Source organism: Sphaerospermopsis sp. LEGE 08334 (assembly GCF_015207205.1).
In the GTDB taxonomy this organism is placed as follows: domain Bacteria; phylum Cyanobacteriota; class Cyanobacteriia; order Cyanobacteriales; family Nostocaceae; genus Sphaerospermopsis.
This window is the reverse complement of the sequence record NZ_JADEXH010000045.1, coordinates 1-45754: the sequence shown is the minus strand read 5'-3', so window position 1 is coordinate 45754 and position 45754 is coordinate 1. Positions and strand designations below refer to the sequence as shown.

The following is a 45754-nucleotide window of genomic DNA, read 5'->3' as shown; positions in this document are numbered from 1 at the left end:
ATTTTTTGAGGATATATTTGTTTGGCTTTAATCCATCTTTATACAAATCCTGCCAAGTAGCTAAACCCCAATTATAGGTAAACCTTGCTATACCAGCGTGTTTAGCCATTAATATTTCCTGGGTTTTGTTTAACTTGAGTTTTGTTTTGATAGATAAAAGCATTGCTCGACCTCAACACTGTATTTCTTTGCTGTCTAAAACTGACATATCTTGTACAGGTTTGTCAATTTGAGTCTACAGGTTTTAATCCCTGGGTAATCAGTAAATCATCTTCAGTATAAAAACGATGCCCCGACAATGTTCTTTTGGCTGGAAGTCTTCCTTCAACATCCCATCTTTGCAATGTCTTGACTGAAACTCCGATTTTTTTAGCAAATTCATGAGGTTTAAACATAAAGTCACTCATAGTTTTGTCTATGAGTGTACAGGTTTGTTTATTAAATTGTCAACTTAGGACAAGCTCTAGAGGTATTCAAGAGAGATTTTCATTTTTTCATGGGGTAAATTATGGCTAGGAGTATTAAAAAATCTATCTAGAGATAGATGATACATGACAAAAAATAAAATTTTACCCCTTTCCTAAGAAAAACATTAATATCTGATATCTATATTTTACCTAGGTTTCGGGGATTTTGAATCCCGATCCATGGACATAGGCATCTGAACACGAGTATTTAATCAATATACATCTAAAGATAGATGACAAGAGCAAATATAAATTTGAATATCTATCTTTAGATGGATGACAAAAAAAAGGAAAATGTCACATTATAGTGCATGGCATCATATTATACTTTTTGCCAAACAATGCTTTGGCGTTGTTTAACGGAGTATAAATTTTATAACCACATAAGCTGTATGTAGCGCAAGTTACATAAAACTATCTTTTTTTTATCGGTGTGATGTTGCGTTTTATCCAACTTTAAAGGAGTGAAAATCCAAAATTATGACAGTCGAAAATATCAATAACGTCCAGCGCCTGTATGTTGCCCTCCTTGGTAGAGCCGCAGAACCAGAAGCTTTTGCATTTTGGACGAGGCGGTTAAATCTCGGTCTATCTTCTCTCACAACCTTTGCCACAGAACTGACTAATTCACCAGCAGTACAAGCAAGAATTGCTAGTTTTACCCCTGGTGAATTTATTGAGTTTATCTACAGCAACGCCTTTGGTCGGGTAGCAGATTCAGGTGGTAAAGCTTTTTGGGTCGGTAGGTTAGGCGCATCACCCACCGTAGATACACGAGCTCAAGTAGTCCGTGATATTATTGCTTCAGCAGCATCTGCTGATAGAGAAGTTTTAAATCGTCGAGTTGAGACTGCTAAGAATGATACCCATCGCTTACTTGTGCAATCCCTTTATGTGACATTGCTGGGTAGAGCCGCAGATGCAGGGGGTCAGGCTTTTTGGGTTTCTCAGCTGAATGAAGGTATATCTATTGCCGATATCACCGCCAGTATTATCGGTTCAGAAGAAGCGCAGCAAAGATATACCGGTTTGATTAACCGTGAATTTGTGGAGTTGCTCTACAGTAATGCTTTCGGACGCGTTGCAGACGAGGGAGGTAGGAATTTTTGGGTTGAAAGAATCAACAATTCCTCCAGAGCGCAAGTTGTTCTAGAAATATTAGAGGCTGCTGCTCCCGATAGTCGAGATCGGGAGGTTTTGAATAATAAGGTAGCCGTTGCTCAAGATCAGACTGATAACTTCCAAACACCCTTTACCCTGACCACCAGCCCTAATGAAAATCTTCTAGGTACTAGTGGTAATGACGTGTTCATTGGGGACAATGGGAACCAATTTTTCGCCACTGTTCAAGTAGGGGATAGGATTGATGGTGGACCTGGTGGTACAGACACTTTCAAGTATTATAACGCTAATAACGTTTTGCCCACTCTCCGAGGTGTTGAAAACGTTGAATTAATCAACGCTCAAGGACTATTAAATGTTGATTTTAGCCCTCTGGCTGGTTCAGGTCTAGAAAGAGTTACTGTCAAGTTTAATCCGGGTTTTGGTGCTTTGACCGTCGCCGGACTGCGGGATGTTGAACTTGGTATTGATAATGTCACCACTGGTCCTATCACTGGTAACTTTGGTAATGGAACGGTTGCGGCTGTTTCCATGACTGATTTTTCAGCAAACCTGACAATAGAAGGTAATCGGGTCGAGACTGTTAACCTGAGGTCGTCAAGTGAATTTGAGAATGGGGTAAACACAATTAATGGTGGAAGACTACCAAACGATGCAAACCCAGCAGATATACCCGTCAGAAACATCAATATTAGCGGGGATGCAAGGCTAGAAGTTACCACCCCAATTACTTTAAACCCCACTGCACAGACAACTGTTAATGCCTCAGCTAACAGTGGCGGTGTAGAATTAACCTTTAATAACGGTAGGGTTAACTTCACAGGTAGTTCCGGTGATGACACTGTAGGGTTTGTACTTGCCAACTTTGATACTCAGGACAGAGTTAGTGGTGGTAATGGTACAGATACATTAGTATTGAGAAGTAATGCTGCTGTTGTTATGAACAACACCAACGCTCCTTTACTCAATGCTGTTAACGCGGCTCAGAGTATTGAAATCTTGCGCTTGCAAGGAAATCCGGGTGGTAACGTACCTAATATTACAGTGGATGCTAGCAGAATTACTGCTGTTAACAGATATGAGTTTGCCGCTAACACGGTTAACCTCAGCAATGCTGCTGCTAATGATAGGTTCACCTTAGATGGTACAGGGGCATTAAACCTCCAAGGAGCAGCACAAGCAAGTGTTGATTTGACCTTAGAAAATTCACCTGCAACTCTGAATTTAACCTCTGACAGATTTAATAATGCTACTGTTGCCGGTAGAAATGTTATTACCAGACTAGTATCTGATGTTGATGGATTAAGAATTAACGTTAATCCAACTCCAACAGGGAATGATGCTCTGGGAACTCAAGAGAGAGCTTTAACCATCGGGGGAATTGAGCTTCCAGAAGATGCTGCAACCGGTGTTACTATTAATGCTAGAAACTTCACTGCGGACTTGAATGCCACTGGTACTGCCTTAGATGACACATTCATATTCAATGCAGTGCGATTCTTTGGGCGCAACGGAACTTTCCAAGGTGGCAACGGAAATGATACCTTAGAACTTTTAGACGCTACCATTGCGGCTGATTTGACAGCTACATTTAATGCTCAACTACCCACTAATGTTGCTGTCATCAATAACCGTGCTCAAGGTATTGAAATCCTGCGCTTGAATGGAACTACATTGACCGCAGATGCTGGGCAAATCACTGGTATTAACCGCTTTGAATTTGTAACTCCAACAGCTCCAGCAGGTAGTGTTACCCTCCGAGGTGCTGATCAAAATGATCGAATTAGCTTAGATAATACAGGGAGATTAACCCTTGAAGGAGCACAGCAACGGGTTAACTTAACCTTAGATCAAAACATCCCAACTCTGACTTTAGTCTCTGACCGGGCTGGTAATACCAGTGTAAGCACCACTCCCAACCGAATTGATACCCTAGAATATGGTAACGAGGGGTTAATTATCAATGTTATCGGATCAACAACGGCGCCAGATCCATTGGGAAATCAGGACAGGAACCTGATCATAGCAGCCCCCACACTGCCAGAAAATGCTCGCCAAGGTATCACAATTAATGGGTCTGGTGTTGGTGGAGGTGCTTATACTGGACAGTTAACAGTTACTGGTACTGCTCTTAATGACACCTTAATAGGTGGCGCTGGTAATGACACCTTAACAGGTGGCGCTGGTGATGACATCTTAACAGGTGGTGCTGGTAATAACAACTTAACAGGTGGTGCTGGTAATGACACCTTAACAGGTGGTGCTGGTAATGACACACTAACGGGTGGGCTTGGTGCCGATAGTTTAACAGGTGGGCTTGGTAATGACACCTTCATTTATACATCTGCTGCTGATTCTAACAGACAAACTTTTGATACTATTACCGACTTTGGCTCTGGAGTAGGAGAACGGATTAACCTGAGTGCATTAAACTTTACTGCAACTGACTTTGCAGGACAAGTTGTCCCTGCGGGTGCGAATTTGGCGGATGCTGCAAATAATGCAGCCACTCTCATAGGTGCTGATAGGTTTGGTTACTTTAGCTTCGGAGCTAACACTTTCATCCTTGCTACTAATGCAACACCTGATCTCACAGATGATTTATTCATTCAACTCACTGGTAACGTTGCTCTAACTACAGCAGATTTCACTCTTGCTGTGTAGATGAATAGGAACATACCTTTTTCATAAGTTTTTCTAGGGCATAATCAACTTATGCCCTTTTTTAATCTGTCCCCTGTGAGCTATCCATTACCGGGATCTTTCTTAACATTCGTGAGAGCGATCGCTTGCAGACCCCCAACCCTTAATCCTCCGTTGCTGATTCTCAATAAAATGAGGTTTTTATCAATAAATATGAGGTACATTTTGTCAAGATCAGGTAAATTCAAAAGTCTTGAAACCTTTACCAAGTATAGGTTTTAAGATTGTTAAGAAAGATGTTTATAATGGATAGCCCTGTGAGGGGGGGATTGCCCCTACTGACTCCTGACTTTCCCAGTTCCCATTCACCACCTAAGCCGTTACTAACTTCTCGCCTTTGAGCATCCGAGTAGCGGCTTCTAATAGTGCTTCTTCTAAATAGGGTTTAGTAAAGTAACCACTAGCACCGAGTTGAACAGCCATTTGTTTGTGTTTGTCTGCACCGCGTGAAGTCAGCATAGCTATAGGTAAGTGATTCAAAGTATCGTCTTTTTGAATACGTGAGAGCAATTCCAAACCGTCACAGCGGGGCATTTCAATGTCACAGAAGACGATATCGCAAGGTAAACCAGAACGCAGCTTATCCCAAGCTTCTTGACCATCACGGGCTTGTTCAACACGATAACCAGCTTTGGTAAAGGTGAGAGAAAGTAATTCCCGGACGGTAATAGAGTCATCGACAATTAACACTGTCGGATCAATCTTCACCTCTGGAGCGTTATCTACAGGAGGAGCCGTTCTTCGTTGCCAAGAGCCACCACCAATTTGTTTAGACATCTTACCTTGGAAGATGTCAATAATTTCTAAAACGTCGGCAATGGGCATAATGCGACCATCACCGAGAACTGTAGCACCAGCCACACCACTGGGTTTAGGTGCTGGTCCTTCAAATTGCTTAATGACAATTTCCTGTTCGCCCAACACTTGGTCAATCTGGATAGCGACCATTGTATTACCTGAGCGCAAAACAACCACAGAAATTGTGTCATCTTCTCGCGTGTTGCTATAGACATTACCGCGAGCAATATGACGATTGAAAACCAAAATTTCCTGTAAAGTTCGGAAGGGTAGGACTGTTTCCCGCCACCAAATAAATGATTGTCCATCCGCATCTTTCTGAACATCTGTAACGGGTATATCTATTGTGTCTTCCACACCATCCATTGGGAAAGCAATTCTTGACTTGTTGGAAATACAGCAGAGAGCTTTACAAATACTCAGGGTGAGTGGTAGGCGAATAGTAAAGGTAGTTCCTTTACCTAGTACCGAATCAGTGGTGACATTACCACGAATTTCGTTAATATCAGTTTGAACTACGTTCATACCCACACCCCGACCTTTGATATCATCAACTTGATCGGCTGTGCTGAAATTGGGCAGAAACAAAAGTTCATAAGCTTCTTGGCGAGATATGGTTTTTGCTTCTTCTGGTGTAATCACACCTTTTTGCAGTGCCTTCTGTTTTACCTTTTCGTGATCAATACCGGCACCGTCATCACTGACAGCAATTACAGTTTGATTACCTTGGTGGAAAGCGCGGATCTTGATTGTTCCCACAGGTGATTTACCCGCAGCTGTGCGAACTTCTGGAGTTTCAATACCGTGAGAGATCGCATTATTGAGCATATGGGTGAGGGGATCTGTCAGATGATCCAAAATCATCTTGTCAACTAATGTATCTACCCCTTCTGTCATCAGTTCTACTTGTTTTCCATATTTGATGCCGTTATCCCGCACCCCTCGACGCAACCGATCAACAGATTGAGCAAAAGGCACCATTCGCGCTTTAGTTATTCCTTCTTGTAGTTGGCTGGTGACTTGGCGGAACTGTCGTGCTACTCGTTCAGTTTCTTCGGTAACAAAGTCAATGTCGCTGGCTGACTCCCGAACTCTCACAATGTATTCTATGGTTTCTTGAGCAAGTAGGTGAAATTCGGTAAACTCGTCCATTTCTTCGGAGGCAAAACCCCGATCATTGGAACTGTTGTAACCTTTTTCTCTGGCTCGGCGACTCTTCAATAGTGAAGCTTCCAAGAGCGATCGCTCGTATAATTCTTGCATCCTTGCGCCGACATCGGAAAGATGTTGAATTTGAATCAATAAGTTATCTAATGATTGTCGCAGACGCTCATGATCCTGTTCTAAGGTATTGCGATTAACCACCAACTCCCCAACTAAGTTGCTCATTTCATCCAGTTGCTTGACTGGAATTTTCATGCTTTCTTCTCGAACACGACGAGTAGCCGGACGTGGCACTTTGCTAGTATTTGAGTTTATCCCTCTTCCTGATGAGTTAATTGTTTGATCTGCTTCTTGAAGTAATTCCTCCAAGTCTTTAAATTCATCTGGTATGTCTGAAGACACAGCTATATTTTTAGCTTTTGCAGCCACAGGTGGACTCGGTTTTGCTGGCGTTTGTGGTATCTCTGTTGCTGGAGCATTATCTGTACCCAGTAATGCTTCTAAAGCCGCAAAATCTGCGTCTGGAATGGAGTTTGGATTGGGTATTTCTAATTCTTCTTCATCAAGTAATGCTTCTAACTCTGCAAATTCATCTACTCCATTTTCTGAAGTATTTGTGGTTGTGGTTTCTAACTTTAATAGTTGAGAATTTGCTGCTTCTAGTGTTAGAGGTAGCGTTAGAGGCGTTTGAGCAAATAAATCTGTTGTAATTTCTTCTTGTTCTAAAGCCAATTCTGGTAAATCAACATCTAAGGAAAGATCAAAGGAAAGATCAATATCTATCCCCAGATTTTCACTTATATCCTGCTCTAATACCTCTGGCTGTTTTTCCTGACTAAGATGGCGATCATTGATCGCTGTCTTTGTGGTTTCCTGGTGATCTTCAATTGACTCAATTACTGTGATCTTCTCCCAGGAAAGTGATACATCCTCATTACTGTTGTCATCAAAACCAGCAAATATATCCAATTCTATATCCAATTCCAAATCAGCATTTGTCTGAGCAGATGGAACGGTAAATTCTGCTATCAAATTCATTGCTGCTGGTTGTTGGGAGAAGCTATCAATTTCCGGCAATAACACCTGATTATTATTTGCTGTGGGAGAAGTGGAAGGAGAATTTGCTAAATCAGCAAATAAATCATCTCCACCAGATGTCAACCAGGAATCTCCTATCTCTTGTTGTTGGTTTTCAGTAAAATCAAAGTCTGCTAAATAAAAGTTGAGGTTAGATGACTGCTGACTATCAGCTACAGTTTCCCCAAAACCTGCAAATAAACTTTCTTCTAATTCCTTAGCCACATCCTGTTCTAATTCAGCAGCATTTAACTGTGCTGGTTCTGAATCCATTTCTGTCCAGAAGCTATTAAGATCATATTCAGGTGCAGCGGCAGAAATTTCTGCTTCTGTATTGATAATTGTTGGTGCAGTTGGTGCAGTTGGTTCAGAAGTTGCGGGTGCAGATCGAGAACTAACAGTCAAGTCTTCAGTAATATCAGGTAGGAATAATTCTAAATTGAAATCAATATCAGTAGTTGGTAGTTCCCTATTTGGTGGAGTTTTAGCAGTGGTGGTTTGATTTTGCAGTTCTGAATTTTCTGCATCCAAAAAGGTTTCGTCGAATAGTATCAGGTCTTCTGCAAGATTGTTGACAGGACTTTGTATTTCTTCACTGCTGATATTATTATCCCATGACAGTAACTCAGCTAAATCGTGATCACTATTTTCAACATGAGTATCACCAGTTCTTAATTGATTGATGGTAGTGTCTGGTATTTGTTCTTGTTCCCATCTTTCAAAATCGGCAGACTCACCTTGAAATAAATCTTCTAGAGTATTGAACTCAGCAATGCCTACTTCTAGTTCATTTAAGTTAGTAATATCACCACTGAATTTGAGTATTTCGTCGTCATTTTCAGTGAACAAGGAATTGAGACTAAAAGCATTTACATCTGTGTCATCCCTAGCGATTTCTGGCAAACTATCAAAGTCTTGAATGCTTGTATCTGCTGCTATGTCAAATTCTTCTATTGGTTCAACAATTGCGCTGCTATCCAGTACATTATCTGTATGTAATTCTTGTATTTCTAGTGTATCGTTAGCATCTGTAATTGACTGTGGTTGTTCCTCTGCCCAATTTAGTTCTAACAACTCCAGTTCTGGAATTAGCTCCAGTGCTTCTAATTCTTGACCAATGGTTATTTCTGCTTCTTTACCGTGAATAACTAATTCTTGAGCTTGTTTGATTTCGGTAATAATAATTTTGGCTAAAGTGAGATAGCTATTATCAGGATTGGCGATCGCATTATTGGCAGATTGACACAATTTAGACCAATTAGGCAAATTAAATTTTTCACCAAGTTTAAATAATTGCTGACAGCATGACTGTAATTTTTCCCTAGATGAAGGTGTACTGCTTTGTTTAAAAAGTTGCAGCATTTCCCGTAGGGATTGTAGGACGTGATTTTGAAAATCTGACCAATTATTTTGGCTGACTACCGGCGGTTTTTGGGAACTTGCTGGAGGTACAACATCTTGTTTTGGTGGTGGTGTCGGTGCAGATACAGCAATGGGGGTGTTAATATGTCCTGATTGTAAAAGTTTTTCTAGATGCTGATTTAGTTCTGCAAACAGCGGTTCAGTTGCCGTCATCAAAGTATTTGCTGTTTCCTCTGACAAACCAAAGGGACTACCCAAATTATCCAACAAAGCTTTTAAAGTATCAGAAATACTCAGAAACAAAGACTCTAGTTTTTGGTCAATCTCAACTCGTTGCTCTTTAAGAACTTTAAAACTATCTTCCAGCCTGTGAGACGTATGCTGAATACTGGTCAATCCCAGCATAGCCGCTCCTCCTTTAATGGAGTGAGCAGCGCGGAAGACTTCGTTGATCATTTCTGGGTCATTAAGGGTTTCTTGTAGGTTCAGTAACCCCTGTTCAATGGTGTTCAGGTGGTCTCTGGCCTCTTCGATGAAGTAACCCAATATCCGTTGTTGTTGTTCCAGCTGCATAAACAAGGATGAAGAATAAAGGATGAACGATTAATGAGAAGAATTCAGGAGTCAGGAGTCAGGAGTCAGGAGTAAAACTAGCTTAGTGTATAGGTTTCAATTTAGATTCTGTACCTAATGGATCTGCAATCTGCTGTATTTATTCTGTATTTTGTATTCTGAATTCTGACCATTAATGCAGGAATAAGGCTGAATTTGGGATTTGGGATTTGGGATTTGGGATTTGGGATCTTGAATGAAAAAATCTCAAATCCAAAATTAAACACTCCCTTTACCTAGATTCAATAGTTTCCACTCGGAAGCTTTCCACAGAAGCGATCAAGTCGCGGGATACTCCCACCAAGTGTTGTAATGCTCCTGAAACTCGTTGTGCTTCTTGGGACGTTTCCTGGGCTGTGAGTTCCACTGATTGCATCACCTGAGCCACAGCCAGAGAAGTTTCCGTCTGTTCTACGGTATCAGATGTAATTGAGCGCACCAGACTGTCGATATGACCAGCTACTTCGATAATGTCTTCTAGCGATCGCTTGGCTTCTTCTGCCAGTTTTGTCCCTTGAATTACCTGTTGTGTACCTTCTTCCATCGCTGTCATTACAGAGCCTGTATCGCTCTGGATTTGCATGACGATTTGTTCAATTTCTTTCAAAGACTTGGCGGATTTGTCTGCTAACTGCCGCACTTCATCGGCAACAATTGCAAACCCCCGTCCGGCTTCTCCGGCTCTGGCAGCCTCAATACTGGCGTTAAGTGCTAATAGGTTAGTGCGAGAAGCAATCTGGGAAACCAAGGCAACGATAGAGTTAATTTCTTGCGAAGATTCCGCCAACCGTTTCACTTTTCGCGTAGTTTCTGCCACTGTTTCCCGAATTTCCAAAATCCCCGCTACGGTATTTTCTACCGCCTCTCCCCCCTTCACTGCGATCACGCTGGCATCACGGGCTACAACTTCTGCTTCTTTGGCGGCATCTGCTACCCGTTTAATAGATTCGGTCATGACCTGTACGGAATTAAGGGTGACAGCCAACTCTTCTGCTTGCCGCAAAGCATCCCCTGATAAGGCTCTAGCAAAAGTTTCTGAGTTGGTTGAGCCTTTGGTTACTTCCCTCGCTGCCATTTTTACCTGTTGAACAATATCCCGCAGGTTTTGAATTGTCAGGTTAAAGGCATCAGCTACTGCTCCCAAGACATCGGCTGTCACCTCGGCTTGAACTGTCAAATCTCCTCTTGCAGCCCCTTCCACATCATCTAAGAGACGAATTACTTGGCGTTGCAAGTTTTCTTTGGCTTCTTCCTGTTCCGCCGCTTTCCGCTGGGCTTCATTGGTGGTCATGAAAATTACCCGTGCCATATCATTAAAGCTGGTAGCTAGATACCCTAGTTCATCTTCTGAGTAGACGGTAGCCTGAGCATTGAGATTACCTTCTCGCATAGCATCAAACTGAGCTTGCAAATCTTTGGTTGTGCGGCGAATTTGTTTGAGTGTCAGATTTCCCATGAAACCAGCTGTCATCCCACCTGCGAGTCCTGCGGCTAAAGCCATTGCCCAGCCTGTATTTCGCACTGACTCCCGTTGGTTCGGTGGAGAAAATGTGGTAGCTCCAAAACTGACCAAAGCTGCTACTACTGCGGATGTCAAACCCACTGTACCAGCGATATACCATTGCTTTTTATCTAAAGAGGCATTTTCAAAAAATCCGAATAGACCCTGTTCAACACTGACATTAGGTTCTAGTTTAGAAACTTCTGGTTGGGTAAAGACAGGAACTGCTTCTTGCGCTCCTGTAATTGTGAATAGTTCTTCATTTCTGTCAATATCGTCATCATCAACTGAATTCATGGAGAAATCTTGAGAAAAACTACTGTTAGCAGTATTTGACCTTTCTCTTGTTTGTGATGACACACTCATTTCTCGATACTCAGATTCTCCTGTGAGGTTAAAACTGGGAATACTGCCTAAATCATCAAATTCGTCAAAATCGCCCAGAAATTCCATATTTTTTGGGGAATTTTCTCCTTGCACATTGGGATTCTCTTCTTCATCGGTGGTAAAGCTTTCTGAACCAAAGGCAGACTCAAATGCCTCTAAATCGAAATGATCATCATCAAATTCATCTGCATGATATTTTGTATCCAAATTTATACCTTGCTCATCATCGGCAAAATTGTTGTTCACAGATGATGAAATTTGGGTACTTCTGTCAAGTTCAGTTTCAAATTCTTCTGATTTTTTTTCTCTCAAATGATCTGGTCGGTTCCAAAATGTATTGGCACTACTGTCTGGCAAATCATGTCTATTTACATGATTATTGATTTCATGTTCTTCAATGACTACATTAATATTTTCCTGACTATTGTTGGCAACTTTCAAATTCTCCAGTTTCATATCTTCAAAGTCTGGTGAATCTTGTTCCAGCATTAATTCAGGCGCACTTTCCCAATTATTGTCAGTTGATAAATTAATTTTTCCCAAAAATGGTGAATTAAATGGTGAATTAATCTGATTTTCACTGGTTAGTGAAATTTCCTGTTCTGAATTTGCATCCAGATCAGTGAAATAACTATTTTCTCCTGATATTCCAATATTTTCTTCAGATGAAATACCTTCTTGCCAAAAAGGAGGTAACTCTAAATCTTTTGATGCTTCAGTATCATTGCTGGTTGCTCCTAACTCTGAAAATGGTTGATCTAAAGTTAGTGGCAACTCCGAATTTTCTAATACTTCAGCATCATTGCTGGTTGCTCCTAACTCTGAAAATGGTTGATCCAATGCAAAAGGATCATGACCGAAATCTATTGAGTTATCTGGTAGCTTGTCCAGATCAATACTATCTAAATCACTTGTAAAAGGATTACTCAAAGACATATCTTCAAGAGAGTCTTGAGATGCTTCATAGTCACCAAACGATTTCAAATCAAAGTTGGCGTTATCCAAGTCTCTCATAACTCCTAAATCTAGTAAATCTGCTTCATCCATTACCAGACCATTAGACTCCAGATGATTTCTCTGTTGATTAGTCTCGACGGTGGATTCATCTTCACCAAAGGCTTCAAAGTATTGTTTAATACTTTCTAGGTAATTATTTGCAGAACCTAAAATTTCTTGATCATCTGTCAAATAGAACACCTGCTCATATTCTGCTTGGGCAATGTCGAACTGCTGCAAAACATAGTAAATGTGACCCCGCAACAGATGAGAATTGGGTTCATCTGGTGAACTATGCACCGCTTGGTCTATTAAACTAGCGGCGAATTCATAATTTCCTTCTGTATAGGCTGTTAGTGCCTGCTGATATTTTGAATTACGATCATCTATATTTGCTGCCATATCCTCCCTCCCGACTTCAACCTGCCCACCTAGCACTCCGCAAAATTGCTGTTTGATCAATCAATCTTAGATACTTATTATTTTCAGTATCTATCCATTCTCCCCTGAGAAAAGGAGCCATCGTATCTGGTACATTATTGGCTGGCATTAGATACTGTACATCAAGCCAACCCATACCACATATTTGTTCTACTCCTAAGCCTACTATTGTGTCTTGATCTTCAATAGCAATTACTGGTATCTCTGACCTATCCGTGTTTAATGGAGTGGCATCTCCCAGAAATTGACCTAAATCTGCTACCCAAATTAATCGACCTCGTAAATTTAGAGTACCCAAAAGCAGTGGAGAAGCATTAGGAATCGGGGTGATCCGATCAGGACTGAGTTCGATGACTTCCCTGATCCCAGTTGCCGGTAATGCAAACTCCTGTTGTGAAGGAATATAAAATCTTAAATGTAACTCGCCTTTTGGGTCTATGGCTTGTGCCACGTTAACGCTATCAGGACTTTCTAGTTGTAATTCTGGGCTAAATTGGTCTGGACCGCTGCCACTTAAAAAGTCTGGTTTGCTGACCATTTTGTTATCATCCTTATCCTCGCAGCAATTGTTTGACTGTTCCTACCAACTCAGTTGGTTGAAACGGTTTGGCTATATAAGCGTCTGCTCCTTGTCTCATTCCCCAGTAGCGATCAAATTCTTCTCCTTTGGAAGAACACATGACTACGGGGACATTTTGGGTTTTGGGATCGGATTTTAACCGCCGACAAAGTTCGTAGCCATTCATACGGGGCATGACAATATCCAAAACTACTAAATCGGGAGGTGTGCTTTGAATGGCTTCTAAAGCTTCTACTCCGTCTCCCGCATGGGTGACAGTTAAGCCACTAGCTTTGAGGAGATCTGTGATCATCTCCCTTTGGGCGATGCTGTCTTCGACAATCAGAACTGTACTCATAAATACCTATCTACCTCCTATGTCAGACTTTCGGTTCTGGAATGTTCTCCAATTCTCTTCCCAGTTAATAAGTGTATAAATTAAGTCTATTGTTTAACTAATTTACAAAGTCATTTTACTGGAGTTAGCTGATTATGTAATAACATTTTTGACCCTATCTTTGAGCAAATCCACAAGTCTTGTCTTGGTTTATATTCCCACACTGGGATCTACATTGATATATTTTTCTATAAGCATAAGTAATTCCGTATCTGCAAATGGTTTTGTCAAATAATCTGTAGCTCCAACCATTCTCGCTCGGACACGATCAATAAATCCTTCTTTGCCAGTGAGCATGATAATTGGTACAAATCGAAATGCTGTGGAATGTCGCAGCATGGCGCAAATTTCGTATCCATCCAATTCCGGCATAGCTATGTCGCATAGAATTAAATTGGGTTGGAGTTGAAAAACCAGGCTGAGGGCTTCTAAAGGTTTAGTGATGGAAATCGCTTCATATCCTTGTGGTTTCAAAATTGACTCTACAGTTTCACAGATGGCGATCGCATCTTCAATACATACTATCCGTCCTTTATGGTTGTCTACTTTCTCCCAACTTGGTATTTGATCACCAGGCACTGAAGAAACTGAATATACTAATTGTAGCCACCCCTGTTGTACGTAGGGATATATTGCCTTGGCAACAGTTAAAATATCACGATTCAGATAACGAGCCAATTGGCGTATAGATGTTTTCCCATCCGCCCAATGTTGTAACTTATTCACTGTAGATACTGGTAGTGAATCTGTTAATTTAGCTAGATCAGCCAGCATCGGTAACTGTTCCGGCGATTGAATATGTGGATATAACTGTTTCCATTCTTGCACCTCCTTGGTAATTTTTGTGACCAAAGGCGTAATTTCTAAACTGGTGAGTTGGGGAACAAGTGCTGTCCCTAAATCGAAAATGAAACTGCCTTGGTGTAAGCTCAACAGATCAAACAGTGTCTCATGTACCAAGCCATAAATAATATTCCTAGCTACTTTTGGGCTAATGATATTCTGCTCTAAAAGCGCCCAGATGTAGGCATACTCTGGGGAATTTGTTGATTCTAAGGTGGTAAGTTGCATTTTGTTAAGCCGTTGCTCAACTCGGTAATGACGTAGGTAATCATCAATCCGGGCTAAACTACTTTCACCAGCTTGACAGTAGACGATTTGACCGTTTAGAAAAAATACAAACCAAGATAGTGGCTTACTCTCTCTTGCAGAACGGTGCTTGAAGGTTTCCTCCCTACTCAGTTTGTGGCTTTGGTAACTGTGGTGTGCCTCCACCCACAACTGCCCAGTTCTTTGTCCTAAGGAAATCAGTTGTAGAATACTACAAATATCAATTTCGTTTAAATTTCCCTGCATTTACTTAAAACCCCCCTCCTTGGCATTCAAGAAAGATTACTTTATTTATTGTCACCTTCAGCTTTTACCAGTTTCAAGTAGAATGGCTAGATGATTGTCTCTCACCAATATTCTGAAAACCTAAATATGCTCATTTTTTGATCGAGTTTTGACAAAGTTAGTGTTCACACGGTAGTCATAGTCACTATTATGTATACAGGATATAAAATATGCGATCCGGCTGTACCAAATATCAAGATATCTCAATATGTGAGATATCACTGCCATAAATAGTTTTATCTGTCTTGTGCTGCTAAACTGAGGTTAAACAAGACAAACTAACAGAATAATCTAAGGTATATACCAAAACACAGACGTAAAGTACATCAAAAGGACTAGCGGTGTGCTGTATTTAGCAGAAGTACAAAAGCAGAAAGGTGGTTTACTGAGTGGCGGTTCTAAAACTGAACTCAAACTGCTCGCTTGTCAACGTAGTGACCAGAATTGGAGTAATGTCTCAGAGGAAGCAATTGTGGCTGAGGAAGCCAGCAAATTGAATGATGGCGCACTTGTATTGGTCGAACTGAGTCCGAATCGTCAAGTACAGCGGATTCAGCAAGCCAGTCGTCCGCTAGTAAACATTTTGCAAAGTTTTTCCCGTCAAGTGGAAAAATTTAAGCTCAAGGAAGATGAAATTGACTCGTGGAAGCATTCACTAACACTTCAAGGACAAGAGCTAAATCGCCGAGAAATGGACATGGAAGAGCGGTGGGAACAACTGCAAAATCTAGAACAAGAGGTACAAAGCTTAGAAAAAAACAAGCAGGAAGTTGAAAAATCCCGTGAGCAAATTGACAAGTTGCGGGCAGAAGTTGAACGCAATCGTCAGGAACTCGAAGGTGCTTGGGAGCATTTACGGGGAGAACAACGTCGTCTTGATGAAATGAAAATAGATTCCCACCAGGGAACTATTTTAAATGAGGATCAAAGCCGACAAATTGCTGATTTATTCAATCGCTTATCTCATGGTGTTGGTTCTACGGGAATATTGCGGGAAAACCTGAATTTGGCTTTGGAACTTGTAGAAAAGCAACAAGCAACTCTCAACCCACATTGGCAACAACTAGAGTCGCAGCGTCATTTGGCTCAACAACAACAAGGGGAAGTTGAACAACTCTGCCAAACTTTGAGCGATCGCCAATCTGAACTCCAACAAAGTCAAAATTATTTGCAGGAACAAATAACTCAGTTACAACTGACTAAAACACAACTGAACAGTAAACAAGATTTTCTGGCCATACTCAAAGCACAATTGTCAAATCAAGAATATTTATACCAACAAACCCAGGCTTTTTTAACAATGACTGGGAATATGGTTTTGGAAAGTCAAGTTGATGTAGAAGCTTTGCGGCATCTCCCTCTGGAAGAACTGCAAAAAATTGTACACGATTTACAAAACAAACTAGCAATAGATTCTAGTTTCGTTCAAGACCAGGAACAAGAATTAAATTACAAGGAACAAGCTATACAAGAAATAGAGAAAAAGATCCGCCACGCATCTGGAGATGAACTCAGAAATTTAGCATCAGAACTCGCTGAAGAACAAGACCTCTATCAGATGCTAAATAAAAGTTTAAAACCACAACGCCATAATTTACGAAAACAGGAGCAAATTTTTAAACAACATCAAGCTATTTTACTGCAACGACAAGGACAGTCTGTTCCCCATTCCACTGGTGATAATGCAATTAATTTAGAGTCAATTCTTGCCCAAATTGACACCCAACGACAACAACAATCCCAAGCACTGCAAAAGCTAGAAAGTGAGATTCAGCAACTGAGTGCTGATATTGAAAGCAAGCAAGGGGAAATAGAACATCAAACCCATGAGTTAGAGTCTCAGCGTCAAGAAATTAAATCACTGGAAGCACAATTACTGAACTTGCAAACTACAACTGCTGAATGTTGGGGTAAGGTCAATCTTTATCAAGAAGCTTTACAACCTATTCAGGATTGTTTGGATGGTTTACGGGATAAGCTGCAAGCTGTTGCTGAATCTATAAACCATGTTCAGGAAAATGGTGATTCTCAACTTCAGACTATTACCCAGATGCGTCAGACTATTAAAAGTTTGATTCCTCAATTGGATTTGTTAGCGTCTTAGAAAGGATGAGGATGAAAATCTCACTCATCCTTACTTCTTGATGATACATATCCACTCACCTTGTACTTGAGCGATCGCTCCACCGGGAAAAGGATCAGTTTGAGAACGGTTGGGTGCTGTGATTAAAGCGGTGATTTTTTCAATGTGTTCAAAGTTGGGCGCATCAGGTAATATTTCCTGTAATACCTGACGCATCACCCGACGTTGCAAAGCTAGGGGTTGTTTTTTTAAAAGATGACGATTAAGTTGTAAATCTCCTTTCTCACCCTTTGCTGAGGCTTCTAAGCGCAATTGACGGGCTGTTTGTTCTAGATATTCTACCTCCGCTTGTAATAGTTCTGCTGTTTGTGCTAGGTGAGATTCTACTTGGGGGTTGAAATTTTGCTTGAGATATGGTAAGAGTTCGTTACGTATGCGATTACGGGCATATTGTAAATTTTGATTTGTGGAATCTTCCCAAATGGGCAAATTAAAATCCTGACAAAACTGCTCAGTTTGGTGGCGAGTAACTTCTAAAAGTGGACGTACTAAGGTAATGTTGTCAGTAAGTGGACGTTGCCAAGTTAAAGCTTGTAAACCGTCAGCACCAGTACCGCGCATGAGGTTGTAGAGTAAAGTTTCCGCGCGATCGCTCGCTGTGTGTCCAGTAATGATATATTGATAATTATAAGTTTGGGCAATATTCGTTAAAACCTGATAACGCCAATTTCTAGCTGTAGCTTCACTATTAACAAGATTTATAGCTGTTTCTAAATAAAAAGGTAGATTCCAAGTTTGTGCTAAATTTTGTACATGATCAGCATTAGCTGGAGAGTCAAAACGCCAACGATGATCACAATGGGCTATAGCTAGATTCCATCCCCATTTAGGTTGTAAATCTAATAATAATTTAATTAAGCATAAAGAATCTTGACCACCGGAAACTGCGACTAATAGATTTTGGTGACGCTCAAATAAATGACGAGCGCGGATAGTACGATGTATTTGGGCGTGGAGAGGAGTCCATAAGCTCATTTTTCTGTTGCTGCTAGTGCTTTATTTTACTTGACAGGGATAGATTTAAAGTTTTTGTTAGACACTGTAACAAGAACTACAGTACCCAGGCGATCGCCTGAATCGTAATCAAACTTAATTTCACCATTTTCACCTTGAGCAGTAAACTCCCTACTCCCCAATACTTGCTGTAAACCCTGACGAGTTTGTTTTTGCTGCAAACCAGCAATAATAGCTTGTGTTGCATCATAAGCCATCCCTGTCCGCCAGTTAACCGGACCACCCCAAAAAGATTGCATATTTTGGGCAAAAGACGGATTCACATCAGGATGCCAGGGAGCGACTAGCACTAAACCTTCAACCTGTCCTTGTAATATTTCTTTAGTATATAGAGTTGGTTCGCCAAATAAAACTAATCTACCATTATTGACATTCGCTAAATTAATTGCTGTGTTTAATTGATTAATTTCGGGGTCGATAAACAACCCATTTGCACCCAGATTAATCGCTTGACTTACTGCTGTCACAGCATTGAAATTAGAACTGGATAAATTGCAGTCTATTTCAATTGTTTTCCCACCTTCATTGTTGACAGACTTCCTAAAATCTACTGTAAAAGATTTACTACTAGGATCATCATGAGCATAACAAACAGCTATTGGATTTTTGTTAATAGTTTTAACTGCATATTTGGCTAAAGTTTTTGTCATCTCTCGATTAGTAAATACAGACCGAAAAATGAATTTATTATAATTAGAGAGATTATCACTTGTGCTAGTAGGTGAAACCATCACTAATTGGTCGTTATAAAAGGGTGCTGCTGCCAGTGAAGCTTTACTTGTATTATGTCCTATAACAGCAAGTATTGTAGCATCTTTAACTAATTCTTCAGCTACTTTTTTCACCACCGCTGAATCATTGTCATCATTGATAATTTCTACCAGTAATTTTCGGTTATTAATCCCGGTTTCGTTAATTTTATATTGAGCATAAGCGACTCCCCGGAGGATTTCTTGAGCAATAGGCGGTTGGTTGCCGATGGGTACACTAACGGCTATTTTGAGAGGATTTGATCCGACTTGAACATTATGCAAATAAATAATATTTTCTGGATCATTAGGAAATATATTTTTGGCTTCTGCAAATAGCTTTTTTGCTTCCTCACAATTTCCCTGGGCAAAAGCTTGAGTCCCGGCTTGCTTTTTTTTCACAGATAGTTGAATTTTTTTATTTCTATTCATATCTGTATGATCAGGAATGAGAAATTGTTCTCCAATAAGAGTTTTATTTCCTAAACTAATTCTGTTGTTCAGATCAGTATTTTTGATAATTAGTTGAGGACATGAACTAAGATTCTGTCCACGAGAATTAGTTATAACATTCTCTTGCAGCGTAATATGAGACTCCATTTCAGAAGTAGTAAAAATTAAGTATATAGAAGTAGGAACAATAATTAATAATCCTAAAGCAACAACCAAAGATGTTAGTTTTTTACCAAAACTTCTGTTAATTTTTCTGATCAATCTTTTTAAGCTCATAAGTTTAATTATAATAAATATTTAATCAAAGGTAAAAAGAGAAACCCACCAATCACACAGACGACAACCAAGAAAAACACTTTCCAGCCTAGCGTTAATATATTTACCATAGCTAGTAAAGTCAAGAAAACTAGATTGAGAGCAAAACTTAAAAAAACAATTGGTACAGGAAATAAAGTTGGCTTATTATCTGCTTCAATTTCTTTGATTTCCTGCAAAATTTCTTGCGTATTTCTTGGTCTGTCTCGTGGTTGATGCTCTATTAAATCATCAATTAAATCTTTAAATTCTTCAGAAATTTCTGGAGCTTCATCTCGCCATAATAACTTTGAAGTTCTTGGATCTAGTTGCAAGTTTCCATTTCCAGGATAAATTCCAGTTAGTAAATGAACAAAAGTACGACCCAAAGAAAAAAAATCAGATTGATAAGTTACCCCTATGCCATTTTCTTGTTCTGGTGAACAATAACCAGGTGTGCCAATTTGTGTACCGGGAATAGTTTGCTTTTGACTTTTTTGAGTAGCTTCTTTAACAATCCCAAAATCAATTAATACTAATTGTCCATCAGGTTTTAACATAATGTTATCTGGCTTAATATCCCGATGTAAATAGTTTTGACTATGAACATGATCTAAAATATCAATTAGTTGTTTTAGCCATTCAATAGCTAGTTTGGTGTTAGGAATTTTTTGATTTTGTTTTAGCCATTCACCTAAATCCTGTCCAGCGATTTTCTCCATTACTAAACCATGTAAAATTTCCTGGGTGTGAATACAACGAAATTTGAGATAACCATCCACTTTCACCTTGGGAATTCCTGGATGATTTAATTTTTTCAATACATCATATTCTTGTTCAAAAAGTTCCACCACTTTCGGATTGCTAGAATTTCCGAACCTTAAAACTTTAATGACTTTATGATCACCATTCAAGCTATCTTCTACCTCAAAAGTCTTACCAAAATTCCCATCTCCTAATTCTTGAAGTACATGATAACGATTGTTGATGATATCTCCTGGTTCGATCATAATTATCTCTCCTTTCGGTTAATAAAATATGGGTTTATTTGAAGATTTTAGCATTATATATGGGAGCATCCCAAATGTGTAAATTTGTGTAAATTTATTTTGATCTAACGAACTTAAATGTTCCAAGGGACTGATATGATTGAACCGCAAAGGGCGCAAAGGACACAAAGGTAAGAGAGTTTAAGAGATTTTTTAGTGTTGCTGCTGTCATTTTTTCAAAATTGGGATGCTTCCTGATCTAGACACTTTAAATTTGATACATTATAGTTAATCGGTACAAACATAGCCTCATACTCAGAACATTTACGAGGTACAGATACAACACGGACTATTTGAGAAATATTTTCTTTCCTATCTCCATATTCATCAAAAGAAATAGTCCCAGAAGCTCCTTCTTCAACCTGTAAAGTAGTTAATTGCTGCTGTATATCCAATCTTTGTTTTTGCAAAGAATCATTTATAGATACATTTTCAAGAGCTTTTGCCAACACCAAAATAGCATCATAAGACATCGCAGTTTGAGCATCTATATTACCTGTTCCCCAAAGGTTTTGGGCTTTGCTAATAACCTTTTGATTAGGACTGGTTAAAGGATGCCAAGGGATGGATATTAAAAGATTTTTGACAATATTTTTACGATTGAGTATCTGGCGATCATACAACACCGATTGTCCTCCCATTGGTAATTGATTTTCATTAACATAAATTAGACCTAAAGTATTTTTGAAAGAGAGAGAATTAACATGACCATCGGGGATCAAAATAAGTGATTTAGCTCCTTGTTTTTTAACTTCATTTAATATCTTATTAGGAATAAAATTAGATTTAGATATATCTATTGCAATTATCTTATTTGCATCCAATCGCTTACGAAATTCTTCCAAGGCTGATTTGCTATAGGTGCTACTTGGTGTGTAGAAAATAGCTACTTTTTCTTCGTTAGCTAATTGCAATTTTTCAATCAGTAGAGGAGTCTGAACTTTAACGCTATTAACAGTGCGAAAGAAAAAATTATCTGGATATTTATGACCAGCTAAAATATCTGATCGCAGAGCGGTAGCACCAGGAGAAATCACTACTATTTGATGCTTTTGATAAACTGGTAAAGCAGCTTTAGTGACTTCAGAGGCATAATGTCCAATAACTGTAACTATGTCTTTTTTAGAGAGTATATATTCAGCTAATTTATTGACAGTGTCAGGGTTATTTTTATCATTAACAATGATAATTTTTAGACCTGGATATTTAGGATTTTTGTTAAATTCTTCCTGAACTTGTGCAGCACCCCTTAACCAAGATTCTGCTATACCTTCAGCGTCTCGATTAATAGGAACTGCAACAGCAATAGTGTAACTTTTTTTGCCAGTGACTTTCTCCTGTTGCATCAATTTGGCATTATTGAGGTAGATCAAAAATTCCGGCTTATTTTGTTCTGTCTTTCTCTTTTCAGTAAAATAATTAACAGCTTTTTGCCAGTTACCTGGATGAAAATCTGGAAATTTCTCTTGTGTAAATAAACTTTCCTCACCACAAGATAAATTGTCATTTAGTTCAAAATTTTTACACCAAGTCTTATAAAAATAATGATTATATAACCCAATAAATAAATTATCTTGAGGATGAATAATCCAATATCCCCAAACAGTAAAACTCAATATCAAGATCAAAAATGTTATTTTAGCCCTGATGGTGTATTGACGGAAGTTTTTGCGGATTTTTTTCATGTAATCAACCTTTACAATCAGTTATAACGTCTTTTAATATATTTTTTAATTAAAGGATTCAGAACCCAAAGAATTTTACCTCCTGCTAATATATCAGCTTTTTCAAGCAAACGCACTTGCCATAAATTATCTATCGCTTGACTAATTTCTCCCTTAAAGGGGAAAATTTGAGATATTTGAGTAATTAATAGTGGTTCTGTCGCTATCGCTAATTGTTGCATAATTTGAATTTCTAAGTTTGTTAAATTCACAAAAAGTTTATCAAGTAATCCCATGATCACATCAGGTATATAAATTGTTCCTTCCAAAAATTCATAAATTTGTCCATCGTGAATATTTTTAATTGGTTCAGAAGCCAGAATTAAAGCTAATGGATGTCCTTTGTATGTGTCAATTAGTTGTTCTATTCCTGAATTGACAATTCCCAACTCTGTCAATAGGTTTTTAGCATCTTGAATTTGTAAACCGCATAATGAAAGTTCCTTAATTTGTTGTCTATTGACAAATAAATTCATTACTCTTGGTCTTTGTACACTGGTAAAAACTAAGCAGCTATTATGTGCTAAATCTCCAATTTTTCTTAGTAATAAATCATAATTTTCCGATACTTCACTATTTCCCATCACTCCTTCCCATTGATCAAATATTAATAAACAATGATGCTGATTTAATAAATTAATCAGATTTGTAATTCTTCTATTTATATTTGTTGCTGGATTATTTGGTGCAAAATAGCACTCTATATCAGTTAAAATTTCTGCTAAGGAAGGGGAATATTCAAGACTCTTCCAAATCACATAATCAAAATAATTTTTAACCTTTTCAACTAACTCCCTCACTAGTGCAGATTTACCAATACCATTTATCCCCAAAACACCTACCACACGACAGTTTTCGGTAACTATCCATTTTTGTAAATCAGACAGTTCTTGTTGTCGTCCATAAAAATCACTTACATCTGGTGCTTCCAGCAAATTTATCTGTGAATTTATATGTGAATTTATCTGTGATATGTGCTTAGTGTTCTCTTCTGTGACAAGTTCTTTCTTTTCTTTTAAAAGTTCGTCTAGCACTAACCGACAATTTTTTTTATTTATATCTGTTCCTATGGTATTACCCAGTTTCTTGAATAATTGGGGACCTTTAATAATCATGATGGTACTGGGAGCATAATTGGGAATTTTCATCTTTTTGTATGGTTCACCTTGCAGAGAATATTCCAGAATTGCTTCTTCACAAGGATCTAAATCTAAATCTTGTTCTTTTTCCCGCTTTACCCAATCTTTAAATAGTTTGATTAACTCTTTCCCATCCATAGTCCAGTTTTCTTTCAAGCTCGTATTGTGGATTGTATCTTAATTTGCACTAACTTTATTAACTTTATTAGTTTTATTAGTTTTATGAGCTTAAATACTGATAATTAGTTAGTGATGACAATTACATATAGTAATGAGATACTTTTTTGTGTAAGGACAAAAAAAGAGGTTGTTGTGGTTGATCAATACTCATTCAGGGCTAATATCCTGATCAAGTAATTTCACTGTCAGAATTTGTGAACGTCAACAGACAAGATCATAATTGGCGGTCTGTGCCAGTATAATCACTGTAAATAAAGTACATTTATTTACATATAGTTATGAAGGAGGGGATGATGATGATGCTGGTAACGAGATAAGCTCTGCTAATTCCTATGGTGTCACCGTTGGTTATCGGCAAGTTTGTTAATCATTATACCCATTTTCTGAGATGTTGTCATAAATCAAATCCCTTTAAAAGCAGGGGGGGTAATACAAACGTTATTGATTGCATATTCTACGGTGCATCTGATTTACTCTACTAATTTCATTCTATTGATTAGACTTGTTGTATCCATGTTTATGATATTGCGTCAAGTTGCCAATAAAAAATTAATAATTATTCTCGGTTTAAGATGTCTATTTTGGTAAAAAAAAGAGAGGAATACAAGATATGAATTGTCAGAAAAATGTATGCCTATTCGTTTTAGCAATTGGATTATTTGGCATCAAACCAGCAGATGCTAAAAATGCTTTTATCAAAACTAATTTCACTAACAATTATCAAATTGTTACTCCATCTTCATCATTAAAAATTGCCCAATTAACTGAAGCAATTTCTCCTGTTTATGGAGCATGGAAATTGACATGGAGTGGGCATGGAATTGTTCATCAAGGCGCTCTTGTTATGAATGGGTATTATGGAGTTTTGAGAGTTAATTATTTTGATCCTAATCGAAGACAGAAAGCGACTGTAGATCAAGTAATAAAACTAATGTCTTCATCCCAAGGATTAGTTTTATTAGGAGCTAACCCGGTTTATGCTGGAACTTCTATTCCTCATCCTACTTATGCTGCTGATAATTTTTTATTTTCAATTCAAACTGATGGCTCATTGGTGGCGGTAAATTGCGATGACAAAAAACAGTGTTCTTATGTTGATGTAGAATTTGTTAAATAAAAATCAGGATAATCATACCATATTCAAGGAAGTTATGAACAAAAAAATTAGCGTTTTAGTAGTATTATTTTTCAATTGTGTAGTAGCAAATCCCTCAATTGCTATAGAAAAAAATACTATTTTTATTCCTCAGAAGACTAAGACCATATCTCAGGCTCAAATGGATGTAGCACAATGGATAGGAACTAGAGTTATTAAGCTGCGTTTATCAGATTCTGGTGTGTCAGTTGGTAGCGTTATAGCTTGGGGATTTGGTGGATTAATCCAAAAAAGATCAACTGATTGGGTGCGTTTAGAAATAACTGGTAATCAAGTCAGAGTTATACATACAACAAGAACCACGAATTGGTTGACTCAGTTTTCTAAATGGTGGGATCATCCGGTCAGAAAAATTGCTTTTAAACCAGATTCTTGCACAGTAGATAATGTCCAAAAAACAGATGGATCGGACATCACAAGCAAATTGATAGAACTAAAAAAATTGTATGATTCTAAACTGATAACTGAGAGGGAATATCAAGATTCTCGAAAAATAATTCTCAATCAAATAAATACAACTTCAAATCAAACTACGACGACTAATTCAGATTGTGTGATTGTCAGAGAAAATGGAGTAATAGAACTGAAAGATATTGCTTTATTGACTCAAGGAGAATTTAAAATCGAATATTTAGAAAGCGGGGAATGGAAATATGCAGCTTTTAGAGTACCAGCAAAAGAATATCAATAATAATGAATCAAATTTTAGGATTAGGAGCAATAAGTTATGAAGTTCAATCCCAACTTAAAACCAATTGTAATTTTTCTGTTTCCACTAGCTTTATTGGCAATACAAAATCCAGTAATGGCATTAGTAAATCAAGGAAAATCTGAAATTTTTGATGGTAATTTAGCATTAAATTCAACCACAAAATTCACGAAAAAACAACCCCTAAAAATTGCCATAAATGATTATTATTATGGACCTCAACGAGATTTTGAAATTTGGATGCCTGGAGCGGTGATAGAAAATACTAACAATAGTTTAATGACGATGAATACAACCACCAGAACAGTCTATATGATCTTTCATAAAGACATACCTCTCGATATTTATTCTTTGAGTTCAAAAGACATTCGAGAAGTCCTACAAACTGCTCTGCGACAAAATCTTGATATCAGGGGTAAGGTTGTAAAAAGCACAAATATGGTAATTAAAGGATATCCAGGAATTGATTTATTGATCCAACATTCTGATGGTACTCAAGGACAATATCAAGGATATGTAGTCAGACGAAGACTTTATTTATTGGGAGCTAGAACTGCGTATGAATTAACTACAGAAACAACTAATTTTTTTGATTCTTTTAGAGTTTATCCTAGTCGGATTGTTCATTCTAGGTAGGGTGGTTAATACAGTTGTTTAAGTTTTGTAACCGTTTGTATAAAATCTTCCTTTCTTCCTTTGCGCCTTTGCGTCTTTGCGTGAGATAAAAAAAGATTCCCCCTCTCAACAGAAAGGAGGAATTAATGATCAAAACATCAAAAGCTGAAAGCTGACTGCTGACTGCTGACAGCTAAAACTAGAAAAACCAACCGTAAGAATGTAAACCTTTACCCAAAAGATTCACACCCAAATAACAAATCCAAACTACAACAAAACCACCTGCGGCTAAAATTGCCGGTTTTCTACCTTGCCAACCGCGAGTAATTCTCGCATGAAGATAAGCAGCAAAAACTAACCAAGTAATTAAAGCCCAAGTTTCCTTTGGGTCCCAACTCCAATAAGAACCCCAAGCTTCATTAGCCCAAACTCCACCAGCAATAATACCAATTGTGAGTAGGGGAAAACCCAAACCAATCACGCGATAACTAATATTATCTAGGGTTTCTGCTAGGGTAAGACGTTGAGGAGAAAGAATTTCCGCAGTTGAAATAGGCGCAGTTTTCACCACATCTAAAACAGCAGTACCATTACCGTTGTTATTACTTTCCAACCGGGAAAAACCATTATTTTCCGATGCAGGAGTTAGGGTTTCTGTGACTAATTCTTCAGCCTTGATGAGTTTGTAACCATTGGTGCGATAACCACCATTGCCAAAAGAACTTCCTTGTAATTGAATGTTTTGGCCGCGAGTGACAATTAAAAAAGCGATCGCCAACAAAGAACCCACCATCAAAGCCGAATAACTCAACATCATCACACTGACGTGCATCATCAACCAATTCGACTTTAAAGCCGGTACTAAAGGTTCAGAAACCTGCATTTCTGAAGGTAAGGTTAAAGTAGCAAAAGCTGTAATTCCCATCGCTACAGGAGCAGTTACAACCCCCACTAACCTGCTACGACTTGTATTTTCAGCAATGAGATGGACAGCAGTAATTCCCCAAGTGAGGAAAAATAGAGACTCATAAAGATTGCTGAGAGGAAAATAACCAGCTTCAATCCATCTTGCCCCTAAAAGAGTAGCAATACACAAATTAGCGATCGCCATTCCAGCCGTCCCCAAAGCCGCAGTCACCGATAAACTCGGAAAAGCCGCCCCCACCCAATACACCAGCATAGTGCAGAACAAAACAGCAAAGGAGGCATTATCCAGCCAGTTCTGGAGTACAACCAGATTCATAAACACTTCTCTCCAGTAAATCAGTGATCAGTTCCAGTTAGAAAATCAATTTAACTCAAATACTGATACTTTTTGCTTACAGCATTCCGACTATCCTGATCCTATCTAGTTTTGGTGATAGTTGATAGTTGATAGTTGACAGTTGATTGGGAAAAATAAAATTGATTACCCAGTCCCCAGTCCCTACTTACCCTTTTTCAACTCCAGAAAAATGTCATATTGCTGACTACGATTATCTTTGACAGCAGTTGTCATCCCAACAGTGCGTATTGCTGCTAGTAATGCTTGTTGGTTGGGAGATGCAGTATTGAGAGTAAAACTTTTAACCGCCCGTTCCATATCTAAGAAAAATTGTCCTTTGGGTGGATTAAGTTCAGAGGGAACTGTTTGTTGAAAAGGCAGAGTGCTGGCTAGTGTGTTGTTGGATTTGGGAACGATTTTATCGCTGACAGGAGCGCCCAAAACGAAGAAAAGCACATCCTGATCTAACCAACCATGAGTAGCAGTCAAAGTCCCAAAAGGTGAAATCCAGTTCACAACAGGTTTACCCGCCACAGTACCTGGCTCGACTTTAAACTGGTATTGATTTTTCACCACTTCATCGAGATTTTGTAAAGCAGTTTCCGCAGATTGGCGTAAATTGCCCTGAGAATCACTAGCCTTAACCATAAACACTAAACCAGCCCGAAAATTATCCGGTGCTGCATTTTTTGGCGTATTAGGAATTACAGCAACTGAAAATTCCCCTTTCATCCAACTGAGTAAATCTTTTTCTAAATCCAAATTTGTCAAAGATTTTACACTCTGTCGCAGTTTTTCCGGCTTGATAGGTGACAAAGGATTTCCTTTAGAAGTAGAAACATAGTCTGTCCACAAACGCTGTAAGTTACTGCCAGACAACATCATTAAAGTTTCGCTGGGAAGGCGATTTTGCATACTGCCGGCTTTATTTTCTACCGCCAGCACACGCTTACTATTGGGGTTTAACCAAGAAACACCCTTTAACCTAACTCCTTGTGCTTCTAAGGTAATAGTTCCCGCCACACCTTGATTATTTTGAAGTTGCGTCAGCACCTGAGCAGGTAAACGTCGATTAGGAGCCGCTGCTGCTATTTTGGCAGCTATTGGTACATTGATATAAAATTGGGCAAAAGGTTTATAATTGCTTGTTTTTGAGAAGTTTGTGGCAAAGCCTTCTAATGTTGCTAAAGAAGCTTGATTTTTATAGGCATCAATTGTTCTTTCTGTGGTTTTATCATTATCTGTAATCACGACAAATTGCTGATCTATTAATGCAGCCGAAAGCTTTTGTCCAGCTTGTCCTTGGGTTTGTTTAATCGTGATGCCTTGATAAGTGCGCTCAATCCATTTGCCTTGTTTCAATGATTTAGGTTGTGCCAAAATACTTTTGGCAGTTTCGGGATTTTTGATTGGTAAAACCATCACCATTGACTGTTCATAAATCTCAGCATCCGTCGCTACTTGTTTAGATGTTTTATTCTCTAATGAAGGAGCTAAAACAGCGATAGTTACTTCATCCCCTACCCAGGGTTGAATATCTTTCTCGAAGTTATAACCATTATTAGTTAACAAGCGTTGTTGCAACTTGATTAAATTTTTATCCAGTGCTTTTTGAGTTTCTGGTGTCCCAAACTCCCTTAACTTTTTCCATTGTTGAGTATCCGTTGTCAAAGAAACTGCAAACAAAGCATCTTGAGGAATAATATTTGCACCTACTGGCAAATTTCTAGATAATGGTTGTCCTTGGGTGAAAAACCAATATGCAGCACTTCCAGCACCAATCAATAACCCAGCAGTTGATAGGGTTAGGACTAAAGACGGTTTCTTTTTTTTCTTGATCACACTAGACACAATAGGTATTCCCATGGCAATTTATACCTATAAATAATTGAGAACAAATTACTGATTTGATGTTTTGAATCAAACAAAGTTCATTTAATCTCGCTCAGATTCCCCACTTCTTGAAGAATTAGGGAATCTTATTGTTAACGAGAAGAAAAACAGTAAGTTATTGTTGATAGATATTTTATTTAACTTGTTTTGTCAAATTCCCAATGGAATCTTGTGGAAATTAATTTGCATCTTGAGTAAGATGTCCTTCAAATACGTTGGGATAGTTATATCCTGACTACAAATCATTGGTTCTCAGTTAGTTGTTTTATCCTAATTTAATCTTCACTACCACTCAACTGTGTCTGACCCAAATATTTAGTTAAATAAGGTGAAAAAACTTCATAAATTAAGGTGAGAGGCTGTCCATGATGCCAAAACAAATAATGGCGACCCCAAAATGGTCCGGTTTGCTCAAATCCTAACTCTAAAGCTTCTGAGTAACCACAATAAATTCCGCGAATATCTCTATACAATTCTGTACGGATACGGGCTAAACTTGCCCAAATTGGTAAAGACCGATTTTGCAAAAATTCATCTACATGACTTGCTTCCCACCAAGAAGTCGCATAACCCAATCTTTTACCGGAAGCAGTCCGCAGCCATACCTGACGGCGCAATCTCGGACCTGGTACGGCTTCAATTAAGCTAGGGGCGTGATCTGAATTGTTGCCAATTAAAGACATATCTATTACGTCTACTTCTGTGGGTTCACAAGTCAGTAATTGTAAATGTCTGGTTGGAGAACCATCACCTAAAAGTAGTAATTGCCAAGCAGGTGCTAACTGAGTATGAGGTAAACCTTTTTGAATTTCCTCTCCTTCACCTTGCCAAATAGGTTTTAAACGATGCCAAGCGGTTGGCAGTGTAGTGGTTGTGGGCGTAACTATAGTAGTCAATTTTATTTACAAAACTTCACCTATCTCTATAAAAGCACAATCAGAGAATTATGTCAGTTGCGTAAATCCTGATTTCATCATATACAATATGGAAAAAAGACTGAATTAAGTACGATATTTTATGATTAACCTAGAAAATATTCACCCACTCACAGACTTCAAACGCAACGTCAAACAGTTTATCGAACACATCAAAGCTACAAAATCTCCTCTCGTTCTCACTGTTAACGGTAAAGCAGAAATTGTCATTCAAGATGTAGCTAGTTTTCAACAAACTCAAGAACGTTTACAGCTTGCAGAGTCGGAATTGCAAAAGCTAAAGTTTGAAGCATTGCAACGCGATGTATCTTTAGGTGCGGAACAGTTAAAAAATGGAGAATACAGCGAATATAACGATGAGTCTTTACCCACTTTGCTGGAAAAGATTAAAGCACGAGGACAGGATCAGCTAGGTAAATAAAGAGTTACATGAATAACTACAGAATTTCCCAACTAGCTGAACAAGATTTAGAAGATATATGGGTTTATATTGCCCAAAATAATCAAATCGCAGCAGATACAGAAATCGCTAAAATTCTCAATTGCTTCCCAAAGTTAGCTAAATTTCCTGGCATGGGTAGAAGCAGAGATGATTTGTTGCCAGAACTCAGAAGCTTTCTTGTTAAACCATACATCGTATTTTACACAAAAATTGATGATGGGATTGAGATAGTTCGGATACTGCATCACTCAAGAGATATTAATAGTCAATTTACAACTGATAATTAAACTATTCTTTCCAGCTTTGCCATATCCCACATATCACTCCGCAGCCTATATAATAATGATTATCATTTTATATTTGCACTATGTCGTCTGCGAATTCAAACACCGATAAGCCCTTAAACCTGCCTCAGCGTCCCCGTCGTTTGCGGCGGACCGAAACCCTACGGAACATGGTCAGAGAAACCACACTCACAGTAGATGATCTGATCTATCCTATGTTTGTGATGACTGGGGAAGGACAAAAAGTAGAAATTCCTTCCATGCCAGGATGTTATCGTTATTCTTTGGATCTACTGCTCAAAGAAATAGCCGAAGTGTCACAATTGGGAATTAAGGCGATCGCCCTGTTCCCAGTTATCCCAGAACACCAAAAAGATGACACAGGTACAGAAAGCTACAACCCAGAAGGTTTAGTACAAACAACCATCAAAGCTATCAAAAAAGCCGTTCCCGACATCATCGTTATTACCGATGTCGCCCTTGATCCCTTCACCACACACGGTCATGATGGTTTAGTAGACGAAAACGGCGTTATTTTGAACGACCCCACGGTCGAAGTATTGGCAAAAATGGCACTTTCCCAAGCTCAAGCCGGTGCTGATTTTGTCGCTCCTTCTGACATGATGGATGGTAGAGTCGGGGCAATTCGTAAAGCTTTAGACGCAGAAGGTTATATTAATGTCGGTATTTTGGCATACTCGGCAAAATACGCATCAGCCTATTATGGACCATTCCGAGATGCTTTAGATTCCGCCCCCAAATTTGGCGATAAAAAAACCTATCAAATGGATGCGGGGAATACCAAAGAAGCTTTAAAAGAAGTGGAATTAGATATTGCTGAAGGTGCAGATATAGTCATGGTGAAACCAGCCCTAGCTTATCTCGATATCATCCATCAAGTCAAAATCAATACTAACTTACCCGTAGCAGCATACAACGTTAGCGGTGAGTACGCAATGATCAAAGCCGCAGCCGCTAATGGTTGGATAGATGAGAAAAAGGTAATTTTAGAAACCTTAACCAGCATGAAACGGGCTGGTGCAGATTTAATTTTAACTTACTTCGCCAAAGAAGTAGCTTTGATGTTGATGTAACTTTTGAGGAGTCAGGAGTCAGGAGTCAGGAGTCAGGAGTCAGGAGTCAGGAGTGACAGGAGTATGGCTTCGCTATCAGAAGTTCAGAATAAATACAAGTAACTAATGACTAATGACTAATGACCAATGACCAATGACCAATAACTAATGACTAATAACTAATGACTAATAACTAATGACTAATAACTAATGACAAAAATTGACTTAGCAATAATCGGTGCTGGACCTCAGGCACTAACTTTAGTTGCCCATCTCTTGCAAAAACGCCAATCTATCAAAGGTAAATTCGCTGTATTTGATCCTAGTGGTACATGGTTGAGTCGCTGGAAACAGCAATTTGCAGCCTTGGAAATTCCCCATTTAAGATCCCCAGCAGTGCATCATCCCCACCCTAACCCCTTTGCTTTAAGGAAATTTGCTGAATCTCGTTCTGTAGAACTTTTTCCCCCCTACGACTTACCCGGAACCCAACTATTTGCGGATTTTTGCCAGGATGTAATTACCGAACGTCAGTTACAGGATCAGGTCATTCCTGTAGCTGTAACCAGCATTAAACCCCTTTCAGATCATTTGCGTCCTCAATTTCAATTAGGGCTGTCAGATGGAAAAACCGTAACTGCAAGGCGGGTAGTGTTAGCAACAGGTAGCGGTAAAATTAACATCCCTGATTGGGTCAATCAAATTAAAACAGTGTATCCTCAAGATAGACTCAGCCATTCTCACACTGTAGATTTACGGAAATATCACAGTTTAGCAGGTCAAAGAGTCTTAATTGTCGGTGGTGGTTTAACCAGTGGACATTTAGCCGTTGGTGCAATTTCTCGCGGTGCAAAAGTTCACTTAATGATGCGCCGACAATTATCAGAAAAGCTATTTGACGCTGCACCTGGTTGGTTAGGACCAAAATATCTCAAAGGATTTTTTGAGCAAAATTGGCAACAACGCTGGAAACTCATTCAAGAAGCTAGAAATGGTGGTTCTATCACACCAGCGATCGCTACCCAACTTCGTAAAGAAAAGCATCGTGGTAATATTATCATTGATGAAAACTGTCAAATAGTCAAAGCAGAATGGTTAAGTAATAACTGGCAAGTAGAATGTGATAACGGTAATATTTACAACTTTGATTATATTTGGTCAGCCACAGGTACTAAATTTGATGTCACCACAGAACCCTTACTACAGGACATTTTAGCCACCTATCCCACCCAAATAGTTAACGGTTTACCGGTTTTAGATACTTATCTGCGTTGGCCTGGTTGTGAATTATTTATCATGGGTGGTTTAGCAGCATTGCAAGTAGGACCCACAGCTAGAAACCTATCCGGTGCAAGAATGGCCTGTGAAAAAATCGTTCCAGCAATAGTTAAACCCAGTGTAGCTTTTTCAGCTAGTATTACGGAAATTAAAGCCAGCTAATACAATTTTGGATTTTAGATTTTGGATTTTGGATTGGAAGAAACTCAATATAATCCAAAATTCTGCCTCCTTACTGTATTGTCCCAAAAAATAAACGTAACATTCAGACCTTTTTGCGCTAGACTGATAACGATTCTCATTTTTTTGCTATGGTCAGTTCATTAACCCAGTCCCAAGACAGCTTAAACGAGCAAGATAGCGACAAACTTACACGCATTCGCCATACAAGCGCCCATATCATGGCAATGGCGGTACAAAAGTTATTTCCAGGAACTAAAGTAGCAATTGGACCTGTCACAGAAACAGGATTTTACTACGATTTTGATTGTCCAGTCAGCATCACTACCGATGACTTGGCAAAAATTGAAGTAGAGATGAGACGGATAATAAAAGCTAATTTACCTATTATCCGCGAAGAAGTAGAAAGAGCAGAAATTCGCGCCGAAATTGCCGAATTAAACGAACCTTACAAATTAGAAATCTTAGAACGCATTCCCGCGTCAGAAATTATCACCCGTTACTTTATTGGTACTCCTGAAATTGCCAACTCAGAACCTTCATTGTTTGTCACAGATATTAAACCTGCCAATAATTATTGGTGGGACTTGTGTGCAGGACCCCACATTAACTTTACCAGTGAAATTGATGCTAATGCCTTTAAATTATTAAATGTTGCCGGTGCTTATTGGCAAGGAGATGAAACCAAACAGCAACTACAAAGAATTTATGGTACAGCTTGGACAACAAAAGTTGAACTAGAAACTTACCTACAACAAAGAGAAGAAGCACTGCGTCGAGATCATCGCAAATTAGGACAAGAACTTAATCTATTTAGTATTCAAGAAGAAGCTGGAGGGGGCTTAGTATTTTGGCATCCTAAAGGTGCAATTATTCGCTACATCATTGAAGATTATTGGCGCAAAGCTCATCTAGAATCTGGTTATCAACTATTATATACACCTCATGTAGCCAATCTCGATTTATGGAAAACATCGGGTCATTTTGACTTCTATCAAGAGAATATGTTTGACTCGATGGATGTAGAAAATCAGGCTTATCAAATTAAGCCCATGAATTGCCCTTTTCATGTTCTAACTTACAAACATCAACTTCATTCCTATCGAGAATTACCATTAAGATGGGCAGAATTAGGAACAGTATACCGCTATGAACGTTCTGGAGCATTACATGGTTTAATGCGAGTCAGAGGCTTTACTCAAGATGATGCCCATATCTTTTGTTTACCCGAACAAATTGCTGAGGAAATTTTAGGAGTTTTAAACCTCACCGAGCGAATTTTATCAGATTTTGGCTTTAAACAATATGAAGTCAATCTTTCCACCCGTCCAGATAAATCAGTCGGCAATGATGACGTTTGGGAATTAGCAACCACAGCGCTAGAACAAGCTTTAAATGCTAAAGGTTGGAATTATATTATAGATGAAGGAGGCGGAGCTTTTTATGGACCAAAGATAGACATTAAAATTAAAGATGCGATCGGTCGTTTATGGCAATGTTCCACAATTCAGGTAGATTTTAATTTACCCCAAAGATTCGAGATGGAATATATAGCATCCGATGGTAGTCGTCAACAACCCATCATGATTCATCGGGCTATTTTTGGTTCTTTAGAACGCTTTTTTGGCATTTTAATCGAGAATTACGCAGGTGATTTTCCCCTATGGTTAGCACCTGTACAACTGCGGCTTTTACCTGTAAGTGATGATTGTCGAGAATATGCAACATCTGTAGCAAATGATTTACAAAAAAGCGGATTTAGAGTAGAAGTAGATAGCAGTGGGGAGCGTTTAGGTAAACAGATTCGCACAGCAGAACTAGAAAAAATTCCTGTTGTTGCTGTAGTTGGTAAGAAGGAAGTAGAAAACAAAACTTTGAGTGTCAGAAGTAGAAAATCGGGAGATTTAGGGGTTTTGAATTTAGCTGAACTTGTCAAGTATTTACAAAACAGCTTAAATTTGACAGGCGGTTAATTTTTTTGATTAATTTCAAACATCAACATTTTCAATTCACAAGGTTTAAATATGAATACTGTAACAGAATCAACTGTAAATACAATTCCAGCTATTCCCAAAACAGGAATGCCTGTCACTATCATTACAGGATTTTTAGGTAGTGGAAAAACCACATTATTAAATCAAATTCTGCAAAATAAACAAGATTTAAAAGTGGCAGTTCTCGTTAATGAATTTGGTGATATTAATATTGATAGCCAATTGCTAGTTTCTGTAGACCAAGATATGGTAGAACTCAGCAATGGTTGTATATGCTGCACCATTAATGATGGTTTAGTTGATGCAGTGTATAGAGTTTTAGAAAGAGAAGAACGCATTGATTATTTAGTCATTGAAACTACTGGAGTAGCAGATCCATTACCAATTATCTTAACTTTTTTGGGAACAGAACTCAGAGATTTAACTAATCTAGATTCAATTATTACCGTCGTAGATGCAGAGACATTTGATCAACGACATTTTGAAAGTGAAGCAGCATTACAACAAATTACCTATGGTGATATTGTTCTGCTGAATAAAACAGATTTGGTGGAATTGGATAAATTACAAGAAATAGAAGATTTTATCCATGATGTGAAACAGGGAGCAAGAATTTTACATACTCAATTTGGTAAAGTTCCTCTACCATTAATTTTAGGTGTAGGCTTAACACCAAAAGATGAGTATATTATCGATGATGTAGAAGATACTCACGAACATGAACACCATCATCATGATCATGAACATCACCACCATGATCATGAACACCATGAACATCATCATCATTCACACCATTTAGAAAATGATGGTTTTGTATCCATATCTTTTCAAGCAGATCGACCATTTGAAGTAAATAAATTTGAGAACTTCCTAGTTGAAGAAATGCCACAGGATGTATTTAGAGCTAAAGGCATTTTATGGTTTAGTGATAGTGAGTTGCGCCATATTTTTCAACTCAGTGGACCTCGTTACAGTTTAAATGCTGATGACTGGAAAACAGAACCTAAAAATCAGGTAGTTTTTATTGGCAGAAAATTGGATAAAACCGAAATTTATACAAAACTTAACAATTGTCTGCTATGATAAATAAGTGTTAAAAAATTGCTCAAAACAGTTAATAGTGATTCATCTTGCATGAGCTATTAACCAACCCATAATTTATCAAATCTAAAGCAAACAATGACTTTATCAATTAGTCCCGTTCTCAATTCTGCTGATCAAGTTGTGTCATCTTTATCCACTCAGCAACAACCCAAAGTTACAGAAGCAGAAATGATGCAAGCTGTCAGAACATTGCTGATTGGACTAGGAGAAAATCCTGACCGGGAAGGGTTGAAAGATACTCCTAAAAGAGTTGTTAAAGCCTTACAATTTCTCACCAAAGGATATCATGAATCCTTGGATGAATTGTTAAATGGAGCAGTGTTTACAGAAAGTGCGGATGAAATGGTATTAGTGCGAGACATTGACATTTTCAGTTCTTGCGAACATCACATTTTACCAGTCATTGGTCGCGCTCATGTCGCTTACATTCCTAATGGTAAAGTCATTGGTTTATCAAAAATTGCCCGTATTTGTGAAATGTATGCAAGACGTTTGCAAGTTCAAGAACGTCTGACTTTACAAATAGCTGACGCACTGCAAGGGTTACTCAAACCCAAAGGAGTTGCAGTAGTGATAGAAGCAACTCATATGTGTATGGTAATGCGTGGTGTGCAAAAACCCGGTTCTTGGACTGTCACCAGTGCAATGCGTGGTATATTTTCAGAAGATGCTCGCACCCGTGAAGAATTTATGAGTTTGATTCGACACAATGCTAATTTTCACTAAAGTTAGGTGACAGGTGACAGGTGATTCAATTTTGGATTTTCGATTTTGGATTTTCGATTGTTTTTCTCAAATTCAATCTAAAATCTAAAATCTAAAATTCTTCTGACTCCTGACTCCTGCTGTAATTAAGAAATAATCGTAGGTTGGGTTAAGCGATAGCGCAACCCAACAAAAGCATTGATAATGTTGGGTTTCCTTGCGTCAACCCAACCTACTTTTCTCTTAACTACTTAATCAATTTATTGATGATTTATTTAGATATGATTCTCCCATCTGAAATGATTAGAAACTTAAAATTTAACTCCCAAGGTTTAATTCCTGCGATCGCTCAAGATTACCGTGATGGTACTATATTAATGATGGCTTGGATGAACGCCGAATCAATTCAAAAAACCTTAGCCACAGGTGAAACTCATTATTGGAGTCGTTCCCGTTCTGAATTATGGCATAAAGGGGCAACATCTGGACATATTCAAAAGGTAAAAGAGCTTTTTTATGACTGTGATGGTGATACAATTCTCATCAAAATTGAGCAAATTGGCGATATTGCCTGTCATACTGGTGCAAGAAGTTGTTTCTTTAATGCTGTAGAAATTCTGTTTCCTCAATCATAATTTTAATTATCATTCTAATTATAATTCTAATTGCTCATGAATATACCAAGTATTACCGTTGTAGCTGGATTATCTGGAACTGGAAAAACTACCTGGATTCGTCAACAAATCAGAGAAATCCAACCTTCTGAAAAATTTGAGAAATTAATATATTTCAGTCCAGGAACAGGAAACGTATTAATTGATCATAGTTGTATAGCTGCTGAATTTCCAGGAATTAAAGTTTTTGGGGATAATCAAGAAATTGAATTTATTCATCAAATTCCAGAAGCAAATCATGTTTATATTGAATTAGGTTCTTACCTAGAATTATCAACAATATCCCAAATATTAGATAATCTCAACTATCGTGCAGTCGCTATTTTACCACCCAATTATCAAAACTCAGAATATCATACATGGACTGAAGAAATTTTCTATGGCGCACCTGTAGAAACAATCAAAATAGAAAATATTTGGCGCGTGTGTACAACTGGTCAAGTTATTGATGAAAATAGTTTAGAAGATTTTTGGTATGAAATAACTCATGGTGCTTATGGTGAAGTTATCCGCGCTAAAGGTATTTTTGATGTCAATGATGGACGTTCTATATATTGTGATTTTGTCGCTGGTGTTCCCCAAATAGGATTTTTAGAATTAGATTTACCCAGATATTTAGAAGGTAGACCACAGCGTTTTAGTGGATTAGAAATATCAGGTAAAAATTTAGATGAACCAGCATTAAAAGCAACATTATCAGATTGCTGTTTATCTGATTATTTAATTTCCCAATATCAACAACAAGTCAGACAAATTTTATTAGAAGGTCAAGCAGTATGAAAATAGCAGTCATGTCATGTATTCATGGAAATTATGAAGCCTTAGATGCTGTATTATTAGATATTGAACAACAAAAAGCAGAAAAAATATTTTGTGTAGGTGATTTAGTGGGATATGGACCACATCCCAATGCTGTTGTTAGCCAAATTCGCTCTTTAGATATTCCTACCTGTGCTGGTTGTTGGGATGAAGATATAGTAGAAGGATTGAATGCTTGTGATTGTAGCTATCCTTCATTATTAGCAGAAAAAAGAGGAATCCAAGCTCATGAATGGACTAATAAAGAAATTCATCCAGAAAACCGCGAGTTTTTAGCTAATTTACCCTACAGTATGCAATGGGGAAATTTAGCTTTTGTACATGGTAGTCCTCATAGTAACCATGAATATTTATTACCAGAACTCGATGCTTTTGTCGCTTTAGAAAGGGTTATTTCTACAGGTGCAGATGTGCTGTTTTGTGGACATACTCATGTCCCGTATGTGAGAACTTTAGATGCAGGTAATTTACAGGTACGGGTTGAGAGTAATAGTCAGGAAAAACCACAGAAAATTAGTTTTACATCTCCTATAAAGAGAATTATCAATGTCGGTTCAGTAGGAGAACCGCGACATGGTAGACCGAATGCAACTTATATAATTTATGATCAAGAAACTCAAGCAGTGACATTAAGGGAAGTTGCTTATGATTATCAAAAAACCTGTGCAGCAATTATTGAAAAAGGATTACCCAAAATATTTGCTTGGCGTTTAGCAAATGGTTTAGAATTTGCTGAAAGAGCAGATGATCCTACTCATGTTTGTACAAGGTGAATCAATTTTGGATTTTGGATTTTGGATTGTTTTTGTCATCTCCAATCTAAAATCTAAAATCTAAAATTTCCTTGACTCCTGACTCCTAAAATCTAAAATCAAATTATGTGGGTTATTTTGAGTGGAATTGAAGGTAATTTAGCAGCTTATGAAGCTGTGATTGCTGATATAAAGCGTCAACGTTATGTAGATGCTTTGTATATTTTGGGTGATTTAGTTGGACCAACTAAAGAATGTGAAAAACTTGTAGAAAGGGTAAAATCTCCCCGTCGTGGTGAGTTACAACCAATGATTTGCAAAGGTTGGTGGGAAGAACAATGTTTAAATTTACATGGTTTAGGACCTTCTGGGGATACTCCTGAGTTATTAGCAAAATATGGGGGTGATACAGTCAAAATGTTATGGGAATGTGTTTCTCGTTCAACTGTACAATGGTTGAGAAGTTTGGATTTTGGTTTTTTTGAATTAGATTGTTTATTAATTCATGGTTCATCTCTTGGTGTGAGTGATGAACTGACTCCAGAAACTCCCCCGATTCAAATGTTAGATAGACTCTCAAGAATGCAAGCAAATAATTTGTTTTGTGGTCGTTCTGGTTTAACTTTTCAATATCAGTTACAAGGGGGTTCTGTTACAAGTGAAATTACCACTCTTGACAGTCAAATTTCTCCGCAAACGGTAACAGTTTCACCCCGTCAAGTGATTGGTGTGGGAAATGTGGGACGTATTCCTGGTCAAGCAACTTATACTCTTTATCATCCTAGTTCTAATAAAGTGGAATTTCAAACTGTTTATTATGGAAATAGTAAGGGATTTCAAGGGCATGAGAGAAAATAATTTAAACTCCTATCACTCTAGTCGGTTGGGTTGATGCAACGAAGATAAATTTCAAGCTATACTGAAAACATTCCATAGTTTTTACAAAAGCATGATCCAAGAACTCGAAGGCATATTTGATGGTACAGCCCTGCAACTAGAATCACCTTTAAATCTAGCAGTAGGTACAAGGGTGCGGATTATTGTTGAAACTGTTTTACCCAACGAACAGAAACAACCTAAAACCTTTCTTCAAACTGCTAAGTCTTTACAGTTGCAAGGTGAACCAGATTGGTCAGAAAAAATTGACCAGTATTTGTATGAAGAAACGGTTTCTGTTCATGATTGAGGTTTTTTTAGATACTTCTTTTGCTATTGCTTTATCTTCTCTTACAGATCAAAATCATCTCATGGCTGTGCAAATTGCTAATCAGCTTGAGGCTAACAAAACTCGTTTAGTAACCACTCAACCAATATTACTAGAAATTGGTAATGCACTTTCTAAACAAAAATACAGAATAGCCGCGATTCAACTTTTGGAATCTCTCGAAGCTGATCCTAATATTGAAGTAGTGTTATTAACGAAGGAGTTATATACAGAGGCACTTAATTTGTTCAAACAACGAGAAGATAAAGAATGGGGTTTGGTTGATTGCATATCGTTTATTGTGATGCAGAATCGAGGAATTACTGATGCACTAACTGCTGATATCCATTTTCATCAGGCAGGGTTTCGAGCATTATTAAGAAACTAACAATTTACAATATCTTTATATCCATCAGCCTAACAAATCAATTGAAAAAATTGAAAAATCTGATCTGCACAGAAAACCTAAATGTTCACTTAAACCAACATCCCCGCAATACCAGCAGTAATAAAACTAGCAAGTAATCCCCCAATCATAGATTTAACACCCATCCGCGCTAAATCATGTTGACGGTTAGCAGCCATACCAGTCATACCACCAATAGTAATCCCAATTGAGCCAATATTGGCAAAATTACATAAAGCGTAAGTAGCAATAATTATAGAACGTTGGGAAATTTGCTGCTGCTTAATCATTTCACTTAAATCCAAATATGCCAGAAATTCATTTAAAATCGTCTTTTTACCCAATAAAGCGCCAATTTTACCACAATCAGCCCAAGGTATACCCATCAACCAAGCTACAGGAGCCATAATAAAAGATAACATCCATTCTAAGGATAATTGCGGTAAACCTACCAGTGAACCCAACCATCCTAACAAGGCATTTACAGCAGCCAGCAAACCCAAAAAGGCAATAATCATTACACCGACATTAACCGCTAACTTCACACCATCAAGCGCACCGGTGGTTGCTGCGTCAATGACATTGACAGAATTACTCTTTGTTTCCACACTGACTTTACCAGCAGTTTCCGATACTTCTGTTTCTGGATAGATTAACTTTGATACCACCAAAGAAGTAGGAGCAGTCATAAAAAAAGCAGCTACTAAATGTTCTGCGGGAATACCGAAGGAAAGGTAAGCACCCAATACCCCGCCGGCAATAGTCGCAAAACCACCAGTCATGACTGCAAATAATTCTGATTGGGTCATATTAGCTACATAAGGTCTAACCATTAACGCTGCTTCCGTCGGACCCAAAAAGATATTTCCAGCGCAGGATAAAGACTCAGAACCAGATGTTTTCATGGTTTTCATCATTATCCAAGCCAAGGTACTGACTACCCTTTGTAAAATACCATAGTGATATAAAACACCGATAAAAGCAGAGAAAAAGATGATAGTTGGGAGAACTTGAAAAGCAAAAAAATGATCTTTGAAATTTTCACCAAAGACAAATTTAGCACCGACATCAGAAAAAGCTAAGAAATTACCGATAATATCACCCAAAGATTTAAAGATTTTCAAACCCCAGGAAGTTTTAAGAATGACTATAGCTAAAAGAAATTCTAAACCCAAACCCCAAGCTATAGTTCGCCAACGCACAGCATGACGGTTAACAGAAATTGCATAGGATATACCAATAAATACTAAAACACCAAGTGCTGAAATAACCCTTTCCATTTTGATTCCTAAACAACATTCATAAAAATAGTAATATTTTTAACGCACAGAAAACCTAATTTTAAAACATCTTGTGTCATGAGACTATTTGTGCTATCATGAGAATGATTCTTATTGCTGCTAGGTTGTAAAAATAGATCATAAGTAAATCATTACAAGTAAATTATTAAATATTACAAAAAATACTACAAATACAACTAAGTATTAATCATGTCCTTAAAAACAAAGATACAGGGTGAGTTTGAGCAGATTTGGGAGGGGATGTTGTCAGATTACGTGACAGCGATCGCCTGGTCATCCCAAGGTAAAATTCTGGCAGCGAGTTCAGCAGCAGGAGAAGTAATTTTATACCATAACCTAGAACAGCAATTAGTCCAATATTTACAAACATCTGACGGAGAATCTATAAATAGCCTGGTTTTTTCCAAAGATGGACAATTTTTAGCCGCAGGTGGGCAAAATGGACAAGTAAAAATTTGGCGTTTACAGTCAGAGGAAGCAGAACTGATCAGCGTTCTAGAAAATAACCGTACCTGGGTAGACCGCATGGCCTGGAGTCCCACCAAAAATCAACTAGCTTTTAGCTGTGGTCGTTATGTCCAGGTATGGAACGCAGACACAGGTAACATAGAAACCACCCTGAATTTTGATACCTCCTCTGTCCAAGATATTACTTGGCATCCCAACGGTGAAAGTTTAGCCATTGCGGGTTATCAGAGTGTGAAATTTTGGATGTCCGCAAATTGGGATGATGACCCTTCTGTTATACCAGTATATTCAACCAGTTTAGTGATACTGTGGTCAACAGATGGTAAATATATTGCTTCTGGGAATATGGATCGCTCGATCACGGTTTTGGAGTGGAATGATCCAAATCCTTGGGTAATGCGTGGTTTTCCGGGTAAAGTTCGCAATTTAGCATGGTCAGATATACCGACAAAATCAGGCGCACCTTTATTAGCTGCTTCCAGTGTAGAAGGGATAGTAATCTGGGAAAAAAATGCTGATAACTGGGATAGTAGAGTATTACCCAGACATGAAGGTAATATCCTATCAATTCAATTTCAACCCAATACCCATTTATTAGCTTCTGCTTCTGAAGATGGTAGCGTTTGTTTATGGAATCAAAGTAAACGACTGCTACAAGTTCTTTATGGTGCTAACAACGGATTTTCCTGCCTTTCTTGGCATCCTCATGAATCTAAATTAGCAGCTGGAGGTAAGAACGGTGAATTAATTATTTGGTCACCAGGCAGCAGGGGTCAAGGTTTCGGTAGTCGATAATCAGGGAAATTGACACATTGACACCCCTGAAATTGTCATTACGAGCGCAAGTAATCACATAATCCCGTGGTTTTGGCTGATTCGATTTTCTTATAATAGTGTTCACGAATCAACCTCAAATAAACCTCAAATTACGTTTCAACTCTTGTCATCAACTTATTCAACTTTGAAAAATATTAATGCGGATGGCGAGACTCGAACTCGCAAGGCAAAGCCACACGCACCTCAAGCGTGCGCGTATACCAATTCCGCCACATCCGCACGGTTGCCTAGAAAACCACTATAGCATAAAAAATCAATAATGAAAGATATTTTCCAAAATTTTTTCCAAATGTTTTAATCAGGGAATGGGTAATTGGTAATTGGTAATTGGTAATTAGGTGATTCATCTTCCCAGTCCCCAGTCACCAATCCCCAGTCACCTAACAAATTTGCAAGAATTTACAGTAATGCGACAGCTTTATTTGAATGAGATGGGAGAAAATGTCAATCTACTGGTACTAATATCACAGCTAGAAAATGAAGTTTGACAAAATTTTAATTGCTAATCGGGGAGAAATAGCTCTTCGCATTCTCCGCGCTTGTGAAGAAATGGGAATTTCGACCGTTGCTATTCACTCTACCGTTGACAGGAATGCTTTGCACGTACAATTGGCTGATGAAGCGGTTTGTATTGGTGAACCAGCCAGTGGTAAAAGTTATTTGAATATTCCCAATATTATTGCCGCCGCTTTGACCCGTGGTGCAACAGCAATTCATCCTGGTTATGGTTTTTTAGCGGAAAATGCTAGATTTGCGGAAATTTGTGCAGATCATCAGATAGCCTTTATTGGACCAACTCCAGAAGCAATTCGCTTAATGGGGGATAAATCCACTGCTAAGGAAACCATGCAAAAAGCCGGAGTTCCCACAGTACCCGGTAGTGATGGGTTAGTAGAAACAGAAGCCGAAGGATTAGCGATCGCCAAAGAAATCGGCTACCCTGTAATGATCAAAGCCACCGCCGGCGGTGGAGGGCGAGGAATGCGGCTGGTTCGTTCTCAAGATGAATTTGTTAAACTGTTCCATGCAGCCCAAGGAGAAGCAGGAGCAGCTTTTGGTAATGCCGGCGTTTATATAGAAAAATTTATCGAGCGTCCGCGCCACATAGAATTTCAAATATTAGCGGATAACTACGGTAACGTAATTCATTTAGGTGAAAGAGACTGTTCCATTCAACGCCGCAACCAGAAACTACTAGAAGAAGCACCAAGTCCTGCCCTAGATGAAGAACTCCGGGAAAAAATGGGTAAAGCCGCAGTCAGAGCCGCCCAATTTATCAACTACACTGGCGCTGGAACTATAGAATTTCTCCTAGATAAATCTGGTCATTTCTACTTCATGGAAATGAACACCCGTATCCAAGTGGAGCATCCAGTCACAGAAATGGTAACAGGTGTAGACCTGTTGGTTGAGCAAATTCTTATTGCTCAAGGTGAAAGACTCAAATTAACCCAAGACCAAGTAATTTTACGGGGTCATGCCATAGAATGCCGCATCAACGCCGAAGATCCAGATCATGATTTTCGTCCAGCACCCGGTAAAATTAGCGGTTATCTCCCACCAGGCGGACCAGGGGTCAGAATTGATTCTCACGTTTACACAGATTACCAAATTCCCCCTTATTACGACTCCCTCATCGGTAAATTAATAGTTTGGGGTCCTGACCGAGCTACAGCCGTCAACCGCATGAAACGAGCATTAAGAGAGTGTGCAATTACCGGACTACCCACGACTATCCCCTTTCATCAAAAAATCATGGAAAACCCGCAATTTTTACAGGGTCAAGTTTATACCAGCTTTATCCAGGATATGAAATTACAGTGATTGGTGATTGATGATTAGGGATTGGTGATTGGGAAAAAAGTGATAGTTGATGGTTAATATATTGATAGTTGATTGGGAAACATCAAATTGATTACCCAGTCACCATTCCCC

Annotated in this window: 37 protein-coding genes and 1 tRNA gene; 21 read left to right on the top strand and 17 right to left on the bottom strand. The window is 38.4% G+C overall.

Features of this window, described 5'->3' with window-relative positions; translation table 11 throughout:
• Both IQ237_RS21210 and IQ237_RS21205 read right to left on the bottom strand, forming a co-directional pair.
• Positions 1-163 (bottom strand): helix-turn-helix domain-containing protein (locus IQ237_RS21210; RefSeq protein WP_194058733.1); only part of this gene is annotated, 163 nt, incomplete at its 3' end.
• A 61-nt stretch (positions 164-224) separates the two neighbouring features.
• Positions 225-407 (bottom strand): MerR family DNA-binding transcriptional regulator, encoded by a 183-nt coding sequence (locus IQ237_RS21205; protein ID WP_375539909.1) that lies wholly within the window; start codon positions 405-407, stop codon positions 225-227.
• A 540-nt stretch (positions 408-947) separates the two neighbouring features.
• Between IQ237_RS21205 and IQ237_RS21200 the strand changes: the two genes are divergently transcribed.
• On the top strand, positions 948-4253 hold the full coding sequence (locus tag IQ237_RS21200) for a DUF4214 domain-containing protein (RefSeq protein WP_194058801.1): 3306 nt from the start codon (positions 948-950) through the stop codon (positions 4251-4253).
• 351 nt (positions 4254-4604) lie between these two features.
• On the opposite strand, the gene IQ237_RS21195 is transcribed toward IQ237_RS21200, so the two are convergent.
• The 5 genes from IQ237_RS21195 to IQ237_RS21175 all read right to left on the bottom strand — a co-directional run bounded on the left by IQ237_RS21195 (position 4605) and on the right by IQ237_RS21175 (position 14942).
• On the bottom strand, positions 4605-9266 hold the full coding sequence (locus tag IQ237_RS21195; RefSeq protein WP_194058799.1) for a response regulator: 4662 nt from the start codon (positions 9264-9266) through the stop codon (positions 4605-4607).
• Positions 9267-9537: 271 nt separating this feature from the next.
• Entirely contained in the window at positions 9538-12591 is a 3054-nt protein-coding gene (locus tag IQ237_RS21190) for a methyl-accepting chemotaxis protein (protein WP_194058797.1), read from the bottom strand.
• A 16-nt stretch (positions 12592-12607) separates the two neighbouring features.
• Positions 12608-13168: a chemotaxis protein CheW gene (locus tag IQ237_RS21185; RefSeq protein WP_187040061.1), complete on the bottom strand. Its 561-nt coding sequence runs from the start codon at positions 13166-13168 to the stop codon at positions 12608-12610.
• A 13-nt stretch (positions 13169-13181) separates the two neighbouring features.
• Positions 13182-13547 carry a response regulator transcription factor gene (locus tag IQ237_RS21180; RefSeq protein WP_187040062.1) on the bottom strand — a complete coding sequence of 122 codons (366 nt, stop codon included), beginning with the start codon at positions 13545-13547 and terminating at the stop codon, positions 13182-13184.
• A gap of 189 nt (positions 13548-13736) precedes the next feature.
• Positions 13737-14942 (bottom strand): response regulator, encoded by a 1206-nt coding sequence (locus IQ237_RS21175; RefSeq protein WP_194058795.1) that lies wholly within the window; start codon positions 14940-14942, stop codon positions 13737-13739.
• A 382-nt stretch (positions 14943-15324) separates the two neighbouring features.
• On the opposite strand from IQ237_RS21175, the gene hmpF reads away from it, so the two are divergent.
• Positions 15325-17085 carry a pilus motility taxis protein HmpF gene (gene hmpF / locus IQ237_RS21170; protein ID WP_194058793.1) on the top strand — a complete coding sequence of 587 codons (1761 nt, stop codon included), beginning with the start codon at positions 15325-15327 and terminating at the stop codon, positions 17083-17085.
• A 30-nt stretch (positions 17086-17115) separates the two neighbouring features.
• Here the strand turns inward: hmpF and tilS are convergent, their stop codons facing one another.
• The 5 genes from tilS to IQ237_RS21145 all read right to left on the bottom strand — a co-directional run bounded on the left by tilS (position 17116) and on the right by IQ237_RS21145 (position 23684).
• Positions 17116-18099 carry a tRNA lysidine(34) synthetase TilS gene (tilS, locus tag IQ237_RS21165; protein ID WP_194058791.1) on the bottom strand — a complete coding sequence of 328 codons (984 nt, stop codon included), beginning with the start codon at positions 18097-18099 and terminating at the stop codon, positions 17116-17118.
• Positions 18100-18125: 26 nt separating this feature from the next.
• The gene (locus IQ237_RS21160) at positions 18126-19616 is read right to left on the bottom strand and encodes an ABC transporter substrate-binding protein (RefSeq protein ID WP_194058783.1); all 1491 of its coding nucleotides are present in this window, start codon (positions 19614-19616) and stop codon (positions 18126-18128) included.
• Between the two features lie 8 nt (positions 19617-19624).
• A complete protein-coding gene (locus IQ237_RS21155) occupies positions 19625-20644 on the bottom strand; it encodes a serine/threonine-protein kinase (protein WP_194058781.1) in 1020 nt (339 codons plus the stop codon).
• A gap of 215 nt (positions 20645-20859) precedes the next feature.
• Positions 20860-22368 (bottom strand): ABC transporter substrate-binding protein, encoded by a 1509-nt coding sequence (locus IQ237_RS21150; protein WP_194058779.1) that lies wholly within the window; start codon positions 22366-22368, stop codon positions 20860-20862.
• A 17-nt stretch (positions 22369-22385) separates the two neighbouring features.
• Positions 22386-23684, bottom strand: a complete 1299-nt coding sequence (locus IQ237_RS21145; protein ID WP_228020559.1) for an NB-ARC domain-containing protein — start codon at positions 23682-23684, stop codon at positions 22386-22388.
• A gap of 262 nt (positions 23685-23946) precedes the next feature.
• Here IQ237_RS21145 and IQ237_RS21140 point away from each other — a divergent pair, with 262 nt between their 5' ends.
• From IQ237_RS21140 to IQ237_RS21125, 4 genes are all read left to right on the top strand, one after another.
• Positions 23947-24093: a hypothetical protein gene (locus IQ237_RS21140; RefSeq protein ID WP_194058775.1), complete on the top strand. Its 147-nt coding sequence runs from the start codon at positions 23947-23949 to the stop codon at positions 24091-24093.
• Between the two features lie 243 nt (positions 24094-24336).
• Positions 24337-24843, top strand: coding sequence for a hypothetical protein (locus IQ237_RS21135; RefSeq protein WP_194058773.1), 507 nt, complete (start codon positions 24337-24339; stop codon positions 24841-24843).
• Entirely contained in the window at positions 24833-25573 is a 741-nt protein-coding gene (locus tag IQ237_RS21130) for an SHOCT domain-containing protein (protein ID WP_228020558.1), read from the top strand. The genes IQ237_RS21135 and IQ237_RS21130 overlap by 11 nt, the downstream gene beginning before the upstream one ends.
• 36 nt (positions 25574-25609) lie before the next feature.
• Complete coding sequence (locus IQ237_RS21125) at positions 25610-26227, top strand: hypothetical protein (RefSeq protein WP_194058771.1); 618 nt, start codon at positions 25610-25612, stop codon at positions 26225-26227.
• A gap of 178 nt (positions 26228-26405) precedes the next feature.
• Here the strand turns inward: IQ237_RS21125 and ccsB are convergent, their stop codons facing one another.
• From ccsB to IQ237_RS21110, 3 genes are all read right to left on the bottom strand, one after another.
• Positions 26406-27449, bottom strand: a complete 1044-nt coding sequence (gene ccsB, locus IQ237_RS21120) for a c-type cytochrome biogenesis protein CcsB (RefSeq protein ID WP_194058769.1) — start codon at positions 27447-27449, stop codon at positions 26406-26408.
• Positions 27450-27632: 183 nt separating this feature from the next.
• Positions 27633-29336 carry a DUF3352 domain-containing protein gene (locus IQ237_RS21115; RefSeq protein ID WP_194058765.1) on the bottom strand — a complete coding sequence of 568 codons (1704 nt, stop codon included), beginning with the start codon at positions 29334-29336 and terminating at the stop codon, positions 27633-27635.
• A 302-nt stretch (positions 29337-29638) separates the two neighbouring features.
• Positions 29639-30259: a chorismate lyase gene (locus IQ237_RS21110; protein ID WP_194058763.1), complete on the bottom strand. Its 621-nt coding sequence runs from the start codon at positions 30257-30259 to the stop codon at positions 29639-29641.
• A 121-nt stretch (positions 30260-30380) separates the two neighbouring features.
• Between IQ237_RS21110 and IQ237_RS21105 the strand changes: the two genes are divergently transcribed.
• From IQ237_RS21105 to IQ237_RS21045, 13 genes are all read left to right on the top strand, one after another.
• Positions 30381-30719: a type II toxin-antitoxin system Phd/YefM family antitoxin gene (locus IQ237_RS21105; protein WP_194058761.1), complete on the top strand. Its 339-nt coding sequence runs from the start codon at positions 30381-30383 to the stop codon at positions 30717-30719.
• A gap of 8 nt (positions 30720-30727) precedes the next feature.
• Positions 30728-31027, top strand: a complete 300-nt coding sequence (locus IQ237_RS21100) for a type II toxin-antitoxin system RelE/ParE family toxin (RefSeq protein ID WP_194058759.1) — start codon at positions 30728-30730, stop codon at positions 31025-31027.
• An 80-nt stretch (positions 31028-31107) separates the two neighbouring features.
• Positions 31108-32118 carry a porphobilinogen synthase gene (gene hemB / locus IQ237_RS21095; protein ID WP_194058757.1) on the top strand — a complete coding sequence of 337 codons (1011 nt, stop codon included), beginning with the start codon at positions 31108-31110 and terminating at the stop codon, positions 32116-32118.
• Between the two features lie 189 nt (positions 32119-32307).
• Positions 32308-33537, top strand: a complete 1230-nt coding sequence (locus IQ237_RS21090) for an FAD/NAD(P)-binding domain-containing protein (protein WP_194058755.1) — start codon at positions 32308-32310, stop codon at positions 33535-33537.
• A gap of 149 nt (positions 33538-33686) precedes the next feature.
• Positions 33687-35528 (top strand): threonine--tRNA ligase, encoded by a 1842-nt coding sequence (gene thrS / locus IQ237_RS21085; protein ID WP_194058753.1) that lies wholly within the window; start codon positions 33687-33689, stop codon positions 35526-35528.
• Positions 35529-35579: 51 nt separating this feature from the next.
• Positions 35580-36632: a GTP-binding protein gene (locus tag IQ237_RS21080; protein ID WP_194058751.1), complete on the top strand. Its 1053-nt coding sequence runs from the start codon at positions 35580-35582 to the stop codon at positions 36630-36632.
• A gap of 96 nt (positions 36633-36728) precedes the next feature.
• Positions 36729-37379: a GTP cyclohydrolase I FolE gene (folE, locus tag IQ237_RS21075; RefSeq protein ID WP_194058749.1), complete on the top strand. Its 651-nt coding sequence runs from the start codon at positions 36729-36731 to the stop codon at positions 37377-37379.
• Positions 37380-37639: 260 nt separating this feature from the next.
• Positions 37640-37993, top strand: a complete 354-nt coding sequence (hisI, locus tag IQ237_RS21070; RefSeq protein WP_194058805.1) for a phosphoribosyl-AMP cyclohydrolase — start codon at positions 37640-37642, stop codon at positions 37991-37993.
• A 36-nt stretch (positions 37994-38029) separates the two neighbouring features.
• Positions 38030-38812 (top strand): GTP-binding protein, encoded by a 783-nt coding sequence (locus tag IQ237_RS21065; RefSeq protein WP_194058747.1) that lies wholly within the window; start codon positions 38030-38032, stop codon positions 38810-38812.
• The gene (locus tag IQ237_RS21060) at positions 38809-39624 is read left to right on the top strand and encodes a metallophosphoesterase (protein WP_194058745.1); all 816 of its coding nucleotides are present in this window, start codon (positions 38809-38811) and stop codon (positions 39622-39624) included. The genes IQ237_RS21065 and IQ237_RS21060 overlap by 4 nt, the downstream gene beginning before the upstream one ends.
• 105 nt (positions 39625-39729) lie before the next feature.
• The gene (locus tag IQ237_RS21055) at positions 39730-40461 is read left to right on the top strand and encodes a metallophosphatase (RefSeq protein ID WP_194058743.1); all 732 of its coding nucleotides are present in this window, start codon (positions 39730-39732) and stop codon (positions 40459-40461) included.
• 91 nt (positions 40462-40552) lie between these two features.
• Positions 40553-40789, top strand: a complete 237-nt coding sequence (locus IQ237_RS21050) for a hypothetical protein (RefSeq protein ID WP_194058741.1) — start codon at positions 40553-40555, stop codon at positions 40787-40789.
• Positions 40782-41195, top strand: coding sequence for a type II toxin-antitoxin system VapC family toxin (locus IQ237_RS21045; RefSeq protein WP_194058803.1), 414 nt, complete (start codon positions 40782-40784; stop codon positions 41193-41195). Before IQ237_RS21050 ends, IQ237_RS21045 begins: the two co-directional genes overlap by 8 nt.
• A gap of 89 nt (positions 41196-41284) precedes the next feature.
• Here the strand turns inward: IQ237_RS21045 and IQ237_RS21040 are convergent, their stop codons facing one another.
• Complete coding sequence (locus tag IQ237_RS21040; protein WP_194058739.1) at positions 41285-42493, bottom strand: NupC/NupG family nucleoside CNT transporter; 1209 nt, start codon at positions 42491-42493, stop codon at positions 41285-41287.
• A gap of 210 nt (positions 42494-42703) precedes the next feature.
• On the opposite strand from IQ237_RS21040, the gene IQ237_RS21035 reads away from it, so the two are divergent.
• The gene (locus IQ237_RS21035) at positions 42704-43777 is read left to right on the top strand and encodes a WD40 repeat domain-containing protein (RefSeq protein WP_194058737.1); all 1074 of its coding nucleotides are present in this window, start codon (positions 42704-42706) and stop codon (positions 43775-43777) included.
• A gap of 180 nt (positions 43778-43957) precedes the next feature.
• On the opposite strand, the gene IQ237_RS21030 is transcribed toward IQ237_RS21035, so the two are convergent.
• Positions 43958-44038 (bottom strand) — tRNA-Leu (locus tag IQ237_RS21030).
• Positions 44039-44296: 258 nt separating this feature from the next.
• On the opposite strand from IQ237_RS21030, the gene accC reads away from it, so the two are divergent.
• Positions 44297-45643 (top strand): acetyl-CoA carboxylase biotin carboxylase subunit, encoded by a 1347-nt coding sequence (gene accC, locus IQ237_RS21025; RefSeq protein WP_194058735.1) that lies wholly within the window; start codon positions 44297-44299, stop codon positions 45641-45643.
• The last annotated feature ends 111 nt before the right edge of the window (positions 45644-45754 follow it).

Bases quoted from the DNA above. Each gene is read 5' to 3' on its own strand.
- IQ237_RS21205 (WP_375539909.1), bottom strand. From the start codon at position 407: ATGAGTGACTTTATGTTTAAACCTCATGAATTTGCTAAAAAAATCGGA.
- IQ237_RS21200 (WP_194058801.1), top strand. From the start codon at position 948: ATGACAGTCGAAAATATCAATAACGTCCAGCGCCTGTATGTTGCCCTC.
- IQ237_RS21195 (WP_194058799.1), bottom strand. From the start codon at position 9,266: ATGCAGCTGGAACAACAACAACGGATATTGGGTTACTTCATCGAAGAG.
- IQ237_RS21190 (WP_194058797.1), bottom strand. From the start codon at position 12,591: ATGGCAGCAAATATAGATGATCGTAATTCAAAATATCAGCAGGCACTA.
- IQ237_RS21185 (WP_187040061.1), bottom strand. From the start codon at position 13,168: ATGGTCAGCAAACCAGACTTTTTAAGTGGCAGCGGTCCAGACCAATTT.
- IQ237_RS21180 (WP_187040062.1), bottom strand. From the start codon at position 13,547: ATGAGTACAGTTCTGATTGTCGAAGACAGCATCGCCCAAAGGGAGATG.
- IQ237_RS21175 (WP_194058795.1), bottom strand. From the start codon at position 14,942: ATGCAGGGAAATTTAAACGAAATTGATATTTGTAGTATTCTACAACTG.
- tilS (WP_194058791.1), bottom strand. From the start codon at position 18,099: ATGAGCTTATGGACTCCTCTCCACGCCCAAATACATCGTACTATCCGC.
- IQ237_RS21160 (WP_194058783.1), bottom strand. From the start codon at position 19,616: ATGAGCTTAAAAAGATTGATCAGAAAAATTAACAGAAGTTTTGGTAAA.
- IQ237_RS21155 (WP_194058781.1), bottom strand. From the start codon at position 20,644: ATGATCGAACCAGGAGATATCATCAACAATCGTTATCATGTACTTCAA.
- IQ237_RS21150 (WP_194058779.1), bottom strand. From the start codon at position 22,368: ATGAAAAAAATCCGCAAAAACTTCCGTCAATACACCATCAGGGCTAAA.
- IQ237_RS21145 (WP_228020559.1), bottom strand. From the start codon at position 23,684: ATGGATGGGAAAGAGTTAATCAAACTATTTAAAGATTGGGTAAAGCGG.
- IQ237_RS21135 (WP_194058773.1), top strand. From the start codon at position 24,337: ATGAATTGTCAGAAAAATGTATGCCTATTCGTTTTAGCAATTGGATTA.
- IQ237_RS21125 (WP_194058771.1), top strand. From the start codon at position 25,610: ATGAAGTTCAATCCCAACTTAAAACCAATTGTAATTTTTCTGTTTCCA.
- ccsB (WP_194058769.1), bottom strand. From the start codon at position 27,449: ATGAATCTGGTTGTACTCCAGAACTGGCTGGATAATGCCTCCTTTGCT.
- IQ237_RS21115 (WP_194058765.1), bottom strand. From the start codon at position 29,336: ATGGGAATACCTATTGTGTCTAGTGTGATCAAGAAAAAAAAGAAACCG.
- IQ237_RS21105 (WP_194058761.1), top strand. From the start codon at position 30,381: ATGATTAACCTAGAAAATATTCACCCACTCACAGACTTCAAACGCAAC.
- IQ237_RS21100 (WP_194058759.1), top strand. From the start codon at position 30,728: ATGAATAACTACAGAATTTCCCAACTAGCTGAACAAGATTTAGAAGAT.
- hemB (WP_194058757.1), top strand. From the start codon at position 31,108: ATGTCGTCTGCGAATTCAAACACCGATAAGCCCTTAAACCTGCCTCAG.
- IQ237_RS21090 (WP_194058755.1), top strand. From the start codon at position 32,308: ATGACAAAAATTGACTTAGCAATAATCGGTGCTGGACCTCAGGCACTA.
- thrS (WP_194058753.1), top strand. From the start codon at position 33,687: ATGGTCAGTTCATTAACCCAGTCCCAAGACAGCTTAAACGAGCAAGAT.
- IQ237_RS21080 (WP_194058751.1), top strand. From the start codon at position 35,580: ATGAATACTGTAACAGAATCAACTGTAAATACAATTCCAGCTATTCCC.
- folE (WP_194058749.1), top strand. From the start codon at position 36,729: ATGACTTTATCAATTAGTCCCGTTCTCAATTCTGCTGATCAAGTTGTG.
- hisI (WP_194058805.1), top strand. From the start codon at position 37,640: ATGATTCTCCCATCTGAAATGATTAGAAACTTAAAATTTAACTCCCAA.
- IQ237_RS21065 (WP_194058747.1), top strand. From the start codon at position 38,030: ATGAATATACCAAGTATTACCGTTGTAGCTGGATTATCTGGAACTGGA.
- IQ237_RS21060 (WP_194058745.1), top strand. From the start codon at position 38,809: ATGAAAATAGCAGTCATGTCATGTATTCATGGAAATTATGAAGCCTTA.
- IQ237_RS21055 (WP_194058743.1), top strand. From the start codon at position 39,730: ATGTGGGTTATTTTGAGTGGAATTGAAGGTAATTTAGCAGCTTATGAA.
- IQ237_RS21050 (WP_194058741.1), top strand. From the start codon at position 40,553: ATGATCCAAGAACTCGAAGGCATATTTGATGGTACAGCCCTGCAACTA.
- IQ237_RS21045 (WP_194058803.1), top strand. From the start codon at position 40,782: ATGATTGAGGTTTTTTTAGATACTTCTTTTGCTATTGCTTTATCTTCT.
- IQ237_RS21040 (WP_194058739.1), bottom strand. From the start codon at position 42,493: ATGGAAAGGGTTATTTCAGCACTTGGTGTTTTAGTATTTATTGGTATA.
- IQ237_RS21035 (WP_194058737.1), top strand. From the start codon at position 42,704: ATGTCCTTAAAAACAAAGATACAGGGTGAGTTTGAGCAGATTTGGGAG.
- accC (WP_194058735.1), top strand. From the start codon at position 44,297: ATGAAGTTTGACAAAATTTTAATTGCTAATCGGGGAGAAATAGCTCTT.